Source organism: Psychrobacter sp. AOP7-C1-14, from assembly GCF_052376135.1.
In the GTDB taxonomy this organism is placed as follows: Bacteria; Pseudomonadota; Gammaproteobacteria; order Pseudomonadales; family Moraxellaceae; genus Psychrobacter.
Genome location: NZ_JBQSVH010000015.1, coordinates 1 through 57671 on the forward strand (window position 1 = coordinate 1; position 57671 = coordinate 57671).

Genomic DNA, 57671 nt, shown 5'->3' on the forward strand with positions numbered 1-57671 from the left:
GTTTTAGCAGTTGTCGTTTTAGCAGTCGATGTTTGAAAACTATCGTTCGTAATCATAAGTATTTCCTCAAAAATAGTAGTCAGTAATACAGCAGTAGATAATGCTTAGACAAACAAAACCCCCGCTAAATGACACCAAAAAATATGCCAAATAACGAGGGTAGTCGTGCTGATATTAGCCTATGTTTGCGATCAGGTCATTATTATTTTTAGTGAAAGCGCAGCAGTGCTAACTCGTATAAAAGTTATTCAATCTTAAATACTTCTTATTGAATAGACTTAATATTGAAGCTGTTGTGCTCTCAAACTCAAATAATTATGCGCCAAAACAAATCATGGTTAAAAGCAGCATTATGTAACCGAAATAGTGTAAATACTATTCATGCGTATTATAGCTTTTATCTGCGGAATTGAATGGCAAAGTAGCCAATCGCAACCGTTGAAATAAAAGCTATTGTCTAAAGGTCATCTCTCAAACTATTTCTAATTGAGGGCGTTAAATTTTTAGATTAAAGTACAATATATCTATTAGCCGTAGATCACTTTCATGACTTCGTATTCAACCACGCCCTTTGGCGTTTCGATGCGTACTTCGTCGCCTTCGAACTTGCCAATCAGACCACGAGCGATTGGTGAGTTGACTGAGATTTTGCCAGCTTTAAAGTCAGCTTCATCATCTCCAACGATTTTGTACTGTTTTTCTTCTTCAGTGTCCATGTTTTCGATCACGACACTGACGCCAAAAACGATACGGCCTTCTTGTGGTAGAGCTGAAGGGTCGATGACTTGAGCGCCACCAAGTTTCGCTTCGATATCGCGAATACGCGCTTCACAAAAACCCTGTTGCTCACGGGCAGCATGGTATTCAGCATTTTCCTTCAAATCGCCATGTTCGCGTGCTTCAGCAATCGATGCTGTGATGCGTGGACGGTCGACACTTTTTAGCTGTTTTAATTCGGCTTCTAAAGCTGCGTGTCCTTGCGGAGTCATTGGGTAACGTTGCATGTTTTTTCCTTAAACCAATAACACCACACCACCTCATAATGAGATGGTGTCAGTGTTGTTGCAATGGATATAAAATATAAAAGAGTGATAATTAAGACGATGTAATAAATAAGTTGGCTATCATTTGTGAGTGTATTTCACCTCAATTCAAGCATAGACGCACTTAAGCTTACGTAATAAAAAGCATAGTCGCAATTTAGCCACTATGCTTTTTAGGTCTATCACAGTAAAGGTATCGTTCCTCAAGCATGGTTGGCTATATGTAAAGCAAACAACCACATCTGAGTGAGCTTTTAGGCAAGCCTAACGGTTATGCTTAATCTACTGAAATTATTCAGCCACGTCAATAGACTTTGCTTGTTCATGCAAATCTTGTAACTTATAGACATCAAACGGTAAGTCAATCGCATAAGATTTGCAAACGGCATCTGCGGCACCTAACGTGGTGACGTAGAATACTTTACCTTGTAGCGCACTACGGCGAATAGAGAATGAATCCTCTTGTGCCTGCTTACCTTCAGTAGTATTAATGATAAGGTCAATTTTGCCGTTTTTCAAGGCATCAACAATATGCGGGCGACCTTCAGTAACCTTGTTGATTTGCTGACTTTCGATCCCAGCATCGCTCAGTATTTTTTGTGTGCCAGTGGTCGAGACAATCTTAAAGCCAAAGTCTGCAAGCTGACGAGCAATCGGAGCGATTTGGGCTTTGTCACTGTCACGAACTGAGATAAAGACGGTTTTTGTCTCGCCTTCAGTCGGTAGACCTGGCAGACGCTCATTACTACCAATAATAGCCTTGTAAAATGCTTCCCCAAAGGTTTTGCCGACGCCCATAACTTCGCCCGTTGATTTCATCTCAGGACTTAAGATTGGATCAACACCTGGGAACTTAGCGAATGGGAATACCGCTTCTTTGACCGCATAGAATGCTGGAACAATTTCAGTCGTGAAGCTTTGGTCTTTAAGTGAAGTGCCAGCCATACAGCGAGCAGCAACCTGTGCTAACGACGTACCGATACACTTAGAGACAAATGGTACCGTACGTGCAGCACGTGGGTTCACTTCTAAGATGTATACGGTTTCACCTTTTACGGCGAACTGTACGTTCATTAGACCGACAACGCCTAGCTCTTTTGCCATGGCGATCGTCTGCGCGCGCATCACATCACATAGCTCTTTAGACAGTGAGTATGGTGGTAATGAGCATGCTGAGTCACCTGAGTGGACACCAGCCTGTTCGATGTGCTGCATGATACCGCCGATGACGACATCAGTGCCATCACAGACACAGTCTACGTCGACTTCGATAGCATCATCTAAGAAACGATCTAGTAGGACAGGCGCTTCGTTTGATGCTTGTACCGCAGTACGTAGGTAATGTCTTAGCTCGTCTTCGTTATAGACAATTTCCATCGCGCGGCCACCCAATACATAAGATGGACGTACAACCAATGGGTAGCCTACGTCTTTTGCTTTAACCAAGCCATCTTCTAAGCTGGTTGCTAATGCGTTCGATGGCTGCACTAGATTAAGCTGCTGAATCATGTGCTGGAAGCGCTCACGGTCTTCAGCGCGGTCGATGGCGTCTGGGCTGGTGCCGATGATTTTAACGCCTGCTGACTCTAGTGCACGAGCAAGTTTCAATGGTGTTTGACCACCGAACTGTACAATCACGCCATCAGGGTTTTCAATACGGACGATCTCTAGCACATCTTCTAACGTGATCGGCTCAAAGTACAAGCGGTCAGAAGTGTCATAATCGGTTGAAACCGTTTCAGGGTTACAGTTGACCATGATGGTCTCGTAACCATCTTCACGCATGGCAAGCGCTGCATGCACACAGCAGTAATCAAACTCGATACCTTGGCCGATACGGTTAGGACCGCCACCGATCACCATGATCTTCTTTTTGTCTGTTGGGTTGGCTTCACACTCGCTATCGTACGTTGAGTACATATAAGCCGTGCTAGTCGCAAACTCAGCGGCACAGGTATCGACACGCTTATAGACTGGATAGACGTTTAGATCCCAACGCTTTTTGCGTAGCTGCTTTTGGGAAACACCAAGCAATTTAGCAAGACGTAAATCAGACAACCCTTTACGTTTAAAGCTACGTAAATTATTTTCAGTCAAGCCACCAAAGCCGAGTGATTTAACAGTAGCTTCTGTTTTAACGATGTCTTCGATTTGTACCAAGAACCATGGGTCAATTTTGGTAAAGTTAAACACCTCATCGACGCTCATACCAATGCGAAACGCATCAGCGACGTAGTAGATACGCTCAGGCGTTGGAATCGTTAAACGGTTGATAATCTCGCTACGCGCTTTTTCAGTACTGAGCTTACCGTCTTTAATAGCCGCAAAATCAATCTGCTCATCGAAGCCGTCCGCGCCTGTTTCCATGCCGCGTAGGGCTTTTTGCATAGACTCTTGGAAGTTACGACCAATTGCCATCACTTCACCAACTGACTTCATCTGAGTCGATAAGATATTGTCTGCTTGTGGGAATTTTTCAAAGTTAAAGCGAGGTATCTTGGTCACGACATAATCAAGCGCAGGCTCAAAGCTCGCTGGCGTTTTACCACCCGTGATGTCATTTTGCAATTCATCTAAGGTATAACCAATCGCTAGTTTTGCTGCGATTTTGGCAATCGGGAAACCAGTGGCTTTTGAAGCGAGGGCAGATGAGCGCGATACACGTGGGTTCATCTCAATGACGACCATGCGGCCAGTATCAGGGTTGATACCGAACTGTACGTTTGATCCGCCTGTTTCTACACCAATTTCACGTAATACCGCGAGTGATGCGTTACGCATGATTTGATATTCTTTATCGGTCAAAGTCTGCGCTGGTGCGACAGTGATTGAGTCGCCTGTATGCACACCCATTGGGTCAAAGTTTTCGATGGCACAGATGATGATACAGTTGTCGTTTTTGTCACGAACCACTTCCATCTCATATTCTTTCCAACCAATGAGTGACTCATCGATAAGTAGTTGATGGTTTGGTGATAGATCAAAACCGCGCTCACAGATTTCAATGAACTCATCGCGGTTATACGCGATACCGCCACCTGAACCGCCCATGGTGAATGACGGACGAATGATACATGGATAGCCCATTTTTTCTTGAGTAGCAAAGGCTTCTTCCATGGTTTCAGCAGTTTCAGCACGCGGGCACTCAAGGCCGATACGCTTCATCGCTTTGTCAAATAAGTCGCGATCTTCTGCCATCTCGATTGAGTCTTTGGTCGCGCCAATCAACTCACAGCTATATTTGGTCAGTACGCCATGCTTGTCTAAATCTAGCGCACAATTTAGTGCGGTCTGTCCGCCCATCGTTGGTAGGATTGCGTCAGGACGCTCTTTGGCAATGATTTGCTCAACGGTCTGCCAAGTAATCGGCTCGATATAGGTGGCATCCGCCATGACAGGGTCAGTCATGATGGTCGCAGGGTTTGAGTTGACCAAGATGACGCGGTAGCCTTCTTCTTTTAGTGCTTTACACGCCTGTGCGCCTGAATAGTCAAACTCACATGCTTGGCCGATGACGATAGGGCCTGCGCCAATGATAAGAATGCTTTTTATGTCGGTACGTTTTGGCATAGTTAGAGCTACCTTCGTTTGGGTGATAATTTGAGTAATCTTTATTTTTGATAACGCTCATGGCGTTTTATACTTACCGCGTTTTACTTTACTTAAGATCGCTTAAACCGCTATGGGCGATTCAAGCTTTTACTTATTATGTAATTATAATCGACCGTTTACGCTTGGGCAGTTTTAGACTGTTCCATTATATCGGCAAACTTATCAAACAATGGCGCGCAGTCATGTGGGCCAGGGCTGGCTTCTGGGTGACCTTGGAAGCTAAATACTGGCTTATTGGTCAGCTCGATACCTTGGTTAGTACCATCAAATAATGAGCGATGAGTAGATTGTACATTGTCAGGTAGTGTGTCTTCATCAACCGCAAAACCATGGTTTTGACTGGTAATCATCACCGTGCCAGTCGCCAAATCCTGTACGGGATGGTTGGCACCATGATGGCCAGTTTTCATTTTAATGGTATTTGCACCGCTAGCCAGACCAATCAGCTGATGGCCTAAGCAGATACCAAAGGTTGGAACGTCAGTTTGTTCAATGATGTGACGTACTGCATCGATTGCGTAATCACAGGCTGCAGGATCGCCAGGGCCGTTTGATAAGAAGATGCCATCTGGGTTTAATGCTAGCACGTCTGCGATAGGAGTCTGCGCTGGCACGACAGTCACGTGACAACCGCGGTCGACGAGCATGCGTAAGATATTTGTTTTACTACCGAAGTCATAAGCGACAACGTTGTATTTAGCATCGATGTGAGTGCCGAGTTGCTTAAAGAAGCCGCCAGTACCGCTATCATGACTACCAGGGATATCACGGTTAAGTAGAGTGTCTGACAAATCCCATGTACCTGCTGTCCATTCAAAGTTTTCGGTCGTGCAGCATTCTTTTGCTAAGTCCATGCCTTTTAGACCAGCAAATCCTTGTGCTAGCTCAATCGCTTTTTGCTCATCATCGCTACTGATAGTCTCACCATTCGAAGCGGTCATGATACAACCGTTTTGAGCGCCTTTATCACGTAACAGGCGAGTCAGCTGACGCGTATCAATTTCAGCGATAGCCACTGTATCGTTACGCTGTAAGTAGTCGCTGAGTGATTCAGAATTACGGAAGTTAGAGGTTGCCATAGTGGCATCACGGATAATAAGACCGTCTGCCCATACTTTGTGACCGTTGCCAGATTCTGTGTCCTCGCTGTTGGTGCCTGTATTACCGATGTGAGGATAAGTCAAAGTCACCAGCTGGCGGGCATAACTAGGATCGGTTAGGATTTCTTGATACCCTGTCATGGCTGTGTTGAATACCACTTCACCAATACGATGACCTAAGCTGCCGATACTCACACCGCGAAAAATTGTACCGTCTGCTAGTGCCAAAATTGCTTGTATTTCTGCCGATGAATTCAAGGATTGCCTCCGCTGTTATTGGTGAGTGCCATCATGTTTTGTTGGTCTAAAATTGCTCCGTATCCTTTTATTTACGGCATTTGACGATTGTCATATAAAGGTAAAAAAAGGGCGATACACAAAAATTTTCCACAAAAAAGCGAGAAGACATTATTGATGGAAACTACAAAACCCACTAGATAGTGAATAGGTAACTTGCATCATGTCCGCTCGCTTAGGCACAGATTTTGCGTATTATATACAAAATAGATGTTTATAGCTAGCCGATTCACTGGATTAATAGTCATTTCGTGGCTAATAATGAGGACTTCATAAAGATAGTCACCTTATAGAAATAGCCTAAGTAAATATAAACTACTTTCCCTTTTATCAAATTCAATATCAAGCGTATATTAATAGCGCTGGATTTTCACAGTTGGCTTTGCCACAATGGACAGCGCAGAGCTAGACCCAGACCCAGCTTTTATAACTATAATGAATACATGGTCGGTTCAAAATAGCTTGGATATCAGAAAGCCAAATCAAAGCTGTCTTTAATAGTAGTTAAACAATAGGCAAAGCACGTTTGGCAATATATCTAATCTCTATAGGATTGATTAAAACAAGGAGTCGTTATGATTTATCAGTATTTAGACAAAACCCCTGAATTCGCCGTACCGTTCAACGGTTGGGTAGCAGATTCAGCGCAAGTGATGGGCGATGTATATTTAGGCCATCAAGCCAATATCTGGTTTGGTGCAGTGATACGCGGTGACAACGATCGTATCCATATCGGCGACTATAGTAATGTGCAAGAAAACAGTGTGATTCATACTGATGCAGGTATCAAAGTGACTATTGGTAATTACGTGACTATCGGTCATCTGGCTATGTTACACGGCTGTGAAGTCGGTGATAACAGCTTGATTGGTATAGGTGCAGTGGTGCTCAATAATGCCAAAATAGGTAAAAACTGCCTGATAGGGGCAAAAGCACTAATTACTGAAGGTCAGGTGATTCCAGATAACTCGCTAGTGATGGGCGCGCCTGCAAAAGTGGTCAAGACACTGACAGATGAGCAAGCTGCCATGCTAAAAATGTCAGCACTACATTATGCTGAGCGTTGCCAAAAATTCAAAACAGGCTTGACAGAAATAGCGATGCCTGACTAAAGGTCAATAGTTGAAGCAATTCCAAACGGATATATTACAAGGTGTGAGCAATATTTAATTGCTGTGCTGTTCAAGAGCTGCGCTCAGCCCTAGTAGATAACTGTATCCAATTTTATTAAACAATTCATATTTTTTCGCAACCAACGATAAGGTCTCACCATGCAGGCAAATCAAGCACAAAAACAACTGGCATTATTTGATTTAGATCATACATTACTTGATGTCGATAGCGATTATCTCTGGGGTGAGTATATCGTAAAGCATGACCTTGTTGACGAGGCACAATACCGCACGGCTAATCAGAAATTTTATAATGATTATATTGAAGGTACGCTAGACGCGACAGAATACAATGAATTCGTCGCGCAGTTTTTAAGCAGTCTACCGCTTGATAGACTTGATGAGCTAAGAGAAGACTATATCAAAAGCGAAATCGAGCCACATATTCGCCCAAAAGCGATGGAAGCACTGTGTCAACACATTGAGCAAGGTCATGATGTGGTGATTATTTCTGCGACCAATGATTTTGTGGTATCCGCCATTGCTAAGCGTTTTGGTATTGAAGCTGCCAATGTGTTGGCGACGCCACTCGAGATCAAAGACAATCGCTATACAGGCAAGCTCATCGATAAGCCAAACTTTCAGGCGGGCAAGATATACCATCTAGACAAATGGCTGGGTAAACAGCAAACAGCTGGTATAACGTTCGAAAAAACATACGCGTATTCGGATTCCAAAAATGATATTCCACTACTAGAATGGGCTGATGTAGCCGTTTGTGTGTCACCCGATGAAGCGTTACATGCGCACGCCTTGGCACATCGCTGGGCCGTAGAAGACTGGTCAATCTAACAAGCTTTTCAATCTAGTAAGAGTAGCAACATTGACATTAGTGACAATTAGTCACTCATTTATGCTCAATCTCATTTAAAATAGCGCCGTATTCGTTATTTATTTTTATTAGAAAACAGGAATATTCATGGAAATTAATCCGTATCAAGAACAGATCAAAGACTTATCAGAGCGTGGGCAGGACTTGCGGAGGTATCTTTGACTTCGATGGTAAGCAAGAACGCTTAGAAGAAGTCAATTTAGAATTAGAAAACCCCGAGCTATGGAACGATCCAGAGCGCGCGACCAAAATTAATAAAGAAAAAAGTCATCTGGATGGTGTTATCGATGTGGTGGTCTCTCTTGAAACCACATTAGAAGATGCGTCTGCTATGCTAGAGTTGGCAGTTGAAGCAGAAGATGAATCATTGCTAGCTGACGTGCAGAGCGAGCTAGATAGCGCAGAGCAACGCGTTGCTGATTTAGAATTCCGCCGAATGTTTAGCGGTGAGATGGATCCAAACAACTGCTACTTGGATATCCAATCTGGTAGTGGTGGTACTGAAGCGCAAGATTGGGCTGAAATGCTGCTGCGTATGTATACACGCTGGGCAGAAGCTCATGGCTTCAAAGTCGACGTGATTGAAGTGTCATCAGGTAGTGTTGCTGGCATTAAGTCGGCAACCATTGAGATCAAAGGTGACTATGCGTTTGGTTGGTTGCGCACCGAGATTGGTGTCCACCGTTTGGTACGTAAGTCACCATTTGATAGTAATAACGGACGTCATACGTCGTTTGCTGCGGTGTTTGTCTCGCCTGAGATTGATGATAATGTCGAGATTGATATCAATCCAGCTGATTTGCGTATCGATACTTATCGCTCATCTGGCGCGGGTGGTCAGCATGTAAACACGACAGATTCTGCGGTACGTATTACCCATGAGCCATCGGGCGTGGTAGTGACGTGTCAGAATGAGCGTAGTCAACATGGTAACAAAGCCACGGCGATGAAAATGCTACGTGCTAAGCTCTATGAGCTTGAGATGCAAAAACGTATGGAGTCACAGCAAGCGGTCGAAGACGGTAAGTCTGACGTCGGCTGGGGTAGTCAAATCCGCTCGTACGTGCTTGACGACTCACGTATTAAAGACTTACGCACGGGCGTTGAAACCTTCAACACGGGTGCTGTGCTAGATGGTGACCTCGATCAGTTTATTGAAGCGAGTCTAAAAGCAGGGTTGTAAGCAGCCGTTTTAAAATAGTAACTAATATTTAATTAAGGAAAATTATGCCAAGCGTTAATAATTATTTTGATGACAAAGTAACTTCTATTGCCTTTCAAACAGCGACTAAGCCTGCGACCGTCGGCGTCATGGAAATTGGTGAGTATGAGTTTGGTACCAGTGAATTTGAAACCATGAGTGTGGTGAGCGGTGCATTGACTGTCAGTCTACCAGAGAGTGATGAGTGGCAAACGTTTAACGCTGGCGAGCAGTTTACCGTTGAGGCCAATCAAAAGTTTCAAGTAAAAGTAGCGGTCGAAACTGCTTATCTATGTGTATATGGTAAATAACGATTGTTAAGCTATATCGGTATTAGAACAATTAACGCTAAGCATAAAATGCTTAGCGTTTTTTTGTGTATTGTATTCTCGAGCTAACCTCAAAAGATAAAACAAACAAGTACGATTTATAGGTTCTTACGGTATTGCACCATATCGGTCAAGCTGGCGATGTTGTTGTATAGCTTACGTGCAGATGTATTATCTTCTTGCGTTACCCAATAGACACGGTTGCAGCCTTTCTCATTGGCAAAAGCATAAACCTGTTCGATTAACGCACGTCCAACGCCTTGACCGCGCACATTTTCACTCACGTATAGATCTTCTAAATAGCAACAGTCAGTAGTGTTCCAAGTATTGGGGTGTAGTACCACATGTGTAAAGCCTACGAGCACATCACGTTCCCACGCGCCAAATCCATAAATGGCTACGTTATCATCTAAAATATTACGCCATGTTGCCTCTATGACGCTAAGGGGTAAGGCAGTCTCATAAAAGTTCAAATAGTCTTGCCATAATACCAACCAAAAGTCATAGTTGGCTCTAGAGAGTGGTGCTGTTTTGATAGAAGTGTTTTTCATTATTTTTTATTCAACTTAAGTTTTGATAGTCACTGAATTATGCCCTAAAACTCTATAGTTGAGTACCCTGATATCCGCTTTATTTTACACAGCCTTACACATTCTCTGCGCCAAGCAAACAGCAAAAACTACCGTCATTAATTATGCTAAAACCATGAATTCTAAAAGGTATATAGGTTTATGACAAAGGCAACAATAAAGACAAGCCAGCAGACAATGACTAGAGACGTGCGTCATGATTACGAGCACCTCGCGCGCCGAGCCAATTTGCGTTATGTGAGTGATGATGAGCCAGGTTACGAGCGCAGACGTTGGGGTCGTGGCTTTACTTATCGTGATGCAACGGGCAACACGGTAAAAGACAAAGCATTGCGTCAGCGCTTTGATGCATTGGTGATACCGCCCATGTGGTCAGAAGTATGGATATGCCAAGATGAAAGAGGTCATTTGCAATCGACAGGACGAGACGAAAAGTCACGTAAGCAGTATCTGTATCATCCGTCATGGAACAATATCCGCGACCAAGCAAAGTTTGATGCAATGATTGGATTTGCAGAGGCACTGCCCAATCTGCGTGCGCAAGTCGAGGCAGATTTGGAAGCAGAGTCCTTATCGCGTACCAATGTACTCGCTGCCGTCGTTAAGTTGCTAGAGACCACATTAATCCGTGTGGGTAATAGCCGTTATGCCAAGCTCAATAAAAGCTATGGTCTGAGTACGCTACGCAGTAAGCATGTCAGTGAAACCGATAATGGGCTGGCGTTTGATTTCGTCGGAAAGAGTGCAAAAGAGCATCATATTGAGTTGCAAGACGAGCGATTGATTGACATCGTACAAGCCTGCTCCGAGCTGCCAGGCTATCAGATATTCAAATATTTAGATGACAACGGGCACAAACAAGTTGTCGACAGTAGCGATATCAACGAGTATCTGCGCATGCATACGTGCGGTATGGATTGTGAGAGCAAACTATACAGCGCAAAAGATTTTCGCACATGGATGGCAAGTGTGCTTGCGGCAAGCTACCTATATGATGAGCTACAAACGTCTGCAGGCGCTAGCATATTAGATAGTGCACCAGAAAGCGCTGAGCGACAGCAATTAGTCACTGATATGGTAAAAAGTGTGGCAGCAGAGCTGGGTAATACGCCAACTGTATGCCGCGCCTCTTATATTCATCCTATTGTCATTGAGCGTTTTTTGGCAGGGCAATTCTTTGAAACTTACAAACAAGCGCGCCGTGGACGAACCAAACAATACCAAAGCTGTGAAGAGAAGGCGTTATTAGGATTCTTAAGGGCTGATGTTTAGGTGTGAGGTTTTATATAGCAATAGTAGAATGCTGACTCTTTAACAACAAATTGAAAACTTGCTATCAGGCATTGGTCGTTGTAGATGTCTGTATTGGTTTATAGCGAATTAATGATAAATAGTTATAAGGTATCCCTATTATTATAAAATAAAAATGATACGTTATGTATTGAAATAAGTATAAAAATGCGTTACTAATAGAGCATGATAAATACGAACATATGAAATGGTCTATAGGATGTGACCGTTTTTCAATCATAAATACCATTTTACCAGTTACCTACTATTGCTAAAGGATTAGCTTATGAACACCGCCACTCAAACCCCGACGAATATTGATATAGATACTACCGTCACACCAAAAAATTATACCGATTACTATAATCATTTTGAGATGAATACACTGCTGTCAGAAATATTTGGCGAGCATGTGGACGATCGTTTAAATGCTTATATGGCTTGCTGTGGTCGTCATGTACGTGATGGCCGCGCTGACAATCCTGCGTTAGTACATGAAGATACCTTAGGCAATATCACGCGCATGAGCTTTGGTGAGCTTGATAAAGCAAGCGCGCAGGTCGCCAACTTGCTACAGTCGTATGGGGTAAAAACGGGAGACAAAGTAGCGACTATGCTGCCGCGTACGCCTGAGCTTCTCACCGTCGTATTGGCAACATGGCGCATTGGAGCTGTATATCAGCCACTATTTACTGCTTTTGGCTATGACTCAATCAAATACCGTATGGACAAAGCCGACACCAAAGTTGTTTTTACCAATCTAGAGAACCGCAGTAAGTTTGAAGACTTAGCCGCGCAAACTAAGATGGTATTGGTTGGCAGTCCTGATGATGCTCAGACGTGGGGTGATGACCACTATACTCAGTCCATGGCAGCACAGCCGCAGACGATAGAGCCAGTCACGCTTGATACGGACGCACCATTTTTGCAGATGTTCACCTCAGGTACGGTTGGTAAATCAAAAGGCGTCAGTGTTCCATTAGCTGCGTTACCGGCTTTCTATTTATATATGCGTTATGCCATCGACCTACGCGAAGATGATCAGTATTGGAACATGGCGGATCCAGGCTGGGCATATGGTTTGTACTATGCTATTACAGGGCCACTATTATTAGGCGTCACCACTTATTTTAATGAAGCAGGGTTTGATGCGAACCATACCCGTGATTTCATGGTACGTCACAAGATTACCAATTTGGCATCTTCACCAACGGCATTTCGCATGATGAAATCTAGCGGCGTTTTTGAGGACGCTCATAACGACGCAAATGCCAAACTGTCTCTTCGCTGTGCTAACTCGGCAGGGGAGACGCTGAATACCGAGGTGGTCAACTGGGTCGAGACGTACTTAGCTTGTCAGGTAAAAGATCAATATGGGCAAACAGAGACTGGCATGACTTGCTGTGCACATCATGCACTAGCGCATGACTGTCCTGTTGGCTCGATGGGTATGGCGCTACCAGGCCACGTCCTAGTAGTATTAGATGATGATATGAATGTATTACCAGATGGTGAGCAAGGACAGCTAGCAGTCGTTGTCAGTCAGTCACCTGCGTTTTACTTCCGTGGTTATAGCTGGAATGAAAAACAAGCCTTTGTAGATGATTACTATCTGACAGGCGATGTGGTCGAGCGTCATAGTGATGGCAGTTACTGGTTTTCAGGGCGTGATGATGACATCATTATTACCGCAGGTTACCGCGTTGGGCCTACTGATGTCGAAAACACTGTATTAGAGCATGAGGCCGTTGCAGAGTCTGCGGCGGTAGGCGTGCCAGACGAAGTGCGCGGTCATACTATCAAGTCTTATGTGGTGCTAAAAGACGGTATCGAAGGTAGCGAGCAGATTGCTAAAGACATCCAAGAGCTGGTACGCAAACGTCTATCAACTCATGCTTATCCGCGTGAGGTCGAGTTTGTGACAGAATTACCAAAAACGCCAAGTGGTAAGATTCAACGCTTTTTGCTGCGTAGTCTGTCTGCTGCGTAAATGAATTGGTAAAGCGTTTATAGGTTGAATAAAAAATATCTAATGAAAAGTAAAAACTGAAAGGGATAATCATGCAAGTTAAACAAAATAGCTTTTTAGTCACAGGCGGTGCATCGGGTTTGGGTGAGTCGGTGGCTCGTGCGATTGTAGATCAAGGTGGTAATGTCGTTATTGCTGACCTAAATGAAAACGCTGGGCAAGCGTTAGTCGCTGAACTTGGTGACAGTACACGCTTTGTACGCTGTGATATTACTAATGGCGATGAAGTACAATCAGCAGTTGAGATGGCTGAAGAAGCTTTTGGTGGCCTACAAGGTTCAGTCAACTGTGCAGGTATCGCAGTAGTACAGAAGCTGCTAGACCGTGACAATAATCCAGCAGATCTTGAGTCATTCAGTCGCGGGGTTAATATTAATCTGGTCGGTTCATTTAACGTTGCACGTTTGGTCGCAGCGAGCATTGCCAAGCGTATAGCCAATGACAGCACTGTAGAAAAAGGCAATGAAGAAGGTAACATAGATCAAGGTATTATTATCAATACGGCATCTATTGCAGCCTTTGATGGTCAAGTCGGTCAAGCCAGCTATTCATCGTCTAAGGCAGGCGTGGTCGGTCTAACATTGCCGCTGGCTCGTGAGTTAGCTCGTCACGGTATTCGTGTCATGACGATAGCCCCAGGGGTTTTTGCCACACCAATGATGGATACCATTCCTGAAAAGGCACGCGAACAGCTAGAGGCGGGTGTGCCATATCCTAAACGTTTAGGCGCTCCCAATGAGTTTGCTAAATTGGTGACCCATATCATCGATAACGCTTATCTGAATGGTGAAGTCATTCGCTTAGACGGTGCGATTCGTATGGTGTAGTCCACGTAATTTTCATCATTCTTGCACAAAAATTGGCATGATTCTTTGATACAGTATTATTAATCGTTTTTGAGCGTTAATAATAAGGATCAAGTTTCGTGTCATTTTTTTGCAAAAGACCTCATCAGTTAGACAAGCCGCGTACCTATAGGTTGCTTACATTCATCAGTCTTAGCTTTGCTGTATTTGTAAGCACCAGTGCTATCGCTTATGTCAAAACCACTTCAGAAAACAAAAGTCCAATTCCTTCTTCTATAGTGATCGATCGAGTCTTTGTTGATAAATCAGACCGTGTATTGCAACTCATGAGCCATGGCAAAGTCATACGGTCATATCGTATTGCGCTTGGAGATAGCCCAGCTGGTCATAAGCAGCAAGAGGGCGATCAGCGCACACCAGTTGGTGTTTATACATTAGATTATAAAAATGAGAACTCTATTGCGCATCGTTCTATCCATATTAGTTATCCGAATACTGAGGATAAGGCGCGAGCGACGTCATTGGGTGTCAGCCCAGGCGGCGATATCATGATTCATGGGCAAATGAATGGCTTTGGACATTTGGGCTGGCTAAACCAGCAGCGTGATTGGACAGATGGTTGTATCGCAGTTACCAATGATGAGATGGATACTATTATGGCAGCCGTGACGATTGGCACTCCTATTGAAATCGTAGAGTAGCATAGCCCGATTGTGATTAGGTCGATGCTAAATAGGTACGTAACTTACTATCATATTTAACAAGTATTTATTCTGTACTTACTCTAATAAAAGAACATAGCTTGTATTTCAAACTAAGTTAGTTGGAATTAATAACTCCTTTAAATAATATTAATAATAAAATATCATTGTTTTAAGTAAGGTTTTATTAACAATTATCTTGAAATAAATGTATATATACCTTATATAAGTGACAGATAACAGTGGCCGCTAGCGTCTAGCGCGACGACTGAAAATACCAATTATAAAAGGATATAGACATGAGATTTGAGAAATTTACTCAAAAACTGCAGTCAGCCATTCAAGAAGCACAAAGCCTAGCATTAGGACGCGATCATACAGGTATCGATCCTGTGCATTTGCTTGCCGTGTTGCTACAAGATGAGTCTAATTTGTCCATCTGCCAACAAGCAGATGCTTCAATTCCAGCGTTAAAAAATGGCGTTGCAAAGGCATTAGATAATCAAGCAACGATTTCAGAGCCGACAGGCGAAGTCAACTTAAACCCAAACTCGGTAAAAATCTTAAACTTGGCAGATCGTCAGGCGCAAAAAGAAGGCGATGATTTTATCGCGACGGAATGGGTGATGTTGGCACTCGCTGAGCAAGGCGAAACCAAAAAGATATTTGAAAGTGCAGACGTAACAGCCAGTAAACTAAAAACGGTGATCGAGCAATTGCGCGGCGATGATACCGTCAACAACCAAAACGCAGAAGATCAGCGTGATGCACTCAATAAATACACGATTAATCTGACTGAGCAAGCAGAACTTGGCAAGCTCGACCCCGTCATTGGCCGTGACGAAGAGATTCGCCGTACCATTCAAGTGCTATCACGCCGTACCAAAAACAATCCTGTACTTATCGGTGAGCCGGGTGTGGGTAAGACAGCTATCGTTGAAGGCTTAGCACAGAAAATCATCAATGGTGATGTGCCAGAAGGTCTACGCCGCAAAGAAGTGCTGTCGTTAGATTTAGGTGCATTAATCGCAGGGGCGAAATTCCGTGGTGAGTTTGAAGAGCGCCTCAAAGGTGTGTTGAGCGATTTGGCTAAGCAAGAAGGCAATGTTATCTTATTCATCGATGAGCTGCATACAATGGTTGGTGCAGGTAAATCAGACGGTGCAATGGATGCGGGTAATATGCTAAAACCTGCGCTAGCACGTGGCGAGCTGCATTGTGTCGGGGCAACGACGCTTGATGAATATCGTAAGTACATCGAAAAAGATGCCGCGCTTGAGCGTCGTTTCCAAAAGGTCTTAGTCGATGAGCCAACAGTTGAAGATACTATTGCGATATTACGCGGCTTAAAAGAGCGTTACGAGCTGCATCATGGCGTCGATATTCAAGATAGTGCCATCATCGCTGCGGCGCGCATGAGTCATCGCTATATCACGGATCGCAAGCTACCAGACAAGGCGATTGATCTGATTGACGAAGCGGCCAGTCGTCTGCGGATGGAGATGGACAGCAAGCCTGAGTCACTAGGTAAGCTTGATAGCCGCTTGATTCAGCTAAAAATGCAGCGTGAAGTACTCAAAAATGAAGAAGATGCTGGCGCGCAAGCCGAGCGTAAAGTACTGGATGCGCAAATAGCAGAGTTAGAAAAAGAATACGCTGATCTCAATGAAGTGTGGCAAGCAGAGAAAGCATTGGTCAAAGGCAGTCAACAGCTAAAAGACGAGCTGGATAAAGCACGTATTGCCTATGACAAAGCCAGCCGAGAAGGCGACTACGAGACCATGAGTAAGCTGCAATACGAAACCATTCCGCAGTTAGAACGACGCATTAATGAGTCTGATCTGGCTGAGCAAAAAGAGCAGACAGTGGAAGGTAGCGGTGTGAAGTTGCTACGTAATAAGGTCACAGACAATGAGATCGCAGAGGTGGTTGCAGCCGCGACGGGTATTCCAGTCAGTAAAATGATGCAAGGCGAGCGCGACAAGATGGTCGCAATGGAAGAAAAGCTCCATGAGCGTGTGATTGGTCAAGACGAAGCGGTACAGTCGGTGGCCAATGCGGTCCGTCGTAGCCGTGCAGGTCTGTCTGATCCCAATCGTCCTTCTGGTTCGTTCTTATTTTTGGGGCCTACTGGTGTTGGTAAAACGGAGCTGACTAAGTCACTAGCAAACTTCTTATTTGACTCTGAAGATGCGATTGTACGTATCGACATGAGTGAGTATATGGAGAAGCACAGTGTCAGCCGTTTGGTCGGGGCACCTCCAGGATACGTTGGCTACGAAGAAGGTGGCACATTGACTGAAGCGGTACGCCGTAAACCATATAGTGTCATATTATTCGACGAAGTGGAAAAGGCGCATCCTGATGTGTTCAATATCTTACTGCAAGTATTGGACGATGGTCGTTTGACGGATTCGCAAGGTCGAGTAGTAGATTTCAAAAACACGGTGATTATTATGACCAGTAACTTGGGTTCGCATAAAATTCAAGAGATGGTTGGTGAAAACTATGATGATATTAAGGCAGAAGTCATGGACTCTGTTGGGCAGCATTTTCGTCCAGAGTTCGTCAACCGCATTGATGAAATCGTTGTCTTCCATCCACTTGGTATGTCGCAGATGGCGGGTATCGCGGATATACAATTGGATCGCTTACGCCAGCGTATCCAAGAACGTGAGATGGATATTGAGCTGTCAGCAGATGCGATGAGCAAATTGGTTGCCGTAGGTTATGACCCTGTCTATGGCGCGCGTCCACTCAAACGTGCCATTCAACAAGAGATCGAAAACCCATTGTCATTGAAGCTATTGGCAGGTGATTTTGTCGCTGGTGATATCATCAAAGTCGATGTTGGCGCAGATGACAAGCTAACTTTTGAGAAGCTTAGAATGAGCTAATCAATCAAGTTTTTTACTCTTTATGATCTAACGTTACTCTTAATTTCAACCCCTTATCTACAGATGTAGGTAAGGGTTTTTTTATTCAAGTAGCGTACTTTGTGTTACGGTTTTTTTACCGTCTGAAAGCTATGAGTATGCTATAACTAAATGAATAGCTAGTAGTATCACTATAAACTGAATGGAGAAATAGAACGATGACAATCAGTATCGAACGTATAAGCGCACCCTTAACTTCACCGATAATCATTGCAGCGTTGCTGTTTAGCACATCCGCTTGCTCCAATCCTTCAGCAGTGAATTCTAGCAATAACAAAAGTACTGCCACAGGCTATCAAGAGGGTTCAGTCACAGACGCCCAGACAGACACTAGCAAGCCTGACTTTACGACTAAAGCAGTTGCAACCTTTGATGAGCCTTGGGCTATGACAGCGTTACCCAGTACTAATAGCGAAGAATCGAAACTACTGGTAACACAAAAAACAGGTGAGCTATTCATCGTAGATACAGCGACAGGTAACAAGACAGAAGTCAAAGGTGTTCCTGAAGTGGCTTATGGTGGTCAAGGCGGCTTGGGAGATATTATTGTATCACCAGATTTTGCGACTTCTAGTACTGTCTATCTTAGCTATGCGGAAGCAGGAACGGGAGGTGATAGCAACAAATTTGGTGCTAAAGTTGTCAAAGCGACACTTTCAGGGTTGGAGTCAGCCACACCCACGTTGCAAAATATCACGCCTATCTGGCAACAGTCTCCCAAAGTTACAGGGCAGGGACACTATAGTCATCGTTTGCTATTTTCACCTGATGGGCGCTATCTATATATTAGCTCAGGTGAGCGCCAAGAAAAAACGCCAGCACAAGATATGAGTGTCAATTTAGGTAAAGTCATCCGTCTAAATGCTGATGGATCTATCCCAACAGACAATCCATTTACTGACAATGAGATAGCCAAACAGTTTTGGACCATCGGACATCGCAATGTGCTTGGTATGGCGTTTGACGGTAGTGGACAGCTTTGGGTGAATGAGATGGGACCAAAAGGCGGTGATGAGTTCAATATGATTGAAAAGGGTAATAACTACGGCTGGCCAGTTGTATCCAATGGACGCAATTATTCAGGTCTAGATATTCCTGATCATAATACAAAGCCAGAGTTTTCGGCACCTAAAATCACTTGGACGCCTGTCATATCACCATCTGCCATGAGTATCTATGCGGCAGGTGATCACAATGACTTTCCTAGCTGGCAAGGCAATGCGCTTATCAGTGGCCTATCATCTAAAGCACTTGTCGTAGTGGACATAAGCGAAGACAATACCGCCGCTGAACGTTATCGCTATGACATGGGTGAGCGCGTACGCAGTGTGTTAGCAGTAGACGGACAAGTGTGGACACTTGAAGACGGTAATGACGCACAATTACTTAGATTATTACCCAAATAATATCGAATTGATGACATATTTATGTAGATGTGTCTTTAATTATTATAATAAAACTGTTTAATTCTTCTAGAGTAAATTGATAGTTTTATCAAGTTTTATTTTGTAATAGATTGATAGTTAAGGCCTATTTTGTTAAGGTAATGTTCCTTGAATTTTGAGAATTGCACATGGAAGAAGTAAAAGTAGGCAGATTAGGACCTTTTCCACGGGTGAGTAAACCTGTGTTTATTACATCGTCACTGCTGATTATTGGCTTTATTATTTTTGGTGCACTTTTCACCGAAACAGCAGGGGCACTTTTTAGCTTTTTACAAGGTTTTATTACCGATAAGTTCGGTTGGCTATTTATTATCTTAGTCAATGTCGCGCTCGCACTTTGTATTTATTTGGCCATGAGTCGTTATGGCGATATTCGCTTAGGTGCTCAAACTGAGACGCCGCAATATAGTTTATTCTCGTGGATTGGCATGCTGTTTTCTGCCGGTATAGGGATTGGACTGGTTTATTGGGGTACAGCGGAGCCGTTGTATCACTTCATGGCACCGCCACTTGGCGAAGCGGAAAGTGTTGAAGCTGCAAAACAGGCAATGAACATCTCGTTTATGCATTGGGGGCTTCATGCTTGGGCAATTTATACGGTTGTAGCATTGTCTCTTGCGTATTTTCATTTCCGTCGAGGCTTACCGTTATCTATACGCTCAACCTTGTACCCTTTACTTGGTAAAAAAATCTACGGTAAATGGGGACATACAGTCGACATTTTAGCCGTGTTTGGCACTATGTTCGGGGTGGTAACCTCACTTGGTCTTGGGGTCATGCAGATTAATGCTGGGCTTGAGAAGCTGTTTGGCACACCTAACAGCTTAATGGTACAGTTTGGTTTGATTGCTTTCATCACAGCGCTAGCAGCAGCCTCAGTCTTAATGGGTTTGGATAAAGGTATTAAGCGCCTTAGTGATATCAATATTGGTTTCACTATCGTCTTGTTAGCGTTTATGGTTATCTTAGGACCAACGCTCTTTATCTTTGATAGTTTTATCGAAAACATCGGCAACTATCTGACTGTGATTGTACCTCTAGGTACATGGGGTGAGGCTTATAGCGAAACAGATTGGCAGAGTGGTTGGACGATATTTTACTGGGCATGGTGGGTTAGCTGGGCACCATTCGTTGGTATCTTTATCGCTCGTATCTCTCGTGGTCGTACGATTCGTGAGTTTACGCTTGGTGTACTACTGATTCCAATGCTAATTTTGTTCTTCTGGTTTACAACCTTTGGCGGCGTTGCTATTCACATGGAGCTTGCTTCTGCTGTGTCAGGTGTTAGCCCAGGATTGGTTGAAGCAGTACAAGCGGATACTGGTAGTGCTATCTTTAAACTGGTCGAGTACTATCCATTGGCAAAACCAATCACGCTAATGATTGTCGTCATGATTATGCTATGGTTCGTGACTTCGTCAGATTCTGCTAGCTTTGTCATTGATATGTTGACTGCTGGTGGCGATACCAACCCACCAAAAATCCAGCGTTTGTTTTGGGCAACAACAGAAGGTGTTATCTCTGCTATCTTGCTAGCGGCCGGTGGACTGTCTGCCCTACAGGCGGCGGCTATCGTAGCGGGACTACCGTTTGCCTTAGTAGTCTTTGTTATGATGTATGCGTTATTACGTGGTTTAAGCCGTGATCGTTTGATTTTATACCGTGCGCAACAACGCTTTATCACAGATGAATCGGCAGACCATAATTCAGCGAACGAATTTGTCGATGAGCATCTGTTAAAAGGACCACCTAAGATTGTTAAAGGTGACTAAAAAGCAGTTAAGAGTAAGACATCTGGTTTAGCTTTTAATAGAAGAAGCCCCAATTTATTTTTAAATTGGGGCTTCTTTATTTGGAGCATATATTTAAATTTATTCAGGACAAATACAGATTGTTGAAAATTATTACCAAAATGTTACTACCATTTCTATACATTCGGCAGTATTTACAAGGTGTTATATTTGATAATTGGCTCATACCTTGGTATGGTTACGCACTTTTTTTAGGGAATACCTATGGATCATGTAAAAGTTGGCCGAGTAGGCCCTTTTCCGCGGGTAAGTAAACCTGTATTTTTGACGTCAGCAATATTGATACTTGCTTTTATTATCTTTGGCGCATTATTCAACGAGCAAGCAGAGATAGTATTCAATCAAGCAAAAGCATTTGTTTCTTTGCGCTTTGGCTGGTTCTTTATCGTCGTGGTCAACTTAACATTGGCTATGAGTATTTATATGATATTTAGCCGGTATGGCGATATCAGGCTTGGTCATCAAAACGAAAGACCTGCGTACAATCTTATTTCTTGGGTTGGTATGTTGTTTTCGGCTGGTATTGGTATTGGTCTGCTCTATTGGGGTACCGCTGAGCCACTGTATCACTTTATGGCACCGCCATTAGGAGAACCAGAAACCGTTGCTGCTGCAAAACAAGCGATGAACATCTCATTCCTTCATTACTGTTTTCATGTTTGGGGGCTTTATGGCATGGTCGCGTTATCACTGGCATACTTCCATTACCGGGTAGGCTTACCACTGGCGATACGCTCAACCTTGTATCCAATGTTGGGTAAAAAGATCTATGGCGGGTGGGGTCATACGGTAGATATATTAGCGGTATTCGGTACGATGTTTGGGGTAGTGACCACGTTAGGTCTTGGCGTCCTACAGATTAACTCAGGTCTTGAGACCTTATTTGGCATCCCTAATAGTATTACGGTGCAAATTATCTTGATAGGTATTATCACGATGTTAGCAGGGTTGTCCCTGTTTGTGGGACTTGATAAAGGTATCAAGCGCCTAAGTGATATTAATATATTATTCACTATAATATTACTAAGTTTTGTGATTATCTTTGGGCAAACCCAATTTATCTTTAATAGTGTGATAGAGAATATTGGCAATTATTTACATCAAATTGTGCCATTAGGTCTTTGGACAGAGTCTTATAAGGGTGAAGAAAACTGGCAGTCCTCTTGGACGATATTTTATTGGGCATGGTGGATCAGCTGGTCACCATTCGTTGGGGTGTTTATTGCCCGTATCTCTCGAGGACGCACCATTCGTGAGTTCATATTAGGAGTGTTGTTCATTCCTGTCACAATTTTATTTTTATGGTTTACTGCTTTTGGTGGTTCTGCGGTAAATATGGAACTGATGGCAGCAGCGGATCCCAATATTGCTAGTCCAGGTCTGATCGAAGCGGTCAAAGCTGATACAGGTAGCGCTATATTTAAATTGATGGAATCTTATCCATTGACGGGTGCGGTCAACTTGCTCATCGTGGTGATGATTGTCCTATGGTTTGTTACCTCGTCAGATTCAGCCAGTTTTGTCATCGATATGCTGACATCAGGTGGTGATACCAATCCGCCAAAGATCCAGCGCTTATTTTGGGCAGGTTCTGAAGGTGTTATCGCTGCTGTATTATTGGCAGCAGGTGGATTGAGCGCATTGCAAGCGGCATCGATTGTCTCAGGATTTCCTTTTGCTATTGTGATTGTCGTGATGATGTACTCTCTATTGCGTGGTCTTAGTCGAGACCGCTTGATACTGTATCGCAATCAGCAATGGTTTACCACAGAAGAGTCGGCAGAGCATAACTCGGCCAATGAGTTCCGTGACGAAGAGTTGCTAAAAGGCCCACCAGCACTTGAGAAAGACACTTAAGATTTAGAGTTTATTTTCTGGCTACAAAAATACCCAGCTTGTCATAGGCTGGGTATTTTTATGGATGTTCAATATCTTTAATAAAAAACATTTTAATACAGCAGCTTTCAGTACAGTAGATCTCGATACAACCGCCTTATAGATTAACTGCATTCGCCTTTTACATAACCAATAGCCTCAGGGATATTACAGGCTGAGCAGGCGTTACTAGCCGTTCGGTAGCTTATCACTGATCCAACTTCCGTCTTCACGCAGACGGGTTCATATTGTGCCGTACAGATATTATTGTCAGGGTTAGCAGGCGGACATTGAGTAAAAGTCTCTTCAACTGGCTGATTAATATCAGGGTTAGATGGGTTAGGTGTATGGTCAGACGTGCCGATATCAGACATAGAGCTACAGCCAGTCAATACTAAAGCTAAAGTCAGTATAAGTAATGATGGTTTGAACAAAGATGGATTAAGTACGGAAAATCGGCGATTGGATAGAGTTTGTTTCATAAAAAATATCCTTATTAGTAGTATTCGATAGCGTCCTGTTATCGCTGATGGATTTGCTTAATGATGTGAAACGTTTAGTTAGTTATAGTAGCTCATTTATCAGTGGCTATCTACTTACGCCTCATACAAAAAACCCCCAAGCTCAATTAAGCTTGGGGTTTTTTTGCTGCCTTCAAATACCGATTTTACGACAGTATGTCTAAATCAAAGGTATCTAGACTGACAAAAATTGCTTATTCAGCTGGTTTGTCGTCTTGATTTAGCTGCACGTACTTATCAAAGTTTTGAGCATAATCCGTTAAGTTGTCGCTCAGCATTTGACGATATTGCTTCACATAAAACTCAACGATATCGTCTTTTTCTTTGGCGAAATCATCACCTTTGACAAAACCGATAGAGGCAACTGACGCGCTGTAGCGTGCTGCAGCATATAATAAAGAAGCACCGACTTGACCTGAATGTGCTTCAGGGCCTAGCTGGCTATTTGCGATACCGATGATAGCGTCAGCACGTTGATAGAATGCCTGCATTTCAGGGGTGATTTCGATGTTAGTGTCAACGTTTTGATCTTGAGTGTTGCTGTCTTGAGACATAAGCTACTCCTAATAATAAGTGTCGGTAGTTTTTAGTATATAAAAATGGTTTGCAAACGTTTTAAAGTAGTGACGCTTATAAACCAGCGTCTGCTTTTAAGATGTCAGCTTTGTCTGTTTTTTCCCATGTAAAGGCAGTCTCTGAACCCGGACGACCAAAATGCCCAAAGGTAGCAGTCTGCTGATACATTGGTTGTAGTAAGTTCAGCATGCGGGTAATACCATAAGGACGCAAATCAAAATGCGTACGAATCAGACGAATGATCTCATCGTTACTGATTTTGCTAGTACCAAACGTATTAACAGAGATAGAGGTCGGTTCAGCAACACCAATCGCGTAACTGACTTGAACTTCACAGCGATCTGCAAGTCCTGCAGCTACGATGTTTTTGGCCACATAACGTACCGCATAAGCAGCACTGCGATCCACTTTTGAAGGATCTTTACCACTAAATGCACCGCCACCGTGACGTGCCATACCGCCGTAAGTATCTACAATGATTTTACGACCAGTTAGACCAGCATCACCAACAGGACCGCCAATCACAAACTTACCAGTTGGGTTGATATGATAGCGTGTGCCAGCGTGCAACAAGTCAGCTGGTAGCACTTGTTTGATGATGGATTCCATCACGGCTTCTTGTAGATCAGCCTGTGAAATACTAGGATCATGCTGAGTTGATAGTACCACTGCATCAATCGCTACAGGTTTGTTGCCATCGTATTTTAGTGTGACTTGTGCTTTTGCATCTGGGCGTAACCATGGCAAATCACCTGCGCGGCGAAGCTCAGATTGACGCTCCATCAAACGATGGGCATACTCGATAGGCGCTGGCATAAGTACTTCGGTCTCATTACTTGCATAACCAAACATCAAGCCTTGGTCACCTGCACCTTGCTCTTCAGGGTTGCTACGATCGACACCTTGGGCTATTTCGGGAGACTGCTTACCAAGCATGTTGATAACTGCACAAGTCTCGCCGTCAAAACCTAGGTCTGAATGATGATAGCCAATGCCATTTACCGTGTCACGAACTAAGCGCTCTAAATCGATATTTGCAGTTGTAGTGATTTCACCTGCAAGTATGACTGCGCCTGTTTTCACCAAGGTTTCGCACGCCACACGTGCATGCAGATCTTCACGTAAGATAGCATCAAGGATAGCGTCTGATATTTGGTCAGCCATTTTATCAGGATGACCTTCGCTCACAGATTCTGAGGTAAATAAGTTGTATTCACGCATAATGGGATCGCTTAATTGCAGGGACTGTAGTGTACGAACTCAGTCATTATTAAATATATCTAAATGAAAAGATGAACAGGAATCAAAAAATTAGCATATTTTACCGTGTATCGAGGTAAAACTCTAGCAATGGATGGTGTTAAGAGGTAACTGGTGATGGATTAAGGGCGGTAAAAGTCATCAACATGGCTATTTTCTTGCCAACGAAATTCAGTATGTTGCGCGACTTGATGGGCTCTATCAACGCCATGTCTATCAGCGATGAAACCAAGTGCCATATCCATGCCTGCGCTAACCCCTGACGAAGTATAAAACTTACCATCGATGACCCAGCGTGCTTGTTTGATCCAATCAACTTGATTCGACTGAGAGATCACCCATTGCCATGCCAGTTTATTAGAGGTGGCACGCTTGCCGTTTAACACACCGCTTTTTGCCAACAAGGCGCTACCAGTACAGACGCTAAGTACCCAGTCAGCTTGATGGGTGAGGGCTGTTAGCGTTTGCAAGAAGGAAGGGTTGTAGACTAGCTGCCGTGTGCCAAACCCGCCTGGTACTAGGATAATATCAGTTTGATACGCTAACTCTGTGACTGCAATCGTTTCCATAGGTACGCCATGCTTACTGCGGATGATACCACCAGCTATCGAGGTAAATTGAATACGATAATGCTCAGGTAAGCTCCCAAACATCTCAATAGGTCCGAATAAATCTAAGGTTTCAAAATCATCAAACACTAGCGCGGTAATCGTATGCATGTGACACCCTTATCTGAAAGTATCTTTTATAAAGACAAGACGTTATAGCACCTTGCCACATCATATAATCATAGCATCAACATTATATCTGTCTATAAAAGTAAAACGCACATTGATTAAACGGTAAATAATCAATGGCCATTATAATTCTAGAAATGCAGCTTTATCCTTGAACATACACTCTTCATAGACAGGGCAAGCGCCGCATTTTGGTGTACGAGCCTGACAGGTATAGCGGCCGTGTAAGATAAGATAATGATGGGCGTCGACTATGAAATCTTCGGGAATGCGTTCGACCAATTTTCTTTCGACGATGAGTACGTTTTTACCAGTGGCAAGCCCAGTACGATTGCCCACACGAAAGATATGTGTGTCAACGGCCATGGTAGGCTGGCCAAAGGCAGTATTTAACACAACATTGGCAGTTTTACGACCGACACCTGCCAGTGACTCTAAATCTTTGCGGTTATCAGGAACGGTGCTATCAAATTTCTCAATCAAATCACGGCAGGTTTTGATGACGTTTTTTGCTTTGGCATTATACAAACCAATGTTTTTGATATAAGATTTGAGACCGTCTTCGCCTAGTGCCAGTATTGCTTCAGGTGTGTTAGCTACTGGATACAATTGCTGGGTCGCAATGTTGACACTCACATCCGTTGCCTGTGCGGATAAAATAACCGCAATGAGTAGCTCAAAATTGCTTTTATAGTTTAATTCAGTGACTGGCTCATCAATGATCGCTGCCAGCTTTTCGAAGAATGAACGTACGTCACGATTGGGCAGTCTTCTTGAGGGCGGCGTATCAGCTGTTTTATTTTTGACCGTTTTACTCATGGCATTTTGACTATTATTTCAGTGGGTGGTAGTACCGAATTATATGCTAGCGCTAGTATTCATGTTAATGATTAAAGTATCAATTTATTAACGAATTAACTGCATGATCAGCTATTACCGTTATTGCGTTACCTGCAATGATTCGAGCTCTGCTTGTAAGGATTCGAGCTCCGCTTGTTTCTTATCGTTTGCACGAACACTAAGCTGTTTTTCCAGTTTTTTAATTTTGGTGCGGAGCTTGGCAGCTGCAATAGTATTTTTTGCTTGCGACTCACTGATACTTAGAGATTGGCTTGCTGCATTATTAAGTTTGGCTTCTACCATACTGACCACGGGTCTACTATTGCTCGTATCGGTAAGCTGTTCTGTGACACGTTTCAAATGAGTGTGGTAGCGTTGTCTCAAATCCTCTTGCTCTGCTATTCGCTCAGGCTCAGATATTTCCCGATCAATCGTGACTAAGTCAATGCAATCAACAGGGCAGGGTGCAATACACAGCTCGCAGCCCGTGCACAAATCTGTAAAAATCGTATGCATATGCTTGCCAGTACCGACGATAGCATCGACTGGGCAAGCAGGAATGCATTTGGTGCAGCCGATACAGTCATCTTCACGGATAACAGCACGAACCTCGGTCGGGCGCTCAGAGGTAGCATCTACTGGCCACTGTGAAGGAACTGCCGTCAAGGTAGTGTCCTGAGTCTCAATACCGAGAGTCTGAGCAATTGCGTCAGTGACTGGCTGACCACCAGGTACGCATTTATTATACGGTTCGTCATCTAATACAATCGCAGCGGCATACGGCAAGCAACCATCTGGATGCTCACATAGTCCGCATTGCGTCTGTGGCAAACAAGCATCTACACGTGCAATTTTTGCCTGTATGTCAGCGGGCAAGGTATTAATGTGTAATGTGTCAAACAAAATAGGTAGATTGACTAAGCGTATATTGGCGCTACTTTGCATTTAATTAAGGACCTTAATACCAGTCGTAAGAGTTAGTATTAGTATAAATAGTGATAAAGTATGGAGAAAACGGTCTTTGTAAAACAGTGTCTATAAGAGCACGTGATCTATCAGCGTTTTACTGCTTATATTAGTGTGTTACTTACTTAAAAAATAAAGTTTAAAGTAACGCGCTTATAATAGCAGCAGCGATTTTAAAGAGATGAGATGGAAAACACAACACTATAACCTAATGCTTTATTCATAGATAAGCGCAGTTATAAATTGATATTTTGCTCTTTAGCCACCTGGTCGATCAAATCGCGAGCGATACTGCCCTTCGGTGGAATTCTGGGTAGATTTGAGAGATCAAAGAAGTCAGCATGTGCTAGCTCATCTTCTTGCAAGATAATATCGCCACTGGCATACGATGCACGAAAACCAAGCATTAAGTTAGATGGGAACGGCCATGGCTGACTGCTCACATAGTGGATATCTGACACGCTGATATTAACCTCTTCTGCGACTTCACGTACTACGGCATGTTCGAGACTCTCTCCAACTTCTACGAACCCTGCGATCAAACCATACATTGGTGGTAGATTTTGCTGTCCATGACGATGATGATGAGCCAACAAGATTTGCATCTCACCTGTTACTGGATTTGGCCGAGTAATAGCAGTGATGACGCATGGTTGTACGCGAGGATACTGACGCAATCGACATACTGGACAAACCATGGCGCGTTCGCCCTGGTTAGCATTTACGGTAGGGCTAGCACAGCGACTACAAAACTGTGTATCTGCTTGCCAACTCAATAGCTGTATCGCTTGGCTAATCTGATCTGACAAGGCGACTGGCAAGTGAGCCATTAGTTTTCGATAAGGAACAAAAGTGTTACCACTACTTTCAGCGATAATAGGCAAAGTCACATTATGAGCAACTGCATAATCATAAGTCATGGCGCGCGTCGCTTGAGCGGTAAAGCCATTAACAGTGTCATCTGCATGGTTGTTAATGTTATTACTATTATCTGATAGCCAATGACTGGGTGCTAAGCTCTCGTGCAACGCTACATGACCAACCTGATACGCTCGCTCGCTCAAATCATTACCATCGGGCGAGAATTGGACTTGCAAAGGCCGCCAACCATCTGGCATTTGACCGCATAAGATACTGTCATCACTTAGTACAAAAGCATGAGCCATATAAAATCCCAAACATTATAAAGTAAACCCGCATCGACGTAGATACAGACTTATTTGGAGTAAAGTATCATCAATTCTATATAAATCAGATACATTATCAGGATTATTGTGCCTACTAGCTGTAGGACTTTCACGCACCTAACTTGTATCTAAATTACTTTGAATTATCTTTATTTAAATGAGATGTCATGGTTAAGGTGTAATGACCATGACATGACAATGAGAAAAGTTAAGCAGCAAGTAGATGGCTTAAGCTTTGTTGGCCAACGTCAAGTGCTTGCTTACTAACAGGGCGGTTATTCTCAAAACCATCCAAATGATGATCGACCGCCATGATAACATCAGCGATGCATGCTAATGTACTGTCTTCGATACGTTGTCCGCTTTCGATACGTTGTTCGATGTAGTTAGCCAGTTGACTCAACATGCTGGCAGGTGTGGGCAGTTGTAGGAAACGTACCGCTCCTGCTACTTGGCGCATCATACTAGGGATATTCTGGATATTGAGCATGTCACGCTCAGGCTCCGCCAAATAATCATTGATGGCTTGCTCAGCACTAGCGATAGCAGTTCGGCTTTCTTGTATCAGTGTATCATTGGCCGTATTAAGCTGATGCAATGAGATATGCGGATTGTTCAGGGGTAGATAGATTGCCCCTGGTGTATGCATCTCTGCCATAGCAATAGTAGCGTTCTCTGCATGCATTAATGCCAGTAGCAAATGATCAAAATCCTCAGGGGAAGGCGTCTCCCAATGATCAACAGCTTCTGCTGCTGTACTCAGACTATCGGCGGCATTGGACAGACCTAACAGGCGTAATGCTGAACTCAGCTCAGTTAACTCTTCAATAATTTGTGCTGTCTGCATATCAATCGGGTTGATTGAATCGCCACGAGCATAACTGTCTACGTTTTCTTTAATAGCATTGATCTGATTTTGAATAATTGTATTTAATGTATCGGTAAGTTCGCGATTGGGACCGAATAAAAAGCGCTTCATTTGTTCAAGCTGAGCATCATCTACATGATTACTTGCATATTGTTCACGTAATTGCTGTGCTTGCTTGTTATCACGTTGACAGGCAAAGCTCACTAAATCTGCAAAACGGGTATCCATTACTGGTAAATAGCTTTGGAATTGCTGCTCTAAGTAGATGAGTGTGTGTTTTTGACTCAGGTTTAGTGGTAATACTGCTGCGATATCAGTCACGGCAGCAGACGCCGCTTGCCAAAATAGGCTATCAGTATTTGAAGCGATTAATGCACAAGCTGCACTCATAGCATCCAAATTTTGCTGATCGGCAGAATCAATGTTGCCATCTTGATTGAGTAGTGCAATGCCAAGCCCACTACGATACGCGTTGGTCAGCAGCTCTGTGTCTAGATTGAGTGTGCTTAATGGTTCGAAGTTCCCTTCAGGATTAGCAATGATGACACTACTGCGACCAAAAGCCGAAAAATAATCTGCTTCAATAGGAGCTTTTTGACTATGTGCATTAAGCTTGTTGATTACAGGTATGAGTAAAGTAGGCTCTACCGATTCAGTCAATAGTACAAACTCGACATAACGATCTAAGGTCATGATGGCTTCTGATAGATCCATGATCAAATCAGTATCGTTGTTATCACCATTATCATAAAGTTTCTGTAAACCATCGACAATGGCATCATTCAACGCTTCTGCACCGACCAAAGAGATTAGCTTAAAAATACAGGACAGCTGCTTTAGTACTTCGATAGAGTCTGACAATAAAGGTGCCTGACTACTATCATCATTGAACTCACCTAGATGGATTTCAGTATCTTTGAGAGTTGCTACAACCTCATCATGCAATAAATGGAGTGATGGTAGGTTAAAATCAGTAACACTAAGCGTTGGGGCGGTTAGCTTCATTTGTGCAGACTGGTCCATAAATATTTTTCCATAATGTACTGATGAGAATAGCAAAGGTATAAGCTCAATTTAAAAAATATTGGTCAATGATGTTTTAACGCTTTTTATAGTAATAATCAAGATTAAATTATACAAATGTCGGTTCAATAAAAATGCAAATGATAATTATGTACTAGCTTTTAGTGCAGGGTAATCTTCTGCCAAAGAGGCATACCAGCTTTGGTCAGCAGTTTCGTCCACTGCTGATGCTAGTAATAAATTCGCTAAATTGGCGAAATTTGCATGAGCGGTTTGTCCACCATCGGTATCTGTATCTTCTTCAATGGCGAGCGTGACCTGTCCACCAGTCATCGCCAGATATACTTCGGCTAAAATCTCTGAGTCAAGTAGTGCCCCGTGAAAAGTACGATCCTGCTTACCAACATCTAGGCGACGCACGAGAGCATCTAGTGTGTTTTTTTGCCCAGGATATTGCTGCTTAGCCATCGCTAATGAGTCAGTCACTTGCACTCGATTGGCAAAATCATTCAGACCAACTTTGGCAAACTCCATATTTAAGAAGTTCATATCAAAAGTAGCGTTATGAGCGATAATTTCAGCGCCATCCATAAAGTCATATAAAGACTGAGCAACTTGATCAAAGGTTGGTTTGTCAGTCAAAAATGCTTCAGAGATACCATGAATACGAATGACTTCATCATCCATACCACGCTGCGGATTGATATAAACATGCAGCTTTTCGCCAGTAAATTTACGCCCAACCAACTCCACGATGCCGACCTCGATGATACGGTCGCCTTTTAGTGCATCAAGCCCTGTGGTTTCTGTATCCATGATAAGCTGACGATCTGCTTCATGGCGGTGTATCGGCTCAGGCAATAGAGGCTTAAAATGTGGGTTAGCGCGGCTGGTATCCCCGTCGAACTTAGGTGCATCAGACTCTATACTTGGCAACATATCATTGTCGACAGTATCATCTAGGTGCGTTTGAACGTCTGGCATATCTTTGGTACTCGTCGGGTTGTATGTATTGTCTTGATGACTACTAGGTTCTACAGAAATCTCTTCGTACATTTGATGGTTATCAGTGGTGTTCTGATTATCTTCTACTAGCGGCTCAGTCTCTGAAAGATCTTCATCAAACTCATCTTCTATTGTATCTAAACCCAATGGGTCGAAACTTAGCCAATCATCGCTCGACGATTTTTGCAAAGCGTCAGTATCAATCCCAGTCACTATGTGGTCTTTTTTTTTAGCCGTGTCTGCTTCACTGATTGTAGTTGAATGCCCGCTGTTGGATGTGACACCTAGGTTTGCTAGTTCGTCTGCTTTTTCGTTACCAGTATGTCCAGCGTGTCCTTTAACCCAGTGCCAGCTAACATCACGCTGTTGACAGAGCTTATCCAATTGTTGCCATAGGTCTTTATTGGCGACTGGCTTTTTGCTGGCAGTTTTCCAGCCCTTTTTCTTCCAGCCTTCAATCCATTCAGTAATGCCTTTTTTGACATAGCTGGAGTCGGTCCAAATTTCAAGAGTTTGCTCATGTGGGCTATGGGTCAGAGCTTGTATTGCGCCCATGAGTTCCATACGATTATTAGTGGTTTCTTTGTCGCCACCGTATAAATCTTGCGTGCTACCATCACTAAATATGAGATGTGCTCCCCAGCCGCCAGCGCCAGGATTACCTTTGCAAGCACCATCAGTATAGGCCACAGTCGTATTTATTTTAGCAGCCAATGGATCAATTACGTTGTCTTTATGGGTGTTTGATATTGAATTACGGTTGTCTGACATAAAAGAGTATTGACCTGATAAGTAGTGAGCATAAGGTAGTACTAGAGCATCTCGTTCACGACATTCGAACGATGATGACGGCATTGCGAGTATAGCAAATCTATCATAAATATGGGCAGTCGTGACGCACAAAGTCATAAAACTACTTATGGTAACTTATAACATAATAGTAACGTCTTGGTTTTCTGTTAAAATAGCGAAGCTCGTGGAAATGCCTTGGTTTTTAGTGAAAGAGCTGCCTTTGCCACAAATATGCTCAAGGTATTTTTCATATCCGCTATTTGATGGTGTTTTGACAATAATACACTTAATAAACGTTTCTAATGCATGGTTGCAGGATAACCCTATTATGTCCTTACGCTCGAATTTATTTAACAAGAGACTGACGTATATAATGCTCAGTGTGACTGCTAGTAGCGCGATTTTTCTAAGCGCTTGTAATGATACTAGTCCTCAAGCAGACACCGAAGTTGCAGCAGACTTGTCTGTCTTTGAGGGTTGTTATACGGTGAGTCAAGATGAGCCTGCACAGATCAGGGTCAGCCAACAGGACGGCACTTGGGTGATGCAGATGAAAGAGCCAGTCACTGCTAAGCGTGTTTGGGATAGTCCAGAGCCGTTAGAAGTGATAGAGAATAGCGATATACCGCAGTTTTTCTCTATCGATCCAGACAATGTCGATGCGGTCATTGGACGTCCTGATCGAGTACTTGTTCTGGCTCATGTTAAACCGGCCTACGCCAATATTGACCCCCTCCTAGACAGTGAATATTTGTCTTATATTTACCGAGGTGCCAATACTATTTACCGTGTGGAATGTGATGAGGTGAATACCGATATTTTAGCCAATCCGCATGCTAACCTCATTATTGATAATGTTGATGACAGTATTTAAATAAGCATGGACTGTAAATATCATTATTGATCGCCGTTATTTTAGTAAACAGTATTTTGTTATAAATAGTCATACCATTAGAGTTAAGCGATATGAATTTTTTCAGTTACGTGGTACTAGGCGGGTTCTCTTATGCAGCTGGTTGGGCGGTAAGGACATATGTATTGGACAAACAGCTCAAGACTGAACAGCCTTATAACTTGAAACACCCCACGATTTTGGCATACTTGGGTGCATTTTTTATTATCATGTTGATCGTTTCGTGGCTGCTTGGTCGCTATGCGCTTGGTCATGCTGCGATTGATATGCCTTTCATTATTGTCAATAGCCTTGTTGCGACCTTCGTTTATTCGTTCGGACTGAATCCAGAAAAAGCTAATTATGAAGTGCCTGATTAAAAATTAAAGACAGATGAATCAGGAAAACGAAAAAGCCACGACCGAAAAGTTAATTCGCGGTCGTGGCTTTTTCGTTACTGCGACTTCTTAATCGCTTTTTTTTATCACCTAAAGCATTGGTATTTACGAAGCTTTCTTAAGGTCAGTACCAGCTTCATCACTGCTTTCCTCATCAGTACTCATCTTGTCGTCATGAGTTTTGTCAGTATCGTTCTTGCCTTCTAACTTATTCTTATTAGCTGATTGTTCTTGCTTCCACTCTTTGTATTTTTGCAGGTCTTTTCTGGCCTGCTTTAAACAAAATTTAAGGACGAGCGCATCATCGATATGGCCGATAAATGGAATAGAATCAGGAATGAGGTCGATCGGGTTTAGGACATAGAGTGCACCAATAGCGCCAGCTGAAATTGTTTTGAAAGGAATCTTACGGTAGTCACTTTTGTAGTAGTCTTTTACCAGACTCATAAACAGCATTAAATCATCACTAAACGGCTCAAGATAGCCGCTGTCCTCTAACTTCTCTTTAAGCTTGTCTTCTTTGCTTAGTAAGTATTCTAAATTAGAGTCAAGTGACTTGTTTTTATCAGTTTTTTTGTTAAACATAATTATTGCCCTTTATTTTTTGCGATGAATTCATATTTACAGTAACAAATTTGGTCGACCTATATTGTGTGTCTCAGTAGCGAAAAAGTAAATATCGGTAAAGATTAGGCAACCATCAACGCTGAAAAAGCGTCTACAATATGTTGCTACAAGTCTTAGGCAAATAAATCATAAAAATAAAAGCGATAAGGTAGCAGTAAGGTATGGGTATTAAGACTCAATCATGGGACGACGATAAAGATAATCACGCAACTAAAACAATATTTGGGCTAAACCGTCGACAGTTTTTACGTCGAATCGGCGTAAGTGCAGGTACTGCAGTGTTAGCGAGCCAAGGTGTTTCTCAAGCGTTTGCGGCCAGTCCTGTTGAGTCTGGTAATAGCTCGCAACTGACTAAGGATGATCTGCCAACTTCGTTGTTAGAGAGTCAATCGTCACAGGAATCACTGACGCAGTCAAGTTGTATCAAACCTACGATTGAGACACGACTTTTTGCCAGCTCTAATGTGGGTGGTAGTGAGGATCGCAATCAATTGGCATTAGATCGGGTGGCTTGTGCTGGGTTTAAAGTAGAAAATCCTACTATTACCCATCGTCAGTATTTACGCTTTGCGGGCACGGACTCACAACGTGCTAGTGATTTTCAAAACCTTGCTACTGGTGCGATAGCCGCGCCAAAGCTGCTACTAGGTGTGCGCGGTGGTTACGGTGCTATGCGAATATTGCCGATGGTAGACTGGGCGACGCTAGGACGGATTATGAAGGAGCGTGGAACGATACTCGCAGGCTTTAGTGATGTGACGGCTATCCAATGTGCGCTATTGGCAAAAGGGTCAATGAGCTCGCTTGCCGCGCCAATGCTCTATAGCGAGTTTGGCAAAACTGCACCTGATAAGGTCAGCTGTCAGCAATTCATTGAAGCATTAATCAATCCTAATCTAACTATCAGCATACAAGATGCTTCGCTAACCAGTCAGCAGCTACCTGCCATACTGACAAAGGGTGAGCCGAAACCATTAACTGGTACGATTTGGGGTGGCAACTTAAGTGTCGTATCAGCGCTGGCAGGTAGTGAGTATTTACCGCGTATCGATAGCGGTATTGTGTTTTTAGAAGATGTCGGCGAGCAGGCGTATCGTATTGAGCGCATGTTATACGACTTATATCTCGCAGGTGTCTTTAAAAACCAACAAGCGATTGTATTTGGGGCGTTGTCTGGTACGGGCGAGGATAGCTACGATAAACGTTACGATGCTGCCACAGTCATTCGCCAATTACATGAACTAACAGGACTGCCCATTTATAGTGGTATGCCTTTCGGCCATATTGGCAAAAAACACAGCTTTCCGCTAGGAGCGACTTGCCAACTGACCCCTAATGCAAATGGCGGCTACCAGTTATCATTTACCAATTACCCAACTATCAAGGCTGATGCTATCCAAGCAGCAAGGTTGTGGCAAACCGCTTAAACGCTCAGTACTAACTCTTAACTGCTATTCACTGTCATGATTAAATAGCCAACCGTGAGAACTTATCTTGATACTCTTTAGGCGTCAGCTCTGTCGCGCGTTTGAATAGACGCGTAAATGAAGAGATATCATCATAACCTACTTGATCGGCAAGCGATTTTATTGATACATCGCCCAGTTCAAGTAAGCGTTTGGCTTGTTCAATTCTGACAGCCTGAATATACTCAATCGGCCGCATTGCTACACAAGATTGGAAGCGCCTATTCAAAGTCCGCGGGGTAATATTTACCATGGCGGCTAGTCTGCTAACCTGCAAAGAATGTTGAAAGTTCTCTTCAATATATTCTTGTACTTGTTTGATTACGTGGTCTGAATGTGGTTTATGCAAAGTCACATTGGTGTAGCTATTTTGACTGCCTCGTTTGCTATCGATAATCTGGGTTTTTGCCACTTGGGTAGAAATCTCACGTCCGCAGTATCGCTCAATCAACAGTAACCCCAAATCATAAAAAGCACTACCGCCTGCCGCACAGAATATATTGCCTGATTGATTGGTGAACTCGCTTCTGGAATGGGTCACAAACTGATTTTCTTGTAAGTCCACCAATGGAAAGTCTGCCTTAAACTTATTGGCATAGCCCCAGTGAGTGGTGGCTATCTTATGATCTAACAATCCCGCCTTTGCCAAAAAAAATGCACCACTACAGTTACTTGCTATATCTGCCTTGGTATTCGCAAGCCGTACTAAGTGTAGCAATAGCTCACTGTTTTGCTTCAACACTTTATCAATAGAATCTCCAATGGTGGGTACAAGTAATAAATCGCACTCTGTTACGTCCCTGATATCGCAGTGGGCCTGCATGATTAGCCGATTGCTGCACCTAATATCACCACCACCCAAGCTTGCGATCTGTACATTAAATCGTGGTTCTACAGATTCATTTGAAAAGCGTTGCCAGCTGACTCCTGTGAATGAAAACAAGTCCAATGCGCCAGAGAGTACACTGCCGAGAACGCCATCGAAGCCAAGAATAATCATTTTAAAAGGTTTGAAATAGGGCATAAGTCACTCGTTTCCTTTACTGTACTTACCAAAACAGCCATTATTTGGTCAATTTTAGCCAATTACATACTCACTTAATGTCTTATTTGACCATAATTATGTCATAAATGACAATACGGACATGTATCAAATTAGACTAATATCAATTGATAACCACATTTAATCAGTTAACGAGAATACTATGGCCGCAGATACCCTCCTAAACGATTTTGAATTACTGTTCCAATTGTATGACGTGCTAGGTACAGAAACACTCACCGAGCATGCAAAATTTTCAGAGCATAGCCGCGAGACATTCGATGCTGTGCTGGAGACAGCAAATAAGATTGCCACTGATTTGTTTTTGCCACACAACCATATTGCAGATAAGAACGAGCCGCAGTTTGATGGTAAAAAAGTCTGCATGCTAAACGATGTAAAAGTCGCCTTTGATGCGTTCCGTGAGTCTGGTTTTATCGCAGGTCGTTACAGCTTCGAAGACGGTGGCATGCAATTGCCTGAAACGGTTATGACAGCCGTTGCAGGTTACTTTATGGCAGCCAACCCATCAACGACTGCCTATCCATTTTTGACCACAGCGGCCATTAACGTCATCTCACACTTTGCTAGTGACGAGATTAAAGCAGCGTTTATGCCGCGCATGCTAACAGGTGAGTTCACCGGTACTATGGCACTGACCGAGCCGCATGCTGGTTCATCACTTGCCGATATCAAAACCATCGCTGTAAAACAAGATGATGGCTCGTACCGTGTCAAAGGTAGCAAAATTTATATTTCAGCAGGTGACCATGAATTGTCTGACAATATCGTGCATCTAGTATTAGCCAAAGTGCCAGGTGGTCCAGGCGGTGTCAAAGGTATCTCTTTATTTGCCGTGCCTAAGTATCGCTTGAACGATGATTTGTCTGTTGGCGAGCGCAACGATGTACACCTGACTGGTCTGATTCATAAGCTTGGTTACAGAGGTGCGACTTCTACCGCATTGAGCTTTGGCGATGAGGGCGACTGTCATGGTTATTTAATCGGCGAAGAACATTTCGGTTTACGTTATATGTTCAAAATGATGAATGAAGCGCGTATTGCCGTTGGTTTCGGTGCTTCTATGATTGGCTATCGCGGCTATCAGTACTCACTAGATTATGCCAAAGACCGTACACAAGGTCGCATTGCGCCAAATAATAAGCCTGAAGATGATGCAACAGCTATTATTCAGCATGGTGATGTAAAGCGCATGCTATTGGCGCAAAAGGCCTACTCTGAAGGTGGTATCTCATTGTGCTTATACGGCTCCAACCTCATTGACCGTATCAATACTTGTGAAGACGAGACGCTAAAAAACGAGCTAACAGAATTATTAGATCTGCTAACGCCAGTGCTAAAAGCATGGCCATCTGAGTATGGCCCGAAAGCCAATGATTTAGGTATTCAAGTATTGGGCGGCGCAGGCTATACGCGTGAATATCAAGCTGAGCAGTTTTGGCGTGATAACCGTCTAAATCCTATTCATGAAGGTACAAATGGTGTGCAGGCGCTAGATTTGTCATTCCGTAAGTTATGGCAAAAAGGTGGTCTTGGTATTCAAATTCTAAAGCGTGAGATTACACAAGATTTAGAAAGCATCACTACACCTGAGAGCGCACAGCTTGCGGGTAAGCTGATGCCTTATATGGGTCAGTTGCATGAAGTACTTGTGCATTTAGGCAAAGTTTTGCAGACAGAAGAAGCACTGACCCTGACTGGTAACGCTCAAGCGCTGATGAACATTTTTGCCTCAATTGTATTGAGCTGGATTTGGATTCGCCAAGCCAGTAAAGCTGAGCAGCTATTAAGTACGACGCAAGATGTTGAGCAGCAGAATTTTTATAAAGGCAAGATACAAGCGGCCAAATACTTCATCGATTGGGAACTACCATTAGTTAAACGTGACATCGAAATTTTAACCAACACCAATTCAGTTTGCACTGATATGCAAGCGGATTGGTTCTAAAGACGACTCTAAAAGCAACTCTAAGGAAAGAGACATGACAGCAATAAATAAACAATGGCGATTAAAAGCAAGACCTGTTGGCGCGCCTAGTGCTGAGACTTGGGATTACACCGAGACAGAAGTTCCTACTATTACCGATGGTCAGCTACTGATTAAGGTTGAATACATCTCTATCGATCCAGCGATGCGTGGCTGGCTAAATGATGCCAAATCTTATATCGCACCAGTACAAATTGGTGAAGTTATGCGCGCCGGTACTGTGGGCGAAGTGATTGAAAGTAAACATGAGAAATTTGCCGTTGGAGATTATGTCGCAGGTCACGATGGCGTGCAGTCATATGCCGTCAGTGATGGTACTAATCTGCATAAAGTTGATCCAAGCTTAGCACCACTTTCTTACTACTTAGGCGTACTAGGTATGCCGGGTATGACAGGGTATTTTGGTCTTCTAAAAACAGGTCAGCCAAAAGCAGGCGAAACAGTAGTAGTGTCAGGAGCTGCTGGTGCCGTTGGTAGCTTGGTTGGTCAGATTGCCAAAATTAAAGGCTGCCGAGTCGTTGGTATCGCAGGCGGTGCTGAGAAATGCAAATTCTTAGTCGATGAGCTTGGGTTTGATGCGACAATTGATTACAAAAATGAAGATGTCAAAAAAGCACTGAAAAAAACCTGTCCAGACGGTGTTGATGTGTACTTTGATAATGTAGGCGGTGATATCTTAAATGATGTGCTTACTCAGATTAATCTACATGCGCGTATCGTTATTTGCGGGGCTATCAGTCAGTACAACAACACTACAGAAGTAAAAGGCCCATCGAACTATTTATCATTACTCGTAAACCGTGCTCGTATGGAAGGCATTGTTGTCTTTGATAATATCAAAGAATATCCAATCGCTATGAAAGAGATCGCTGGCTGGATTCAGTCAGGCGATATGAAAGTAAAAGACCATATCGTTGAAGGTATCGAGACGTTCCCTGATACTTTGATGATGCTCTTTAACGGTGAAAATTTCGGCAAACTAGTACTTAAGGTAGAGGGATAGATCATGACACTGAATACAAACGGAATTGCATCAGATGTGGCTGGCAAACGAATTTTGATCACGGGCGGTGCATCAGGCATCGGTGCAGCAAGTGCGCTATTGTTAGCCAGTCGCGGCGCTAAAGTTGTCATTGGTGATATGGCAGAAGAGATGGGAGAGGCGGTTGCCAAACAAGGTCAAGATGCTGGTAATAGTATTGCCTTCAAAAAAGTGGACGTGACTAGCGGTGATGAAGTACGCGCGTTATTTGACTTTGCAGTGGAGACGCTTGGAGGCCTAGATGTTGTGATAAACAATGCTGGTATCGATCACAAACCTTCGCCCATGCATGAGCTGAGCGAAGAGGAATTTGATCGCAATATCGCCGTGAATTTAAAAGGTGTCTGGCACTGTATGCGTGCAGCCGTAAAATGTATGCTACCCAATGGCGGTGGCCATGTGATCAATGTGGCATCTATTGCAGGCCTACGTTCAGCGCCGATGATCTCAGCTTATAGTGCGGCCAAACATGGGGTGATGGGTCTTACTAAGTCTGCTGCCCATGAGTATGCCCGCGCCAATATTCGCTTCAATGCGGTATGCCCAAGCTTTATTGATACACCAATGGTCCGTAATACCATGGCGACTATGGATGAGCGTACGCAGCAAGCAACAATTAAGGCCAGCCCGCTACGCCGATTAGGAAATGTTAATGAAATTTCTAATGCGATTGCGTGGCTTGCCAGCGATGAAAGTAGCTTCATGAATGGTCATGCCTTTACCTTAGATGGTGGTATGCTAGCGTAACCGCGATCGTTGAGTACTCATTGTTCAATTAGCCAGTGCGCGATAATCGCTGTTGTATCTAACAGCGATTATCCGTATTCAATGATTCAGCAGTGCTCAGAAACAAATGCTCAAAAATAGACAATTTATAAAAATATAAGGAATAATGATGAAAGATTTATTTGATTTAACTGGTAAGGTTGCTCTAGTAACGGGTGCCAGCCGTGGTATTGGTGAGTCTATTGCTCGTCTATTGGCATCTAGAGGCGCACATGTGATTGTCTCTAGCCGTAAAATTGATGCTTGCCAAGCAGTCGCTGATAGCATTAAAGCTGATGGTCATAAAGCCAGCGCTTTTTCTTGTCATGTAGGTGAGATGGAGCAAATTGATGCGATTTTTGAGCATATTAAAAGCGAGTTTGGTCAAATTGATATCCTAGTCAATAACGCTGCCGCCAATCCGTACTATGGTCATATCTTAGATACAGACTTAGCCGCTTTTGATAAAACAGTTGAAGTTAATATCCGTGGTTATTTCTTTATGTCGACGGCTGCTGGCAAAATGATGAAAAAGCAAGGTGGCGGTGTCATTTTAAATACTGCATCAGTCAATGGCTTAGTAGCCGGCGATAAGCAAGGCATCTACTCAATCACCAAAGCTGCAGTCATCAGCATGACTAAAGCCTTTGCCAAAGAATGCGGCCCACTCAATATTCGAGTAAATGCGCTATTACCGGGCCTAACGGATACCAAATTTGCTTCTGCATTGACGACCAATGACAAAGTCTTAAATATGGCACTGCATGCTATTCCGCTAGGGCGCGTTGCGAACCCTGATGAAATGGCTGGCACAGTGTTGTACTTAGTATCTGACGCTTCAAGTTATACCACAGGCGCGACTATCGTTGTCGATGGTGGTATGTTGGCTTAATTAGCCGATCAGAAAACTTGGAATATAAATTCAAGAAAAGTTAATTAAGAACCGCATGAAATTTATTTTCACGCGGTTTTTTTGATTTGATTCTGTGATGAAATGTTTAAATACTCTTGGTTTTTCACTAACAAATAAATTGCTAAGTTTAAATGAGCATCAGCTGTATAGTGAAATAATAGAGATGCTAAAAGTCACTTGGGCAATATAATGGAGTTACGCATGGATTCAGTTGTTAATCAAAAAATAAAAACGATTTCTCAAAATAAAACATGGTTGTTTGTACCAGCGACTCGTATTGATAGAGTAGCGAAAGCTTTTGCTAGTGAGGCAGACGCAGTTATTGTCGATTTAGAGGATGCCGTTGCGCTAGAAGATAAAGCATCGGCACGTGAAGCATTGCAGCAATATCATAACAGTGCTGACTATCAGCCAGTTTGGGTTCGCATCAATAAGGCAAGTAGCGAAGAATTTTTTAAAGACATAGTACTCTGTCAAACAATGCCTAATCTGGCTGGCGTGTTATTAGCCAAAGCTGAGCAAATATCCGATATAGAGAGCGTGCATCAGCTTACCAATTTACCCGTGATTGCCTTGATTGAGAGTGCTGTTGGATTGTATCAAATCGATAGTATGGCAAAAGCAGTCGGCTTGGCCGCCTTTAGTTATGGATTCTTAGATCTGTGCAATGACCTACACGTGCAAGTAGGAACACCTGCTGCAGATATCATCGCCAATCAGATTCGCTATCAGTTGATCCTGACATCAAAAGTGCATCAATTATCACCGCCCATCGATACCATTTACCCTGACTTCAATAATGAAGTAGGATTGAGCAATCGAGTGCAGCTATGGTCACAGATGGGCATGTCGGGGATGCTTTGTATTCACCCCAAGCAGGTGGCAATCGTGCAACAAGCATTACAACCGACAGATAAGGCACTGTTATTTGCTCAGCGTGTGGTTGAAGAATACGAGCGAAGCGGGCAGGCAGTTTTTAAGATAGATGAAGAGATGGTCGATGCGCCAGTGATTGAGCGTAGTCGTCAACTCTTGGCAAAGTAGCAGGTAAATCTGTAATGCTTTATCATGAACCATAGCCATTCATATTCGATAAAAGCACATTATGATTTTTATTAACAACAATATTAGACTCAATGATAATGAGGTAGAAATCAGCGCCATACGAGCGCAAGGGGCAGGTGGGCAGAATGTCAACAAAGTATCTTCTGCTATTCACCTGCGTTTTGATATTAATAACTCAAGTCTGAATGATGAGTACAAGCAGCGACTGCTAAATAGTAAAGCCAGCCGAATAACCAAGGAAGGTGTGCTGATTATCAAAGCGCAGCAGTTTCGAACGCAAGAGCGTAATAAAATAGATGCGCTTGAGCGCTTACAAAGCTTTATAACCAAAGCCACTTATATCAATAAAACCAGAAAGCCTACCAGGCCAGGTAGAAATGCCAAACGTAAACGAGTGGATAAAAAAACTCAGCGCGGCAAAACAAAGGCTTTGCGCGGTAAAGTGGACTTTTAGAGAATTTGCTATATTAGAGTTTGGTGTTGAGGAATTTTGTGGCAGCAAGTTTATAAAGTATCAGTGATAGTAGGTTAGGTTGTCGCAATTTTTAATTGTAAATCGGTATAGGCAATAGTTGGTTGCCTATACCGTTATTCTAGATTAACTATTTATTTAGAATGCACCATTAAGTCCAACGAATAAGCTGGTTGAATCGTCGTCATCACCTTGTGAATGTGTGACACCAGCATTGGCGTTCAATAGGCCAAAGCTTCTAGATAAGCCAAGTGTCATGGCAACATTATCATCATCAGTTTCGATGATAGGCGTTTCAAAGCTGATATTTGGTAGTGTATTCAAACGTGCGGTTACTGCTTCACGATTGTCACTTAGCTGCTTTTGGTAGTGAATATCACCAAATAAGTTTAGGTTCTCCGTTAAGGTATGATTGGCTTTGAGTCCAAGCTTGCCATATGTTGTAGAATATTTCTGCTCATCGAACTGCATGGCAACGCCAGACATTTCTTTTTCCTTGAGCCCATCAATTTTTATGCGGCTTGCTGTTGCACCAATATAAGGTGTGACGGCAATACTGCTCATTTGCATCGGATAGCCTGCCTGCAAGTTGGCATAATAGCGCTTACCATCAGCGTTTGATTTGAACTGCTGTCTGCTAGTGCCAAGCGTAACGGCGCGTGTGACATCAACTTCCATGTTGCCAAAGCCTGCCGCACCATTGATCTCTAAGCCACCAAATTTATTGCTATGATATACACCGAAACCGACCTCTCCTAAATCAATATCACTCAAACCTGTGCTGACGTCCGAGTTTTCAAAGTCCTTTTGGGTGATGTTGCCGTACAAGCCTGTCACTGCATTGGCTGAGTTAGGATGAGCAAAATCCACACCAAGCAATACTTGGGTATTATCATCACCATCAAACCCTGCAATTTCTTGATTAGCGACTTCACCGACGGCCCATAGTGTACGGGCAGGTTTTTGCTCACTGCTTTGAGTTTGATTGATGTGCGACTGTAAGCGCTCATTGGTTGCTAGTCCAGTTGTGGTCGCAATATGTGGTAAAACACCGATTAGGCTAGGCGCAGTAACGACAGCATTTGCATAGTCAGCAATCATTTGATGCGCTTTACCGGTTGGATGGATACCATCCGCAAAGAAGTAGGTTTCGTTAGCATCTGTTTCTACGAGAGTGTCACGACCACAAGTTAGGGAGCTATTGTTGTCACCGCAGGCTTCATCGGTCACATTAGTAAAGCCATACTGAGCAGGCGACGCGGTGATCTCTCTTGTCAAGCTAAACATATCTAGCGGTATGATATTTGCTCCAGTATTTTCGGCGGCACTGAGCATAAATTGATTGTAGAGACTGGCCGCACCAGTTGCAGATGCTTGGGCTGTTAATGCATCTATAAGGTTTTGACCTTCTAGATCAGGGTCTGGGGTAAATCTAGGGGTTAGACCAACATCAGGAATATTGGGTACTAAAATATATTTAGCACCGTTGTCCTTTAGTGTATTAATCGTTTCGGTCTGGCTAGCTACTGCCCCAAGTATGGTCGCTTGGGCATTAGTAGGATTTTCAGCCGCCGCAAGCAAGTCATTGGCACCTGCCCAAACGACATATAGGCCATTAGGGTCTACTTTGTTATTGGCAAGATAACTATCGACTTGGCTATTGGCAGAAGCTACTGGAATACCAAAAGCTGTGACATCTACACCTGCTCTTGCCCCGCCGATCGCATAGTTATTACCAGTTTGACTACCATCAAAAGTATTGGCGGTAGATGTTGTGCCCAGTTGCTCAGCGAATGAGGTCGCCCATGTATTGTCAGGATTGGTAGTGAACTGACCTGATTCTTCAAACCCTAGAGGTCCTTGGGTAAGGGGACTAAAATAGCCCCCATCGGTCAGGCTATCACCAAAAAAAGTAACGCTGTCATAGGTATTTGCGTGAGCAATAACAGCGATAGATAGGCTGATAGCAAGCATGCTTTTAGTAAAAATTTTGAGAGTGGTATGGCTAACTTTAGAACGAGAGGTATTACGAGGCATAGTGACTTCCTTGTCAACAATGTAATAGTTTATTAATCGAGTGTAACCACTTTTCAGAATGCTAGCAATCGTTTTGATTGCGAAATTGCAAGAATATGGCCTTATTTGAATAAGTCTTTAGAGCATTAAAAAATGCAGTAAATATTAAAAACTATATTATCTTACTAATATTATATTTTACGTACCTCTATACAGTGCTTTTATAAGTAGCTAGCTCTTATATGGTTATTGATTCAGCATAGACATCAGTATCGACGTTATATCGACTAAAGCTAAGGTTGTTTCTGTGGGCGTAATAATAGGGCAAGTCCAAGTGCTACAAAGGCGGCGATACCAGATGTCATATAACTGATACTAAAGTCCCCAGTGATTTCTGCGAGATAGCCTGCTACTACTGGTCCGAGAGCTTGTCCCCCTGAAAAGGCAAAAGTCAGCGCCGCGAGTGCGCTTGCTGCCGCCGCAGGCCCGAAGTAGTCTCCCGCTGAGGCAGACATAATAACAGGAACACTCCAAACCACTAAGCCAAACAGAATAATGGATGAATACAGTCCCAGACTCCAGTCAGTCAGCCCGACTAACAGATAAGCGATGGCAAGGAAAAAGAAGGCCAATGCAAGACCAAGGCGTCTGCCAATATGATCAGAAATCCAGCCAAACAATATACCTGAGAACATGCTAAGTAACCCAATCCACGCCCAAATGCCACCTGCAGTCGCTTCACTTAATTGATACGAGCTAACCATACTGGTGACGATAAAGGTCACGTAAACCATGTAAGTGGCACCATAGATGGCAAAAATAATCCCCAAATGTACGAGCAGCCTAACATTACTACGTTCTAACTTTTGATTGTTTTTAACAGGTAGTGTGGGTGTACGTCCAAAAGGGTCTTGGCTAACATCGTTTGGATGATTGCGAATCAACATAAAAGTAAGCCAAGCGACTGCAATGTTAATCACGGAAAAAATTAGCCAGCCTGTCTGCCAAGATAGTAGGCTAGAGATGGGTAATAGCCTGGGTACGACAAAGCCTGACAAAATGATACCAAATCCAGGCCCTGCCATGACTAACCCCAGAGCAAGCCCGCGGTGCGAAGGAAAAAACCAATGCGACATGACACTCATCATTGGTAAAACTACGCCGCCACTACCGATACCCGTCAAGACATAGAGTGCACAAAGCATAGGAAAGTTTGTAGTAAAAGCCATACCGAGCATAGAGATGGCAATCAAGACAAGGTTTATCGTCGCAGTATTGCGGGTACCAAGCCGAGGTAGAACTAATGGGCTAAGCATAACTGCAACGAGATATCCTATTAGGTTAGCGAATCCCAATAGACCACTTTGTGTGTAACTTAATCCTAAAGAAGATGACATGGACGGTAGTAACATGCCAAATGCGAATCGACCTAATCCAAGTCCACAGAACATGGCTACAGATCCTGTCGCAGCAACGATCCAAGCGTAATGTAATCTGCCTAGTTTAAGGGGTGCAGTGTTATCTGAATTTCCTTGATCTGGACTGTCTTGTTGGCTCATTCCATCAGGCATCATGAATCTCCAATAAGTTGAAAGCTCACAATGCACGTCGTAAATAAATTTAGATCGTAGGCAACAACTTCCTTGTTTTGAATATTATCCATTTTACACTCATCCTTTTGTGCTTAGTATTTATCAACTTTTCGCTAAGTACGTTTATATCCTAAGTATACTTATGTCCAATAAAATTAGTATAGCTGTACATGAACGTCCGTTCAATGAGTGTGTAGAAAATCCTTGAAATGATTTATAGGCTACATTTTTGTATGTATACATAAAGAAAATGTCAGCCCATTTAGATGGCTGGCATTCTGTTTGTTATTTCTTGACGGTTACTTACTGACTATTATTTTTTAGCGATTTTAAATATTGGCTTTAGTTAGCCAAGTCGCTTACTTAGCTCAGGAAAGCGCTTAATCATAAATAGCATTAATAGCAATGCCACCACTGCGATGGCAGCACCAGTGTATCCTACGCTAGATAGTGAGATGTGCGTCACGGCATAACCACCGAATAGTGCACCCGTACCGATTCCCAAGTTGATAATACCTGAGAACATCGACATCAGCATGTCTTGCGCATTGACATCGACCATGATGACTTTGGCTTGCATAGAGATAATCAGTAGCATAAGCGCTGCACCCCAAAGCAAAGCGATAAAGCTGAGCGCCCATACAGAAGTCACTGCTAGCAATAGCGCCAGCATAGAGACAAGCATCAATATGGTCGATATCAGCATCAATCTGGTATTGAATTTATCGCCCCAACGACTGAAAATCACACTACCTACAATTCCTGCTGCACCGAATAGTAACAGTACAAAAGTAGCAGCATTTTCGCTGATATTACCGACTTGGCGCATGAATGGTTCTATATAAGAATAAGCCGTATAGTGCGCTGTAAAGACCAATAAAATAAGCAGGTATAGACAGACTAATAAAGGGTTTTTAAGTAATTCTGGAATCTTTCTAAAAGACCCTTCAAACATACTCGGCAATGTCGGTAAAAGTCTCGCTTGTAGAATAAATACAATTAGAGCAATGACGCCAATACCGCCAAATGTCGCCCGCCAGCCAAACCATTGGCCGACCAAACGTCCCAGCGGTACACCTAGTACCATTGCTAACGATGTACCAGTCGCTAGTACGCTAAGTGCCATGGCTTTTTTGCCTTCAGGTGCGACACGTATCGCGATTGCGGCCGTGATCGACCAGAATATCGCATGCGATAAGGCAATCCCAACCCGACTAATGAGCAGTACGTTAAAGCTCCACGCAAATACAGACAGTACGTGACTGGCAATGAAGACGGCAAAAAGCCCCAAGAGCAAACGTTTGCGCTCAAACCGACTGGTCAGTAGCATTAGTGGTAATGACATCGCAGCGACAATCCAAGCATAGAGTGTCAACATCCAGCCAGTTTCTGCCGTCGTAATAGAGAAGTCTTGGGCAATGTCACTCAACAGTGCCACAGGAACAAATTCTGTGGTGTTCATAATAAAGGCACTAACGCCCATCAAAAATACTTGAAAATACTGAGTTCGGCGAGCGTTTGAGCTGGCCTCAAGGTTATGTGTCATAAAATCCAATACAGATGCAGATACTATGTGTGATAGGTCAAAGTGGGGCAGGCTTAATTAGAATACAAGGTTTACGGGGCAAGTTAGCAAGCCAACGTCGATCGTGAAAGATGTTTTTTGATAATGATTGTTAATTGGGTGTTTACCGAGGATACTTGAGCAATATGAAACTATCGCTAATCATACTCATTGCGCTGGGATACTTGTTAGCATATAAAATCAAATCAATTTAAAAGAAGGCGACACTAGTTGTCGCAAATAGTTTTAAACAGCTTTATTTTCATATGAGCTTATATTATAGTTATTAAGTCAGGCAAAATAACATGAAATAAAAATCAGTTAACCCTCGGGGCGCAACGCCTCATTTCTTAACTGAGTTGTCTTTAATACGCTATCTTAGCGAAGTCTTTTTATTAATGTTATTTACGTTTTATCCTAAACTTTTACGTCTGTACAAATCCAAAAAACCATATTTATTAATAAACAAAAAACTTAGCAAAACAAGCTCGTTGGTCTCGCAAAAATATGAGCGATGTAACAGTGAAAAACGGTGTCCAAAAAGCCTATTAGAATTAAAAACTACTGCCTTACCAAGTCGATTAATTTACCTAACTCTATAGATAATGACGTCATTTAAATAATGGCGAATAAACTCGGCTGGCTCGAAATCAGTAATTAGAATATAACAACAGCAAAAAACAGCGACAAACCAATCAAAATAATAAGGACATAACGATGACGATATTAACGTATCAGTTTGAACAAAAGCGTATAGATAACTTTAAGTGGTCGAGTGGCTCAAAGCTATCTGGTATAACGGCACTAGCAAATGATGAGAAAGGTCGAGTGCGAAAACAGCCATTATTTTACCTCGAAACGGTTTCTGTAGACAGTTATGAAGATGACATTTATTTTGTAAACAATACTGATGAGGCGCTCAGTTGGGTAGCGCCTTTTAAACCCTATCAAAATATAGAACAAGCAAGAGCGAAGTTGGGCGATGTTAGTGATGAAAACTTACGTAAAGTGACGCTCTATAGTGATGACATGGATAGCGTGTATCAGGATGTACTGCCTAAGCAGGGTGTGCGGATTGGTAGTACTCATATCATGTACGACAGTGATGCGATGATGCAGTGGTTCATACATGTGCCTTATAAGGGGCTAGATACTCATTATGCGATTTGGCAATTTAATGTAGTGGAAAAGGGCGAAATTCACGGAACTTATCCATTGCTATGGGATGATTTTAGTAAACCCTCGCATATGGTGAGTTGTGACTGTCTGTTTGAGCGAGCGGATATGCCGATAGAAGTTAGTGTTTATGAAGAGCGCTGTGCAATGCTTGAGAGGCTTATTGGTTTATTTGGTACTTCAAATGCCATATTCGTATTGGCGATTAATGATGTGCTTTATCGTTACGGCATTGGCTGGAGTGCGCCCTATAGTGAGTCGGACATACAAGCACAAGACATTGCGATGAAATTACAAGAGCAAAAGCCAAAAGATACAGAAGCAGTGAGAGCCATTGTCCAAACAGTTTATGATTTTTGGTTTAACGAAGGCTTTGCAAAAAATATCTCAATGCAGGCCTGTGAGGAGATTTTGAGCTTGTACCAAGCGCAGGTGGCTAGCCAAAAACCAGTTTAATTTATGAGTCAAATTATTGAGCATGAACCTAAATAATAATTAAAAAAGGAGAGCTTTATGATGTTTCCTATCGAAAACAACGACACGTTTTTATTGTTTTTTCATGGTCTCGATTCAAGCAATGAGACCAGTAAGTATACGTGTATCACGCGTGAGCCAAAATACTGTCAAACGGTCAACTATCGAGAGAATTTTGCAGAAATATTTGAGGTTTATGATGCATTGATTCGCGAGAAAATCTCACAGTATCCACGAGTAGTGTTAGCAGGGCATTCGCTTGGCGGCTGGTTTGCCAATCATTTTTCCCATAAATACAACCTGCGTGCACTGTTGATTGCGCCTTGTATTTATCCAAGTGAGGTGGTGGCTGACCGTATCCCTGACGTAGCTGATATGAAGCTTTCGTTCCCTACCTCTAACACTGAGATGGTACGAGTGATGGTGGAAGTCGATGATGAAAGCCTAGATGTAGCAGTTGCTAGACGAACCTTGGTAAATCTGCCTGAGAGTTGGGAAGTGGATTATTTTACAGGCGGTCATCATCGTATCGCTCGTAGTAGTGATATCTGGTATCACTTAACTCATCTGTGCGAAGATCCCATCGTTTGGATGGACGAGGCGACATATCATGGTGAGGACTGATAGCAATGGCAGTCAAAAAAATATCGCGACTGATGGATAAATAAACCGCTAAAAATAATCGATTGACATTAAAGACGATCGGTCATAATATCTATGAATGACAATTACTAAGCCAAAAGCCCGTCGAGGGCGTCCACCTAATGTTGAACGAGAGTTTACGGATACCCGTGAGGCTCTTTTAAGATCTGGGATGGAGATGCTGACAGAGCAGGGCTTTGCGACCACTGGGATTGATGCCATACTCAAACGCATCAATGTGCCTAAAGGCTCTTTCTACAATTACTTCAAAAACAAAGAAGCATTTGGACAAGAAGTATTGCGGCAGTACGCGTTGTATTTCGCTCGCAAGCTGGACCATTGTTTTTTAAACGAGCAAGTGTCTCCTATGCAGCGTATTAGTGACTTTGTTGAAGATGCTAAGTCAGGAATGATCAAGCATGAATTTCGACGTGGCTGCTTAGTAGGCAACTTAGGCCAAGAAATCGTCGTGTTACCTGAGAGTTTTCGTTGTGAGCTAGAAGGTATATTGCTTGATTGGCAGAAGCGTTTAGCGGTTTGTTTGCGCCTAGCAGTGCAACAAGGGCAGATACATTCTAATAGTGATTGTGATGAGCTTGCTGCTTTCTTTTGGATTGGATGGGAAGGTGCAGTTTTGCGTGCTAAGTTGGTGCAAGATGTCAATCCGTTAGATACTTTTTTCCGAGGTTTTGTAGCAGGAATACAGAAGTAATTTTTTATCTATATTTTTAGACGACCGGTCTAAATTATTTTTTACTCATTTATAAGACGATTGGTCTAAATAGGAGCGATTATGTTTAATACAATATTAATTGAAAAAAATGACGGTGCTTATCAGTCTAATCTGACTGAGATACAGGACACGCAATTGCCAGAAGGGGATGTTACAGTTCGTGTGGCATATAGCACGCTCAACTACAAAGATGGATTGGCCATCACGGGTCGTAGCCCTGTGGTACGCACATTTCCTATGGTTCCAGGGATTGATTTAGCAGGCACTGTCGAAACAAGCAGCCATCCTCGCTACAAAGCTGGCGACAAAGTATTGTTGAATGGCTGGAGCGTGGGTGAGAAATATTGGGGTGGACTGTCTCAAAAAGCACGGTTAAACGGTGACTGGCTGATCCCGCTTCCTGAGTCAATGACTGAACGTCAAGCAATGGCAATAGGCACCGCAGGATATACTGCGATGCTTTGTCTAATCGCATTAGAGCGTCAAGGACTCACACCAGAAAGTGGCGAAGTATTGGTGACTGGTGCTAATGGCGGCGTTGGTAGCTTTGCCATCGCGCTTTTGGCAAACCAAGGTTACTCTGTCACTGCGTCTACGGGTCGCTTAGAAGAAGCAGAATACTTAAAAAGCCTTGGTGCAACGAAGATCATTGACCGTAATGAGCTGAGTAGTCCAGGACGTGCGCTTGGTAAGGAGAGATGGGCCGCTGCAATTGATTCTGTTGGTAGTCACACGTTGGCCAACGTCTGTGCCAGTACGTGTGAGGATGGTTTAGTCGCTACCTGCGGACTGGCTCAAGGAATGGATTTCCCCGCTACTGTTGCTCCTTTTATTTTACGCGGTGTCAGTTTGCTTGGTATCAATAGCGTGACGCGACCTTACGATGAGCGCGTAGAAGCATGGCAGCGTTTGAGCACGAGTTTGGATATGACACAACTAGAGGCAATTACCAGAGAGATTGGCCTAAGCGAAGTCATTCCGACAGCAATTGAATTGTTGGATGGTAAGGTTCGTGGTCGAATAGTTGTTGATGTTAACCGTTAGTTTAGCAAGCATAACCTTTAATACTTCAACACTGATGTTTCTATGTTGAGCCTCGTGTTAGCACATGAATGAGTGGTGTATAGAAAAGTCCAGTATTGAGTGATCAATGTGAAAAAGAATTATTCACAAACGGTCACAAATATCAGTATTTATTTTCTATCGTCTGATGTGCTATCATCGTTGCACAATCTATCGTGGGTTTAACAGTTTTGTTATCGCCGACCATGACAATAGTCTCATGGCTGTGTGACAAACCTTGCAACTTCCAGCACGATATAAAACAACTCTGGTAAAGCGCATGAGCCTGTACTCCGACAAACTCATTTGTGCCTGATTTTTTGCCTATTTGGGCGTATATCATACTTTTTCGTCGGAGTTACAGGAGTCTAAGGTGTTCAATATCATGAGCCACATTGCTAATCCATCTAAATATACCCGTCGTTATCATCCACGTCATTCTCTAGCGCAACATATTATTAATCAAATAGAGTCGCTTGAGCTGCGCCCGCAAGATATCGTCAAGCAAATGGACTATCCTCTTAAACATACTATACCTGCCTACGACCGCCTGCGCCATGTATTGTCTAATAGGTATTTAGGGCTTGATGGTAGCTACATGGATAAATACTTTACTGCTGATGAATTTTTAGCGAAGCTGTTTGCCGTACTCGAAATACCGTATCAGCCATTCGCAGAAGATATTGCGCAGATTAAATATGACTTGGCAAATTGCTCTCATACGCTACCTAAGTATAGCTTACGAGCGGAAGTGGATTTTACATTTACGAGTGCCGATAATTGGATGTCTCGCGGTGCAGCTTCACGTTTTGCGCAAGTGCACCTGCCTAGCGGTTTTGCCAAACTAGACGATGCTGCACGTGAGTCAGTGATTCAAGACAGTATCTGCGAGCACTATCAGCAGTATGAGTATAGTTTGCCATACGACGGTATTATAAAGAGCTATCAACTGACTATCGAAAAAAACAACCATGTGGTCGACCATACAGAGTATGGATTACCAAAATCTAGCAGTATCTAATTTTTTTGAGTGTAAGTAGCATGGGCTGTTAATTACATTGATTGAATAATCACATTTACTGAAAAATAAGTATAAAAAGGCCTCACTTTATTGTGGGGCTTTTTGATGAATGGTATGCGTTTAACCCAAGTCGACTGATAAACCCTATAAACACATCAAAAAGCATGCGTAAGGAGAGAGTGTCATTGAGCACCCCGCGACTTTTTCATCTTTTAGCACCGCTAAAAACGCATCAATTAGTTTTGTATTCTCATAGGTTGCGATATTACATATATGCGAGGCTAAGACTGAAGACAGCACCGTCACCGCATCTGGATATGAGTTTACAAATTTTCTCTCCAATAGATAAGATGTTACTCGTTGGAATTATTATGGGAGAGCAAACCGATGATACAACTTAGTCTGTGTTATCCAGACTACTTGTCTAAAACTGATTGATTAAACTTGTATATTTATAACTGTCTATCTAAAATTACCCCAATAAGAGACAATATGCTTATCAAGGCTAAAGTCTGTTGGTGCTAAGAATTGATACTGAAAAATAGCAGCGTGCTCAAAGGCTCTTAGACTGAGCAATGCAGATATTTAATAAATTTAACTTAAGTAAAAAGGCAGTCCTGAATGACCAAACATAACCCGTATAATTTTTTACCCTTGCAGCCGACAGGTAGAAACGAGACTGATACTGCTAATACCTACGCTCCTGAGGATATGATTAAAATATACGAGCAGCAGTTTCTCATTCAAGTGCCGGAAGAAGAGCTGACAGAGTTTTTGCCAGCGCTAAAAGCGTTCTATGATATCGACAACCATACCTTAGATGTTAGTGCCATTATTTTTGATGCAATTGCAGACTCTGCCATCATTTATAATCATAAAATCAAAGTCGGCGATTATCAGATATTAGGTAAGTTGATAGAAGAGGCAATTGAATATGATGAAGACAACAAAAATGATGAAAGCGTTGAAAATGAAGAGATTCAAGCCTATACATTAGAGTGCCAGCGTACCTTTTTCATCAATGATATAGAGATACCTTATCATTTCAATCTGTTTATTTATGGTGATGGTTATTCTACTCTGACCAAACAAGATACTGTACTAGAAAGAATGTATTGGTTTGTCAGAGGTAGATTCGAAGAAGAACTATTAGATGATTCTGAGGATAACGACAGCTTAGCGTCTATTAATGCGAAACTAGCCAGTTTGGGCATTCGTGAAATGGATCTGACGACTGTAGATGAGGTAATCAGCTATGTAGAAAACAGCATCATTGATGATCCGATGGTGGACGCGCTGAATCAACTACTAGATGATGCTGAGTAAGGTGAAAGATAAATAGTAGAGTAATCAACCAGTAAAAACACAGATTTAAAAAAATAGAAAAAGCTTCACTGCTCTTATTATGAATAGTGAGGCTTTTTAAATTCCTAACCCTATCAATAAGTTTTTTCGACACCATTCAAAATTACATGACTCTGTATACATTTCTAGCTTTCTGCCCATCTCTTCTCAAAGGGTTGCTCAATTTCCTATATAATATGAGCTATTTGATTATTACTGATCCATTCAATTTAGCTTTTTTTAGTAAAAATGCTTCTTATAAGGTAAAACGGTGCTTTATGTTCAACGCTTCCTCGACTCGTTTAAATAAATATATCAGCGAAAGTGGTATCTGCTCCAGACGTGATGCTGACCGCTTTGTCGAACAAGGTAACGTGTACATTAATGGCAAACGTGCTTCGGTGGGTGATCAAGTAGTTGCTGGAGACGCGGTGAAAGTCAACGGGCAGCTTATTGAGCCACGAGAGCCTGATGATTTTATTTTTATTGCATTGAATAAGCCAGTGGGCATCGTGAGCACCACGGAAAGCTCAGAGAAAAATAACATTGTTGATTTTGTGAGACACAGTCTACGTATCTTTCCGATTGGTCGTTTGGATAAAGATTCGCAAGGTTTGATTTTTTTGACTAACAATGGCGATTTGGTCAACAAGGTACTACGTGCTGGTAATAATCACGAGAAAGAGTATCTAGTAACCGTAAATAAGCCGTTAACGGATAGTGTTATCGAAGGTTTAGCGGGCGGTGTGCCTATGCTTGGCAAGATGACAAAAAAATGCCCAGTGACTAGGGTGGCGCCAACCGTATTTAATATCACGCTCGTTCAAGGGTTGAATCGCCAAATTCGCCGTATGTGTGAGCACTTTGGTTACGAAGTCGTTAAGCTTGAACGTACGCGGATTATGAATGTAAGTCTCAAAGGTCTTCCTGTTGGTGATTGGCGTGATTTAACCCCAAAAGAGTTATCTGTTTTACTTAAATCGGTAGAAGACTCTTCTTCGCAAGATAATCACTCAAACAAGAAATCTCGCAATGCGTCGCGAAAAAAACCTCGTACGGATGACTCGTCAAAGTCAAAAACACCCAAAAAATCAGCGGGTGCAGCAAAGGGGCGCAACAAATACGGCAAGGAGGATGCTAGAAAACCAGCAGGCTCTAAAGGCAGAGATGGGCGTCCTACTGGACGTGGCAAAAAGTCAGGAGGCAATGGTAAGTCAGGAGGAAATGGCAAACCTAATACAAATGGCAAGCGTCCTTCAAAAGGTCGAGGTTCTTCACGATAAGCGTTTTCAGTGCGTGACTGCTTTATTTATTGCCAAAATGGCAGTAAGCTAAATAACTTTAGTCTTAATGAGATAACATTATGTTTAAAATAAAAGTAGAGCGTATTGTCAAAAAACCGATTGATGAAGTATTTGAAGCACTAAGTGATCATGCCAGTTATGGCTCGTTTAAAGCGGTGGGAGTGGCTAAGTTAGTAGCTGAAGGTAACGAGGAGCGCAATGGCGTTGGGGCTTTACGTAGCATTCAAACGGGACCCGTTAAGTTCTGGGAGCGAATTACAGCGTTTGAACGTCCTACTCATCTACAATACCAAATCGAAAAATCTAAACCGATAAAAATGCAACATGATAAAGGCGTTATTGATTTAAAAGACTTGGGTGACGGTACCACACACGTGACTTGGGTATCTGAGGGTCGATTGATTGTACCGTTGCCATTAATTGGTCGGCTGTTTGACCGTAAAATGCAAAAACAAGGAACTATAGGGTTTAGTAGCATACTCAAGTCTATCGAAAGCCGCTAATCTCGCGGCTTATTTTATTTGAGCTAACTTTGTCAGTCTCAATCCGTTTTGTTCTTAGCAGCTTCAATTTCGTTAAAACGTGCTAACTGCTCTGGCGTGGCTTTTTGTTGGTACTTCTCTTTCCACTCAGCATAAGGCATGCCATAAACAAGCTCGCGCGCATCCTCGTAGTCGATGTCAATACCACGCTCTTCACCAGCCGCTTTATACCATTTAGATAAACAGTTACGACAAAAATCGGCAAGGTTCATCAGCTCGATATTTTGTACATCTTTGCGCTCGTCTAAATGAGCTAGCAAACGACGAAATGCCGCGGCTTCTAATTCGATGTTTGATTCTAATTTTGCCATAAGATCTTCCCTAACGGTCGTTGAGTTATTCTAAAGCTGAAATGATACTAACGATATAAATATTGCGCAACCTATGTCGTTCTATATTAAAAAAACGTACAGGAAGGTTTGGCAAACTCGTCATATTGGCAATTATTAGAAGCCTCTAAGTTAAGGTGAGTTATTGCATCTGACAAAGTGCCTTGGTAACTTCTAAGAAATTTTCTATATCCTGTAGATTATGACAATGGATTGGCGATACACGAATTGAGCCGTTTAAACCAAAGGATTCCAACATTCTTGATGAGTATGGGCTTGATAATAAACGTTCGAAAGTTACGACCCCATTTTTCTCATAATGTTCTACTGCTTCTTTA

49 protein-coding genes (1 of these 49 running past the window's edge) are annotated in these 57671 nt (G+C 42.8%); 29 read left to right on the forward strand and 20 right to left on the reverse strand.

The genetic code is table 11. The features are described 5' to 3' along the window. Positions 1 to 527 precede the first annotated feature (527 nt). The 3 genes from greA to carA form a co-directional block, all read right to left on the reverse strand. The gene (gene greA / locus ACT3QN_RS10180) at positions 528 to 1004 is read right to left on the reverse strand and encodes a transcription elongation factor GreA (protein WP_444523503.1); all 477 of its coding nucleotides are present in this window, start codon (positions 1002 to 1004) and stop codon (positions 528 to 530) included. A 330-nt stretch (positions 1005 to 1334) separates the two neighbouring features. Then, a complete protein-coding gene (gene carB / locus ACT3QN_RS10185) occupies positions 1335 to 4613 on the reverse strand; it encodes a carbamoyl-phosphate synthase large subunit (RefSeq protein WP_444523502.1) in 3279 nt (1092 codons plus the stop codon). A gap of 158 nt (positions 4614 to 4771) precedes the next feature. After that, entirely contained in the window at positions 4772 to 6013 is a 1242-nt protein-coding gene (gene carA, locus ACT3QN_RS10190; protein ID WP_444523501.1) for a glutamine-hydrolyzing carbamoyl-phosphate synthase small subunit, read from the reverse strand. Positions 6014 to 6627: 614 nt separating this feature from the next. Between carA and ACT3QN_RS10195 the strand changes: the two genes are divergently transcribed. The 4 genes from ACT3QN_RS10195 (at position 6628) to ppnP (ending at position 9568) form a co-directional block, all read left to right on the forward strand. Continuing rightward, entirely contained in the window at positions 6628 to 7164 is a 537-nt protein-coding gene (locus ACT3QN_RS10195; RefSeq protein WP_444521700.1) for a gamma carbonic anhydrase family protein, read from the forward strand. Positions 7165 to 7323: 159 nt separating this feature from the next. Continuing rightward, positions 7324 to 8016 (forward strand): HAD family hydrolase, encoded by a 693-nt coding sequence (locus tag ACT3QN_RS10200; protein ID WP_444523500.1) that lies wholly within the window; start codon positions 7324 to 7326, stop codon positions 8014 to 8016. 127 nt (positions 8017 to 8143) lie between these two features. Further along, positions 8144 to 9239, forward strand: a protein-coding gene (gene prfB / locus ACT3QN_RS10205; RefSeq protein ID WP_444523499.1) for a peptide chain release factor 2 whose coding sequence is annotated in 2 segments (ribosomal slippage) — positions 8144 to 8215 and positions 8217 to 9239 — 1095 coding nt in all. Because the reading frame shifts where the segments join, the coding sequence is not laid out codon by codon here. Positions 9240 to 9283: 44 nt separating this feature from the next. Further along, positions 9284 to 9568, forward strand: a complete 285-nt coding sequence (ppnP, locus tag ACT3QN_RS10210) for a pyrimidine/purine nucleoside phosphorylase (RefSeq protein ID WP_444523498.1) — start codon at positions 9284 to 9286, stop codon at positions 9566 to 9568. 116 nt (positions 9569 to 9684) lie between these two features. Here ppnP and ACT3QN_RS10215 read toward each other — a convergent pair whose 3' ends face one another. Further along, complete coding sequence (locus tag ACT3QN_RS10215) at positions 9685 to 10137, reverse strand: GNAT family N-acetyltransferase (RefSeq protein ID WP_444523497.1); 453 nt, start codon at positions 10135 to 10137, stop codon at positions 9685 to 9687. 180 nt (positions 10138 to 10317) lie between these two features. Between ACT3QN_RS10215 and ACT3QN_RS10220 the strand changes: the two genes are divergently transcribed. From ACT3QN_RS10220 to ACT3QN_RS10255, 8 genes are all read left to right on the forward strand, one after another. Next, positions 10318 to 11448, forward strand: a complete 1131-nt coding sequence (locus ACT3QN_RS10220; RefSeq protein WP_444523496.1) for a DNA topoisomerase IB — start codon at positions 10318 to 10320, stop codon at positions 11446 to 11448. Between the two features lie 304 nt (positions 11449 to 11752). Continuing rightward, positions 11753 to 13456, forward strand: coding sequence for an AMP-binding protein (locus tag ACT3QN_RS10225; protein WP_444523495.1), 1704 nt, complete (start codon positions 11753 to 11755; stop codon positions 13454 to 13456). Positions 13457 to 13527: 71 nt separating this feature from the next. After that, positions 13528 to 14322, forward strand: coding sequence for an SDR family NAD(P)-dependent oxidoreductase (locus tag ACT3QN_RS10230; RefSeq protein ID WP_444523494.1), 795 nt, complete (start codon positions 13528 to 13530; stop codon positions 14320 to 14322). A gap of 98 nt (positions 14323 to 14420) precedes the next feature. Beyond that, positions 14421 to 15002: a L,D-transpeptidase family protein gene (locus ACT3QN_RS10235; RefSeq protein WP_444523493.1), complete on the forward strand. Its 582-nt coding sequence runs from the start codon at positions 14421 to 14423 to the stop codon at positions 15000 to 15002. Between the two features lie 299 nt (positions 15003 to 15301). Next, positions 15302 to 17899: an ATP-dependent chaperone ClpB gene (clpB, locus tag ACT3QN_RS10240; RefSeq protein ID WP_444523492.1), complete on the forward strand. Its 2598-nt coding sequence runs from the start codon at positions 15302 to 15304 to the stop codon at positions 17897 to 17899. Between the two features lie 197 nt (positions 17900 to 18096). Then, positions 18097 to 19344: a PQQ-dependent sugar dehydrogenase gene (locus ACT3QN_RS10245; RefSeq protein ID WP_444523491.1), complete on the forward strand. Its 1248-nt coding sequence runs from the start codon at positions 18097 to 18099 to the stop codon at positions 19342 to 19344. A 167-nt stretch (positions 19345 to 19511) separates the two neighbouring features. After that, positions 19512 to 21155 carry a BCCT family transporter gene (locus tag ACT3QN_RS10250; RefSeq protein WP_444523490.1) on the forward strand — a complete coding sequence of 548 codons (1644 nt, stop codon included), beginning with the start codon at positions 19512 to 19514 and terminating at the stop codon, positions 21153 to 21155. Between the two features lie 243 nt (positions 21156 to 21398). Beyond that, positions 21399 to 23051: a BCCT family transporter gene (locus ACT3QN_RS10255; RefSeq protein ID WP_444523489.1), complete on the forward strand. Its 1653-nt coding sequence runs from the start codon at positions 21399 to 21401 to the stop codon at positions 23049 to 23051. A gap of 143 nt (positions 23052 to 23194) precedes the next feature. On the opposite strand, the gene ACT3QN_RS10260 is transcribed toward ACT3QN_RS10255, so the two are convergent. From ACT3QN_RS10260 to dnaQ, 9 genes are all read right to left on the reverse strand, one after another. Then, complete coding sequence (locus tag ACT3QN_RS10260; protein ID WP_444523488.1) at positions 23195 to 23551, reverse strand: hypothetical protein; 357 nt, start codon at positions 23549 to 23551, stop codon at positions 23195 to 23197. Positions 23552 to 23784: 233 nt separating this feature from the next. Beyond that, on the reverse strand, positions 23785 to 24144 hold the full coding sequence (locus tag ACT3QN_RS10265; RefSeq protein WP_444521822.1) for a DUF3144 domain-containing protein: 360 nt from the start codon (positions 24142 to 24144) through the stop codon (positions 23785 to 23787). 76 nt (positions 24145 to 24220) lie between these two features. Continuing rightward, on the reverse strand, positions 24221 to 25387 hold the full coding sequence (gene metK / locus ACT3QN_RS10270) for a methionine adenosyltransferase (protein WP_444521821.1): 1167 nt from the start codon (positions 25385 to 25387) through the stop codon (positions 24221 to 24223). Between the two features lie 161 nt (positions 25388 to 25548). Next, entirely contained in the window at positions 25549 to 26145 is a 597-nt protein-coding gene (locus ACT3QN_RS10275; protein ID WP_444523487.1) for a DJ-1/PfpI family protein, read from the reverse strand. A gap of 141 nt (positions 26146 to 26286) precedes the next feature. Then, positions 26287 to 26982: an endonuclease III gene (gene nth / locus ACT3QN_RS10280; RefSeq protein ID WP_444523486.1), complete on the reverse strand. Its 696-nt coding sequence runs from the start codon at positions 26980 to 26982 to the stop codon at positions 26287 to 26289. Between the two features lie 120 nt (positions 26983 to 27102). Continuing rightward, positions 27103 to 27948: an RnfABCDGE type electron transport complex subunit B gene (locus ACT3QN_RS10285; RefSeq protein WP_444523485.1), complete on the reverse strand. Its 846-nt coding sequence runs from the start codon at positions 27946 to 27948 to the stop codon at positions 27103 to 27105. A 257-nt stretch (positions 27949 to 28205) separates the two neighbouring features. After that, positions 28206 to 29135: an NAD(+) diphosphatase gene (gene nudC / locus ACT3QN_RS10290; protein ID WP_444523484.1), complete on the reverse strand. Its 930-nt coding sequence runs from the start codon at positions 29133 to 29135 to the stop codon at positions 28206 to 28208. Positions 29136 to 29364: 229 nt separating this feature from the next. Then, positions 29365 to 31047, reverse strand: coding sequence for a hypothetical protein (locus ACT3QN_RS10295; RefSeq protein ID WP_444523483.1), 1683 nt, complete (start codon positions 31045 to 31047; stop codon positions 29365 to 29367). A gap of 147 nt (positions 31048 to 31194) precedes the next feature. Beyond that, positions 31195 to 32823: a DNA polymerase III subunit epsilon gene (gene dnaQ, locus ACT3QN_RS10300; protein ID WP_444523504.1), complete on the reverse strand. Its 1629-nt coding sequence runs from the start codon at positions 32821 to 32823 to the stop codon at positions 31195 to 31197. A 394-nt stretch (positions 32824 to 33217) separates the two neighbouring features. On the opposite strand from dnaQ, the gene ACT3QN_RS10305 reads away from it, so the two are divergent. Together ACT3QN_RS10305 and ACT3QN_RS10310 are read left to right on the forward strand one after the other, a co-directional pair. Then, on the forward strand, positions 33218 to 33718 hold the full coding sequence (locus tag ACT3QN_RS10305; protein WP_444529203.1) for a hypothetical protein: 501 nt from the start codon (positions 33218 to 33220) through the stop codon (positions 33716 to 33718). Positions 33719 to 33810: 92 nt separating this feature from the next. Continuing rightward, the gene (locus ACT3QN_RS10310; RefSeq protein WP_444523481.1) at positions 33811 to 34116 is read left to right on the forward strand and encodes a hypothetical protein; all 306 of its coding nucleotides are present in this window, start codon (positions 33811 to 33813) and stop codon (positions 34114 to 34116) included. 123 nt (positions 34117 to 34239) lie between these two features. On the opposite strand, the gene ACT3QN_RS10315 is transcribed toward ACT3QN_RS10310, so the two are convergent. Further along, positions 34240 to 34719, reverse strand: coding sequence for a YkvA family protein (locus ACT3QN_RS10315; RefSeq protein WP_444523480.1), 480 nt, complete (start codon positions 34717 to 34719; stop codon positions 34240 to 34242). 203 nt (positions 34720 to 34922) lie between these two features. Between ACT3QN_RS10315 and ACT3QN_RS10320 the strand changes: the two genes are divergently transcribed. Continuing rightward, complete coding sequence (locus tag ACT3QN_RS10320; RefSeq protein WP_444523479.1) at positions 34923 to 36188, forward strand: LD-carboxypeptidase; 1266 nt, start codon at positions 34923 to 34925, stop codon at positions 36186 to 36188. A gap of 40 nt (positions 36189 to 36228) precedes the next feature. On the opposite strand, the gene ACT3QN_RS10325 is transcribed toward ACT3QN_RS10320, so the two are convergent. Then, entirely contained in the window at positions 36229 to 37251 is a 1023-nt protein-coding gene (locus tag ACT3QN_RS10325; RefSeq protein ID WP_444529204.1) for a GlxA family transcriptional regulator, read from the reverse strand. Positions 37252 to 37432: 181 nt separating this feature from the next. Here ACT3QN_RS10325 and ACT3QN_RS10330 point away from each other — a divergent pair, with 181 nt between their 5' ends. From ACT3QN_RS10330 to arfB, 6 genes are all read left to right on the forward strand, one after another. Then, the gene (locus ACT3QN_RS10330) at positions 37433 to 39238 is read left to right on the forward strand and encodes an acyl-CoA dehydrogenase (RefSeq protein WP_444523477.1); all 1806 of its coding nucleotides are present in this window, start codon (positions 37433 to 37435) and stop codon (positions 39236 to 39238) included. A 34-nt stretch (positions 39239 to 39272) separates the two neighbouring features. After that, positions 39273 to 40280, forward strand: a complete 1008-nt coding sequence (locus tag ACT3QN_RS10335) for an NADP-dependent oxidoreductase (protein WP_444523476.1) — start codon at positions 39273 to 39275, stop codon at positions 40278 to 40280. Between the two features lie 3 nt (positions 40281 to 40283). Then, complete coding sequence (locus tag ACT3QN_RS10340; RefSeq protein ID WP_444521500.1) at positions 40284 to 41066, forward strand: SDR family NAD(P)-dependent oxidoreductase; 783 nt, start codon at positions 40284 to 40286, stop codon at positions 41064 to 41066. A gap of 145 nt (positions 41067 to 41211) precedes the next feature. Then, positions 41212 to 41976 (forward strand): SDR family oxidoreductase, encoded by a 765-nt coding sequence (locus ACT3QN_RS10345; RefSeq protein WP_444523475.1) that lies wholly within the window; start codon positions 41212 to 41214, stop codon positions 41974 to 41976. A 222-nt stretch (positions 41977 to 42198) separates the two neighbouring features. Next, positions 42199 to 43041, forward strand: coding sequence for an HpcH/HpaI aldolase/citrate lyase family protein (locus ACT3QN_RS10350; RefSeq protein WP_444523474.1), 843 nt, complete (start codon positions 42199 to 42201; stop codon positions 43039 to 43041). 61 nt (positions 43042 to 43102) lie between these two features. Next, positions 43103 to 43516, forward strand: coding sequence for an alternative ribosome rescue aminoacyl-tRNA hydrolase ArfB (gene arfB, locus ACT3QN_RS10355; RefSeq protein ID WP_444523473.1), 414 nt, complete (start codon positions 43103 to 43105; stop codon positions 43514 to 43516). A gap of 156 nt (positions 43517 to 43672) precedes the next feature. Here the strand turns inward: arfB and ACT3QN_RS10360 are convergent, their stop codons facing one another. From ACT3QN_RS10360 to ACT3QN_RS10370, 3 genes are all read right to left on the reverse strand, one after another. Next, complete coding sequence (locus tag ACT3QN_RS10360) at positions 43673 to 45571, reverse strand: autotransporter domain-containing protein (RefSeq protein ID WP_444523472.1); 1899 nt, start codon at positions 45569 to 45571, stop codon at positions 43673 to 43675. Positions 45572 to 45843: 272 nt separating this feature from the next. Further along, positions 45844 to 47124, reverse strand: coding sequence for an MFS transporter (locus ACT3QN_RS10365; RefSeq protein WP_444523471.1), 1281 nt, complete (start codon positions 47122 to 47124; stop codon positions 45844 to 45846). A 364-nt stretch (positions 47125 to 47488) separates the two neighbouring features. After that, positions 47489 to 48688, reverse strand: coding sequence for a sugar transporter (locus ACT3QN_RS10370; protein ID WP_444523470.1), 1200 nt, complete (start codon positions 48686 to 48688; stop codon positions 47489 to 47491). Positions 48689 to 49423: 735 nt separating this feature from the next. Between ACT3QN_RS10370 and ACT3QN_RS10375 the strand changes: the two genes are divergently transcribed. From ACT3QN_RS10375 to ACT3QN_RS10410, 8 genes are all read left to right on the forward strand, one after another. After that, positions 49424 to 50338 carry a hypothetical protein gene (locus ACT3QN_RS10375; RefSeq protein WP_444523469.1) on the forward strand — a complete coding sequence of 305 codons (915 nt, stop codon included), beginning with the start codon at positions 49424 to 49426 and terminating at the stop codon, positions 50336 to 50338. A 57-nt stretch (positions 50339 to 50395) separates the two neighbouring features. Next, entirely contained in the window at positions 50396 to 50980 is a 585-nt protein-coding gene (locus ACT3QN_RS10380; protein WP_444523468.1) for a YqiA/YcfP family alpha/beta fold hydrolase, read from the forward strand. 97 nt (positions 50981 to 51077) lie between these two features. Further along, on the forward strand, positions 51078 to 51710 hold the full coding sequence (gene acuR, locus ACT3QN_RS10385) for an acrylate utilization transcriptional regulator AcuR (RefSeq protein ID WP_444523467.1): 633 nt from the start codon (positions 51078 to 51080) through the stop codon (positions 51708 to 51710). An 81-nt stretch (positions 51711 to 51791) separates the two neighbouring features. Continuing rightward, positions 51792 to 52775 carry an acrylyl-CoA reductase (NADPH) gene (gene acuI / locus ACT3QN_RS10390; RefSeq protein WP_444523466.1) on the forward strand — a complete coding sequence of 328 codons (984 nt, stop codon included), beginning with the start codon at positions 51792 to 51794 and terminating at the stop codon, positions 52773 to 52775. A 403-nt stretch (positions 52776 to 53178) separates the two neighbouring features. Next, on the forward strand, positions 53179 to 53814 hold the full coding sequence (locus tag ACT3QN_RS10395; RefSeq protein WP_444523465.1) for a hypothetical protein: 636 nt from the start codon (positions 53179 to 53181) through the stop codon (positions 53812 to 53814). A gap of 621 nt (positions 53815 to 54435) precedes the next feature. Beyond that, positions 54436 to 55140, forward strand: a complete 705-nt coding sequence (locus tag ACT3QN_RS10400; protein ID WP_444523464.1) for a hypothetical protein — start codon at positions 54436 to 54438, stop codon at positions 55138 to 55140. A 296-nt stretch (positions 55141 to 55436) separates the two neighbouring features. Then, positions 55437 to 56441 carry a 23S rRNA pseudouridine(2604) synthase RluF gene (rluF, locus tag ACT3QN_RS10405; protein ID WP_444523463.1) on the forward strand — a complete coding sequence of 335 codons (1005 nt, stop codon included), beginning with the start codon at positions 55437 to 55439 and terminating at the stop codon, positions 56439 to 56441. Between the two features lie 80 nt (positions 56442 to 56521). Then, a complete protein-coding gene (locus ACT3QN_RS10410; RefSeq protein ID WP_444523462.1) occupies positions 56522 to 56965 on the forward strand; it encodes an SRPBCC family protein in 444 nt (147 codons plus the stop codon). A gap of 38 nt (positions 56966 to 57003) precedes the next feature. Here the strand turns inward: ACT3QN_RS10410 and ACT3QN_RS10415 are convergent, their stop codons facing one another. Together ACT3QN_RS10415 and ACT3QN_RS10420 are read right to left on the reverse strand one after the other, a co-directional pair. Then, positions 57004 to 57315, reverse strand: a complete 312-nt coding sequence (locus ACT3QN_RS10415; RefSeq protein ID WP_201567596.1) for a DUF1244 domain-containing protein — start codon at positions 57313 to 57315, stop codon at positions 57004 to 57006. A 160-nt stretch (positions 57316 to 57475) separates the two neighbouring features. After that, a protein-coding gene (locus ACT3QN_RS10420) for an aminotransferase class V-fold PLP-dependent enzyme (RefSeq protein WP_444523461.1) crosses the window boundary here: on the reverse strand, positions 57476 to 57671 show its end. Its footprint extends 1094 nt past the window's final position; only the last 196 of its 1290 coding nucleotides appear in the window; its start codon lies beyond the right edge, outside the window — the gene reads right to left on this strand; the stop codon is at positions 57476 to 57478.

What these genes read in the sequence shown, in the direction of transcription:
- acuR (WP_444523467.1), top strand. Translation starts at nt 51,078, where the DNA reads ATGACAATTACTAAGCCAAAAGCCCGTCGAGGGCGTCCACCTAATGTT.
- ppnP (WP_444523498.1), top strand. Translation starts at nt 9,284, where the DNA reads ATGCCAAGCGTTAATAATTATTTTGATGACAAAGTAACTTCTATTGCC.
- ACT3QN_RS10225 (WP_444523495.1), top strand. Translation starts at nt 11,753, where the DNA reads ATGAACACCGCCACTCAAACCCCGACGAATATTGATATAGATACTACC.
- ACT3QN_RS10370 (WP_444523470.1), bottom strand. Translation starts at nt 48,688, where the DNA reads ATGACACATAACCTTGAGGCCAGCTCAAACGCTCGCCGAACTCAGTAT.
- ACT3QN_RS10200 (WP_444523500.1), top strand. Translation starts at nt 7,324, where the DNA reads ATGCAGGCAAATCAAGCACAAAAACAACTGGCATTATTTGATTTAGAT.
- ACT3QN_RS10330 (WP_444523477.1), top strand. Translation starts at nt 37,433, where the DNA reads ATGGCCGCAGATACCCTCCTAAACGATTTTGAATTACTGTTCCAATTG.
- ACT3QN_RS10320 (WP_444523479.1), top strand. Translation starts at nt 34,923, where the DNA reads ATGGGTATTAAGACTCAATCATGGGACGACGATAAAGATAATCACGCA.
- ACT3QN_RS10415 (WP_201567596.1), bottom strand. Translation starts at nt 57,315, where the DNA reads ATGGCAAAATTAGAATCAAACATCGAATTAGAAGCCGCGGCATTTCGT.
- ACT3QN_RS10395 (WP_444523465.1), top strand. Translation starts at nt 53,179, where the DNA reads ATGAGCCACATTGCTAATCCATCTAAATATACCCGTCGTTATCATCCA.
- ACT3QN_RS10215 (WP_444523497.1), bottom strand. Translation starts at nt 10,137, where the DNA reads ATGAAAAACACTTCTATCAAAACAGCACCACTCTCTAGAGCCAACTAT.
- clpB (WP_444523492.1), top strand. Translation starts at nt 15,302, where the DNA reads ATGAGATTTGAGAAATTTACTCAAAAACTGCAGTCAGCCATTCAAGAA.
- ACT3QN_RS10380 (WP_444523468.1), top strand. Translation starts at nt 50,396, where the DNA reads ATGATGTTTCCTATCGAAAACAACGACACGTTTTTATTGTTTTTTCAT.
- ACT3QN_RS10365 (WP_444523471.1), bottom strand. Translation starts at nt 47,124, where the DNA reads ATGATGCCTGATGGAATGAGCCAACAAGACAGTCCAGATCAAGGAAAT.
- ACT3QN_RS10335 (WP_444523476.1), top strand. Translation starts at nt 39,273, where the DNA reads ATGACAGCAATAAATAAACAATGGCGATTAAAAGCAAGACCTGTTGGC.
- ACT3QN_RS10360 (WP_444523472.1), bottom strand. Translation starts at nt 45,571, where the DNA reads ATGCCTCGTAATACCTCTCGTTCTAAAGTTAGCCATACCACTCTCAAA.
- ACT3QN_RS10410 (WP_444523462.1), top strand. Translation starts at nt 56,522, where the DNA reads ATGTTTAAAATAAAAGTAGAGCGTATTGTCAAAAAACCGATTGATGAA.
- ACT3QN_RS10345 (WP_444523475.1), top strand. Translation starts at nt 41,212, where the DNA reads ATGATGAAAGATTTATTTGATTTAACTGGTAAGGTTGCTCTAGTAACG.
- ACT3QN_RS10400 (WP_444523464.1), top strand. Translation starts at nt 54,436, where the DNA reads ATGACCAAACATAACCCGTATAATTTTTTACCCTTGCAGCCGACAGGT.
- metK (WP_444521821.1), bottom strand. Translation starts at nt 25,387, where the DNA reads ATGCGTGAATACAACTTATTTACCTCAGAATCTGTGAGCGAAGGTCAT.
- greA (WP_444523503.1), bottom strand. Translation starts at nt 1,004, where the DNA reads ATGCAACGTTACCCAATGACTCCGCAAGGACACGCAGCTTTAGAAGCC.
- ACT3QN_RS10285 (WP_444523485.1), bottom strand. Translation starts at nt 27,948, where the DNA reads ATGCAAAGTAGCGCCAATATACGCTTAGTCAATCTACCTATTTTGTTT.
- ACT3QN_RS10230 (WP_444523494.1), top strand. Translation starts at nt 13,528, where the DNA reads ATGCAAGTTAAACAAAATAGCTTTTTAGTCACAGGCGGTGCATCGGGT.
- ACT3QN_RS10245 (WP_444523491.1), top strand. Translation starts at nt 18,097, where the DNA reads ATGACAATCAGTATCGAACGTATAAGCGCACCCTTAACTTCACCGATA.
- ACT3QN_RS10310 (WP_444523481.1), top strand. Translation starts at nt 33,811, where the DNA reads ATGAATTTTTTCAGTTACGTGGTACTAGGCGGGTTCTCTTATGCAGCT.
- ACT3QN_RS10260 (WP_444523488.1), bottom strand. Translation starts at nt 23,551, where the DNA reads ATGAAACAAACTCTATCCAATCGCCGATTTTCCGTACTTAATCCATCT.
- carB (WP_444523502.1), bottom strand. Translation starts at nt 4,613, where the DNA reads ATGCCAAAACGTACCGACATAAAAAGCATTCTTATCATTGGCGCAGGC.
- ACT3QN_RS10350 (WP_444523474.1), top strand. Translation starts at nt 42,199, where the DNA reads ATGGATTCAGTTGTTAATCAAAAAATAAAAACGATTTCTCAAAATAAA.
- rluF (WP_444523463.1), top strand. Translation starts at nt 55,437, where the DNA reads ATGTTCAACGCTTCCTCGACTCGTTTAAATAAATATATCAGCGAAAGT.
- ACT3QN_RS10265 (WP_444521822.1), bottom strand. Translation starts at nt 24,144, where the DNA reads ATGTCTCAAGACAGCAACACTCAAGATCAAAACGTTGACACTAACATC.
- ACT3QN_RS10340 (WP_444521500.1), top strand. Translation starts at nt 40,284, where the DNA reads ATGACACTGAATACAAACGGAATTGCATCAGATGTGGCTGGCAAACGA.
- ACT3QN_RS10305 (WP_444529203.1), top strand. Translation starts at nt 33,218, where the DNA reads ATGCTCAGTGTGACTGCTAGTAGCGCGATTTTTCTAAGCGCTTGTAAT.
- ACT3QN_RS10295 (WP_444523483.1), bottom strand. Translation starts at nt 31,047, where the DNA reads ATGGACCAGTCTGCACAAATGAAGCTAACCGCCCCAACGCTTAGTGTT.
- nth (WP_444523486.1), bottom strand. Translation starts at nt 26,982, where the DNA reads ATGAGTAAAACGGTCAAAAATAAAACAGCTGATACGCCGCCCTCAAGA.
- dnaQ (WP_444523504.1), bottom strand. Translation starts at nt 32,823, where the DNA reads ATGTCAGACAACCGTAATTCAATATCAAACACCCATAAAGACAACGTA.
- nudC (WP_444523484.1), bottom strand. Translation starts at nt 29,135, where the DNA reads ATGGCTCATGCTTTTGTACTAAGTGATGACAGTATCTTATGCGGTCAA.
- arfB (WP_444523473.1), top strand. Translation starts at nt 43,103, where the DNA reads ATGATTTTTATTAACAACAATATTAGACTCAATGATAATGAGGTAGAA.
- ACT3QN_RS10325 (WP_444529204.1), bottom strand. Translation starts at nt 37,251, where the DNA reads ATGCCCTATTTCAAACCTTTTAAAATGATTATTCTTGGCTTCGATGGC.
- ACT3QN_RS10220 (WP_444523496.1), top strand. Translation starts at nt 10,318, where the DNA reads ATGACAAAGGCAACAATAAAGACAAGCCAGCAGACAATGACTAGAGAC.
- ACT3QN_RS10195 (WP_444521700.1), top strand. Translation starts at nt 6,628, where the DNA reads ATGATTTATCAGTATTTAGACAAAACCCCTGAATTCGCCGTACCGTTC.
- ACT3QN_RS10315 (WP_444523480.1), bottom strand. Translation starts at nt 34,719, where the DNA reads ATGTTTAACAAAAAAACTGATAAAAACAAGTCACTTGACTCTAATTTA.
- ACT3QN_RS10255 (WP_444523489.1), top strand. Translation starts at nt 21,399, where the DNA reads ATGGATCATGTAAAAGTTGGCCGAGTAGGCCCTTTTCCGCGGGTAAGT.
- ACT3QN_RS10275 (WP_444523487.1), bottom strand. Translation starts at nt 26,145, where the DNA reads ATGCATACGATTACCGCGCTAGTGTTTGATGATTTTGAAACCTTAGAT.
- ACT3QN_RS10250 (WP_444523490.1), top strand. Translation starts at nt 19,512, where the DNA reads ATGGAAGAAGTAAAAGTAGGCAGATTAGGACCTTTTCCACGGGTGAGT.
- acuI (WP_444523466.1), top strand. Translation starts at nt 51,792, where the DNA reads ATGTTTAATACAATATTAATTGAAAAAAATGACGGTGCTTATCAGTCT.
- ACT3QN_RS10375 (WP_444523469.1), top strand. Translation starts at nt 49,424, where the DNA reads ATGACGATATTAACGTATCAGTTTGAACAAAAGCGTATAGATAACTTT.